Here is a 57,671-nt window from a genome sequence, read left to right on the forward strand (position 1 = left end):
GTACTTAATAGCTTTAGCTATTAAGTACAACTATATATGCTAGGCAAATAATAGGATGCGATGAGCCGCATTGAGACCGTAAGGTCTCTTTTTTTAATACATAAAAAGTGAAGTGCTTTAAATCATCAATGAAGAGCGGGGCTCCAACAAAGAGAATTTTGGTAGAAAATTCAACAAGCAATGCAAGTTGGGGTAAAGGAACGCTACGATCTTAGTCAAGCTAAGTGAGTAAGAGAGAGACGAAAAAGAAGAAAAATGCGAATGATTGACTCAAATCAAGTTTAGCTCAGCAGTTTAAATAGTTCTAATAAAATTTTATTAACCATTTTTCATAAAGAATAAAGACTAAATTTTAAATAAAATAAAATCGGAGTTACATGGAAATTATTCCACTTAACTCCGATTAGTTTTTACACTAGTTAAATTAATAAAGAGTATAGCATTTTGTTTTCATTAATATATATATTTGAAGGATCAAATATACTTACTTTTTCTTTTAAATGTTGTAAATCTGCGTGATCCTTAAGTTGAATACCAATAATAACTGTACCAGTATTTTGAGATGATTTTTTTAAATACTCAAATTTGGTAATGTCATCTTGAGGGCCGAGCACATCATTAACAAATTCTCTTAGAGCTCCTGGTCTTTGAGGGAAATTAAGGATAAAATAATGTTTCATTTCTTCATATAAAAGTGATCGTTCTTCAATTTCTTTCATACGATTGATATCATTGTTACCACCACTAACTATACAAACTACAGTTTTTCCTTTAATTTGTTGACGATAGTTTTCTAAAGCAGCAACACTTAATGCACCCGCGGGTTCTGCTATAATAGCTTGCTTAGAGTACATATCAAGTATTGTTGAACATACAGCGCCTTCATCTACTTGAACATAGTCATGTACTTTAGATTTAGCTATTTCAAATGTTAAGTCACCAACTCTAGCTACTGATGCACCATCTACAAATTTATCAATTTCTTTCAATGTAACTACTTTATTATTAACGACAACAGATTCATACATACTACTAGCCCCAACAGGTTCTACGCCAATAATATTGGTCTTAGGAGAATAATCATGGAAATAAGTACTAATACCTGAGATTAGTCCTCCACCTCCTATAGCTGCGAATAAATAATCAAACTCAATATTTTCATCTTGAGATTGATGTATAATTTCTTTAGCTAGGGTACCTTGACCAGCAATTGTATAAACATTGTTAAATGGATCGATAAATGTCATATCATGTTGTTTAGTATAATCTAATGCTTCAGCTAGACAATCATCAAAGGTATCACCAGTTAATTTTATTTCTACATTTCCGTTTCCAAAAAACTGAACTTGATTAATTTTTTGTAGGGGAGTAGTTACTGGCATAAAAATGACAGCATTTAAATCTAACTTTTTTGCAGTGTAAGCAACACCTTGAGCATGATTGCCTGCACTAGCACATGTAATACCCTTATTTTGAATTTCTTCAGATAATACGGAGATAGCATTATAGGCACCTCTTAGTTTGAATGAACGTACCCATTGTAAGTCTTCTCTTTTCAAATATACTTTACAATCATATTTTTGAGATAAATAATGATCTAATTGTAAAGGAGTCTCTTTTACTGTATCTTTAAGACGTAAAAAAGCTTTATCGATATCTTTTGTTGAAACTGTTGTTTTTAATGTCATAATAGTCCCACCCTAATGTGCTTTTTCATATTTTTCAATTAAATCTTCATACTGTAATGTTATATCTATATCATCTAATCCATGAATGAGTTTATTTTTCCAAGTTTCATCTATATCAAAATGGAAAGTTTTCTCCGGCGATGAAACTGTTTGATTTGGTAAGTCAACTGTAATTTCTTTAAAGCTTGCTAAATGCTCTCGAGAAGTTTTATCTAATTTAATAGGTAACATAGCATTTTTTGTACAATTCATGTAAAAAATATCACTATAGCTTCCTGCAATAATAATACTGAATCCATAATCTTTTAATGCCCAAGCAGCGTGTTCTCTACTGGAACCACAACCAAAATTATCTCCAGTTATAAGAATACTTGCGCCTTTATATTCTGGCTTATTTGGATTAAATTCTGGATTATCAGTTCCATCTGGTAAATAACGCCATTCATCAAATGCAAAAGGACCAAAACCTGTTTTAGATATACGTTTTAAATGAGCTTTTGGAATGATTTGATCAGTATCGATATTGTCATAGAACAATGGCACGATTTTACCTGTATAAGTGGTAATTGGTTTTATATCCATTTATATAACCACCTTTCTAACATCTACAAATTTTCCGTTAATTGCTGCTGCTGCTGCCATTGCAGGAGAAACTAGGTGTGTTCTGGCACCTTTACCTTGTCGTCCTTCAAAATTTCTATTACTTGTAGATGCGCAATGAACACCTTCTGGAACTTGGTCTGGATTCATTCCTAAACACATTGAACATCCAGGTTCACGCCATTCAAATCCTGCATCTTTAAAAATTTTATCTAGACCCATCGATTCAGCTTCTTTTTTTACAGTACGTGAACCAGGTACGACAATAGCAGTGATATTTGGATGTACTTGTTTTCCTTTTACAATATGACTAGCTTCAATTAAATCTGATATTCTAGCATTTGTACATGACCCTAAAAAGACATATCCTAATTCAATATCTTCGGCTTTTTGACCTGGCTTTAGCCCCATGTATTGATATGCGCGTTCATCATTAGAATCTTTAATAGCAGGGAATGGCGTACTAAAGCTAACACCCATTTCTGGGTTGGTACCCCAAGTGACTTGCGGTTCAAGATTTGTAATATCAATATTAATAATTTTGTCGAAATAGGCATCTTCGTCAGAATAAAGTTGTTTCCATTGTGGTATCATTTCATCTATATTTTTAGCGAATTGACGTCCTCTTACATATTCAAATGTAATATCATCTGGTTGCATCATCCCATATTTTGCACCTGCTTCAATAGCCATATTACAAATAGTCATTCTAGCTTCCATTGATAAACTTTTGATTGTTTCACCGGTGAATTCTAGAGCATATCCAGTACCAAAATCTACACCATATTGATTAATAAGATAGAGGATAATGTCTTTTGCATATACTCCATTAGGTAACTTTCCTGAAATATCAATTTTTAAATTTTTGGGTTTTGTTTGCCATAACGTTTGAGTAGCAAAAACGTGTTCAACTTCACTTGTTCCAATACCAAATGCAATTGCTCCAAAAGCACCATGTGTGGCTGTATGAGAATCACCACAAACAATCGTCTTACCTGGTTGAGTTAGACCAGTTTCAGGGCCGACCATATGTACGATTCCTTGTTCATCTGACCCCATATCAAATATATGAACACCGAAATCTTCTGCGTTTTTTTGGAGGGTAGTTATTTGTTTGTTTGCAATTTCATCTTTGATATTAAAAATATCAATAGTAGGTACATTATGATCTAAAGTAGCAAATGTTAAATCTGGACGACGTAGTTTTCTTTTTTGTAATCTTAATCCTTCAAAAGCTTGAGGCGAAGTAACTTCATGTATAAGATGTAAATCTATATATAATAATTGAGGGTCACCTACATTTCCATGTAAGACATGTTTATCCCATACTTTATCAAATAGTGTTTGTCCCATAAGATGACGCCTCCCTTAAGTGTAATCTTCTTTTAGTAGTTTAATGATTTCGGAAGTACGATATGTTCCTCCTAAATCTGACGTACATTTTCCTTCTCTAATAAATTGATAAATTTTATGTTCTAACTCATTAGCTACTGCAACTTCATTAAAACTTTCCCTTAAGCACATAGCTAAAGATAGTAACATTCCAAATGGATTAGCAATATCTTTTCCTGCTATATCAGGTGCTGATCCATGAATAGGTTCGTAAAGTCTAGTTCCATCTTTACCAAAACTTGCTGATGGAGATAATCCTAGCGAACCAGGAATAACTGAAGCTTCGTCACTTAAAATATCGCCGAATAAGTTTTCAGTTACGATAACGTCGAATTGTGTTGGTCGCGTAATCAAATGCATACTACATGCATCAACAAGTAAATGTTCTACTTCTACGTCAGGATAATCTTTCTTAACTTCATCAACAGTTTTTCTCCAAAGTTTACTAGAAGAAAGCACATTTTCTTTATCTACAGATGTTAATTTCTTATGACGTTGTTGTGCTAACTCAAATGCAACTCTTACAATTTGTTCGATTTCATCACGGGTATAAGTTAAAGAATCTAAAGCATGATGTTCTGAGAGTTCTCTTGGTTCTCCAAAATACAGTCCGCCAGTGAGTTCTCGTACAATAACTAAGTCTGTGCCCTCAACTCGATCTTGTTTAAGTGGAGAGAGGTGACTTGTTCCATTTGTAACAATAGTGGGGCGAATATTAGCATATAAATTAAGTGATTTTCTAAGTTTTAATAATCCTCGTTCAGGCCGTAAATTTGGATTACTCCATTTCGGACCACCAATAGCTCCCAATAATATTGCATCAGCATTTTGACAAGCTTTTAACGTCTCATCAGTTAGGGGAGTGCCATAGTTATCTATAGCTGCTCCTCCAAAATGATGTGTATCTATATGATAATCAAATTGATATTTCTGACTAATTTTCTCTAAGATACCTAGACTTCCATTTAGTATTTCTGGTCCTATGCCGTCTCCAGGTAAAGCAACAATGTTATAGGTCATGATTGGATACCTTCTTTCTCTTTTGTTTCAGCAACATATTTTGCATGGGCTTCAACATAAGCTTTGCAAGAAGCTTTTAAAATATCATGGTCAATGCCTATACCACTAACTTCTTTATTTTCGATGATAAGGTTAACATGAACTTCAGCTTGTGCATCAGTACCTTCAGTGACAGAGTCTATTCGATAATCAATCAATTCTGTTTCACGTTTAAATATTCTATCAACAGCATTATAAATAGCGACAATGGAGCCAGTACCAATGCTTGAATCTTGATAAATATTATTGTCTTTATCTTTAATAACAACTACTGCACTTTGAAGACCATTTGATACAAACTGAAGTTGTAAAGTTTCAAGTTGGAAAATGGCACTTTGTTCATGTTCTGAACCTTGAATTAAAGCATGAATATCACGGTCAGATACAGCTTTTTTCTTATCAGCAATTGCTTTAAATTGCTTAAACAAATTGACTTGATCTTCAGAAGTAATGTCATAACCTAATGCTTTTAGTTTTTCAGCAAAGGCATGCTTTCCTGATAATTTGCCCAGTGGTAATTCAGTTGTACTGACACCTACTAATTGTGGCGTCATAATTTCATAAGTTTCGCGATGTTTTAGAACACCATCTTGATGAATACCAGATTCATGACTAAAGGCATTTTGGCCAACTATGGCTTTATTTCTTGGAACACGAATACCAGCATATCGTGAAATCAAATCAGAAGTATTTTTAGTTTGTTGTAAATTAATTTGTGATTCTAAACCATAATGATCTTTACGAACATATAAAGCTAAAGCAACTTCCTCAAGTGCCGCATTACCAGCTCGTTCTCCTATACCATTTACTGTACCTTCAATGCGTCTTGCACCACCTTCGATTGCAGCAAGACTATTTGCGACAGCCATACCTAAATCATCATGACAATGAGCGCTATAAATGATTTCTTTATCAGATTGAACGGATTCAGTTAATGTTTTAAAAATTTGTCCATATTCAGAAGGGTAACTAAAACCAACAGTATCAGGGATATTGATGATAGTTGCACCAGCATCTACAGCAGTTTGTACGCTTTTTATTAAAAATGAAATATCAGTTCTCGTTGCATCTTCAGGTGAAAATTGAACAACTTCAAAATATTTTTTAGCATATGAAACATGTTCTTTTATTGATGCTAAAACTTCTTCTTGTGTCATTTTTAATTTATATTCTAAGTGAATAGGAGATGTAGCAATAAAAACATGGACACGAGGTTTAGTAGCTAACTTTGTTGCTTCATAAACTGCGTCAATATCTGATTTCTTACATCTAGCTAAGCCACATACTGCTGTTTTTGTTAAAGCTTTAGATATCGCTTCTACCGATTTGAAACTTCCTGTACTTGAAGCGGGAAAGCCGGCTTCAATAACGTCGACTCCCAAATTTTCAAGTTGTTTCGCTATCTTTAAACGTTCGTCAAAAGTAAAATTGACTCCCGGTGTTTGTTCACCATCTCTAAGCGTTGTATCAAATATTTGAATATGGCTACTCATTTTAATCCAATCCTTAATCCATTACTTTTCAATTCGTTTCGATTTAATAAATGGCATCATATCACGTAGATCACGGCCAACTTTTTCAATTGGATGACCAGCTTGTTCTTCACGCATTCTATAAAATTCTTTGAAACCATTTTTATTATCTTCAACGAAACTGTTAGCAAATTTACCGTTTTGAATATCTGTTAATACGGCTTTCATATTTTCTTTAACATCTGGCGTAATCACACGTGGACCAGATACATAATCACCGTATTCGGCTGTATTTGAAATTGAATAACGAACATTGTCCATTCCGCCTTCATACATCAAATCAACAATCAATTTCATTTCATGTAATACTTCAAAATATGCAAGTTCAGGTTGATATCCAGCTTCCACTAGTGTTTCAAAACCACTTTGAATTAATTTATGAACACCGCCACAAAGTACAGCTTGCTCACCAAATAAATCAGTTTCAGTTTCTTCTTTAAATGTAGTTTCAATAACTCCAGCATGTGTAGATCCGATACCTTTTGCATAACTTAATGCGATATCTCTAGCATGGCCAGTTGCATCCTGTTGTACTCCAAATAAGGAAGGGACAGCGCTACCTTCTTCAAATGTACGTCTTACTAAATGACCAGGGCCTTTTGGTGCTACTAAGAATACATCAACATCTTCGGGTGGTTGAATAACACCAAAATGAATATTGAAACCATGTGCGAAAGCTAGGGCATTTCCAGATTCTAAATTTGGTGAAATTTCATTTTTATAAACATCACCTTGAATTTCATCAGGGATGAGTACCATAACCACATCTGCTTGTTTAGTTGCTTCATCAACAGGTAATACTTCAAAGCCGTTCTCTTTAGCTTTATCAAAAGAACGTCCAGGGCGGATACCAATAACAACATCATATCCATTGTCTTTTAAGTTTTGTGCATGTGCATGACCTTGTGAGCCATAACCAATTACTGCAATTTTTTTACCTGCTAGTGCGTCTGTTTTTACTGTTTCGTCATAATATACTTTAGTCATAATAAATTCCTCCAAAATAATTTAAAAATTTGAAATATTCCGAAATTTTAAGGCGATTAACTAGTGATGATAGCAGCTCGTTTAAGATACTGTTTTTAATGAACACTAGCGCATCAAAGGTTAATCATAATTTATGCTGAATGTTGCTCTACACTTAAAACATTAATTTGTTGTTTAAGCTTATTTATTAAAATATTTAATAACTCATCGTCATCAATATTAACAATGAGTTCCATATCTGAAACGTTAGGGTCATCATTACGTTTTTTAACGTGTAATTCTTCGATATTATACTGTAATCTAACAAATGCACTTGTAATTCTATTTAATGTACTTACTTGATTCATTACTTCTAACTTTAAATGTCTTCTCATTAGTATCCCTCCATTTCGTGATTTGCTTTACCACTTGGAATCATTGGATTTACTGGCTCGATAGGAGAGATACGCACTTCGATAAGTGCCGGACCATTATAGTTGAAAGCTTCATCGAGTGTTTCTTTAAGTTGATTAGGTTTATCAATTAAGAATCCTTTAACTCCATATGCTTCGGATAGTTTCATAAAATCAGGTTGATCATTAAATACGGAATGGGAAAAACGTTGATCAAAGAATTTATCTTGCCACTGTTTAACCATACCTAACGTACCATTATTAATTAAGACTATTTTAATATTTAAGCCGTATTCAGGCAGTAAAGCCATCTCTTGATTAGTCATTTGGAAACCACCATCACCAACGAAACAAACAACAGTTTTATCAGGTCTGGCTAGTTGGGCGCCAATTGCAGATGGAATACCGAATCCCATTGTACCTAGACCACCACTAGTAACCCATTGACTGTGACTTTTGAATGGATAAAATTGAGCTGCCCACATTTGATGTTGACCTACGTCAGTAGTCACAATTGCGTCGCCATTCGTAATATGTCCAATATATTCGATAGCTTCTAGAGGTTTGCAAAATGAGTCATTGTTATCTTTTTCATATTTGAAAGGGTAACTTGATTTGTTAGTTTCACAAGTTTGCAACCAGTCATCATGATTTGGTACTTGAACATTAGCGTTTTCTAATTGTTCTAATACATTTTTACAATCTGCAACGATACCTAAATCTGTATCTATCACTTTATTTAATTCAGAAGGATCAATATCTACATGAACGATTTTTGCATTTGGTGCAAATGCATCAGGTTTACTGGCAAGTCTATCGTCGAAACGACTACCTAAATTAATTAATAAATCACACTCTGTTAATGCCATATTACTTGCATATGAACCATGCATACCTCCCATACCTAAAAATAGGGGATGATCGTATGGTACTGCACCTAAACCTAATAATGTTGTGACAGTAGGGATTTTATGTTGAGTTACAAAATTTGTTAATAGTTCATTAGATTTTGAATGATTAATTCCAGCTCCAGCTAAGACTAGAGGCTTTTTAGAGCTATTTAAATAAGATACTAATGTTTCAATATCATTTGAATCAGCTACTGTGTTGACTTGATATCCAGGTAAATCAACAGTTTCAGATAATTCTACATTAGTCGACAAAATACCCATATCTTTTGGAAAATCAATGACTACTGGTCCTTTTCTACCAGTATTTGCGACATGAAAAGCCTCATGAACAATTCTAGGAATGTCTTCTACTTTTTTTACTTGATAGTTTTGTTTAGTAATAGGGGTAGTCATTGATAATAAATCAGCTTCTTGGAATGCGTCTTTACCGATACCAGGTGTAGCGACTTGTCCCGTAAATACAACTAAAGGTAAAGAATCACTATGAGCATCCGTGATTCCTGTTATAGCATTGGTTGCTCCAGGACCACTAGTAACGACGACGACACCTGTTTTACCTGAAACGCGTGCATATCCTTCGGCAGCATGTGTTGCACCTTGTTCGTGCCTTGCTAAAATATGTTTAATTTTACCATCGTAAAATGTGTCATATAAAGGTAGTACTGCACCACCAGGATATCCAAAAATAAATTCTACATCTTCATTTTGTAACGCTTCAACTAACAATTCAGATCCTGGTCTCATTTCATTTAGTGTTTGGTTTTTCAAGTATTCAGGTTTACTAGATTCTGCCACTTTCATAGTGTCGATAGGTTGGTTTGATTCTGAAGTATTGTGTTCTGGTATGTCACTTAATTTAGTCATGAAAATCAACTCCTAATTTTAGATAAGGTTTTCGGGTACTTGCATGATTCCACCCGTATTAGCACTAGTTACTAATGAAGTATAACGTGCAAGATATCCTGTTTTAACCTTTGCTTTAAATGGTTCTAGTTGTTCTCTACGGCGGTATAATTCTTCTTCAGGTTGATCAACGTTTAAAGTTCGGTTAGTTAAATCAATTGTGATTTCGTCTCCGTCTCTGATTAATCCAATTGGCCCACCTGAAGCTGCTTCTGGAGAAATATGTCCTACAGCAATACCTCTTGTTGCACCTGAAAATCTTCCATCGGTAATTAATGCAACGTCTTTACCTAAACCTCTCCCAACAATTGAAGAAGTTGGAGCTAACATTTCTGGCATTCCAGGACCACCTTTAGGCCCTTCGTATCTGATAACTACAACATGACCTTCGCGAACAGTATGGTTATCAATTGCTTCAACAGCTTCATCATGTGAATTGAAACAAATTGCTTTTCCAGTAAATGTTTTAATAGATGGGTCTACCCCTCCAACTTTGATAACTGCACCTTTTGGAGCTAAATTACCGAATAAGATAGATAAACCGCCTTCTTTGTCATAAGGTTTTTCTAGTGAGTGTATAACATCAAAATTTTTAATTTCTTTACCGTCATTATTTTCTCTTAATGTTTTTCCGGTTACTGTAATTCTATCTGGGTGTAAAGTGCCTTCTTTCTTCATTAGTTCATTGATAATTGCTGGAACTCCACCAGCTTCATGAACGTCATGCATAGAGTATGATGAACTTGGAGCAATTTTAGATAAATAAGGTGTTTGCTTTGCTACTTCATTAATTCGTTCTAAATCGTATTCAATTCCAGCTTCATTAGCAATTGCAAGTGTATGAAGTACTGTATTAGTTGAACCACCCATTGCCATATCTAATGCGAAAGCATCATCAATAGCTTCTTTAGTTATGATATCTCTTGGCTTGATGTCGTTTTTAATATTTTCTACTAATCTAAATGCAGCTTCACGAATCATTTCTCTACGCTGATCACTAACTGCTAGGGCAGTGCCATTATATGGTAAAGCTAACCCAAGGACTTCCATTAAACAGTTCATTGAATTGGCTGTAAACATTCCAGCGCATGAACCGCAAGTAGGGCAGGCATTTTGTTCCATATCTAGAAATTCTTCTTTAGAAATAGAACCTTCTTTGAAAGCACCAACAGCTTCAAACATTGATGATAAAGTTAATGCTTTACCTTGGGCAGATAAACCGGCTTTCATTGGACCACCTGAACAGAAGATAGCTGGTACATTTGTTCTAACTGCTGCTAGTAGCATACCAGGTGTGATTTTGTCACAGTTTGGAATATAGAAAACGCCGTCAAACCAATGAGCATTGATGACTGTTTCTGCTGCATCAGCAATGATTTCTCTAGAAGGAAGAGAATACCTCATTCCAATGTGTCCCATAGCAATACCATCATCTACGCCAATAGTATTAAATTCAAAAGGAATAGCGCCTGCTTCTCTAATAGCTTCTTTAGCAATGTCTGCTAGTTCTCTTAAATGTACGTGGCCTGGAACGATATCGATATATGAATTACAAATAGCAACGAATGGTTTGTTCATATCAGTTGGATTTTGAAGTGCGCCCGTTGCGTGTAAAAGACTTCTTGCTGGAGCTTGGTGATCTCCTTTTTTGATCATGTCGCTTCGCATAATTAATTCCCCCGTGTATTATTTTAGAAAAATAAAAAACGCCCCAAAATTTTTTGGGACGTTCATAAGTCCCATTCAATTACAAATAGGACTTAAACATTTAGTAAAAGGATTAATTACTAAAGTTCCAGCCCTTGAGAGTATAATAAAATAATATTGTTTGAAGTTGTCGTTGAATATTGATATGTGTGATTAGTCATTTTATTATACTCCCTTCACTGAATGGTAATTTATTCTGAATAGTTTGAAATTTATAAACTTAATTTACTACATAGAGAAAAGCGTGTCAATAATATTTTAGAATTTTCTTACAATTCATTTTAAAAAATTGTTAATCATATTAACGAAGAAATTAGAGTCAAAATTTGTTACACTAAATAAGTTAATAAAATTCTTGGAAAATGAAAAACATTAATAGGAGAATGGCCTATGATTAATATTAAAGACAAAGATGAAATGAAACAATTTGCTAACCAGTTAGTTGAGTTAATTGAACCAAACGACTTAATTTTATTGAATGGAGATTTAGGTGCTGGAAAAACGACACTTACACAATTTATTGGTCTAGCTATGGGTGTTACACGTACGATTAATTCACCAACTTTTAATATTATTAAATCTTATAAAGGTACAAACTTAAAGTTGCATCATATGGATTGCTATCGATTGGAAGATTCAGAAGAAGATTTAGGATTTGATGAATATTTTGAAGATGAGGCTCTTACAGTGATTGAGTGGAGTCAATTTATCAAAGATTTATTACCAAAAGAAGCTTTAGTTATTAATATAAAAGTTATAGATGAAAGCCAACGTCAAATTACACTTGAAGCTGAAGGGAATCATTATATTGCTATGAAGGAGGCACTTGAACAATGAAATTATTGTTGATAGACACTTCCAATCAACCTTTATCAGTTGCCATTACAAACAATAATGAAACAATTGCTGAAATTAATAATAATTCCAAAGTAAATCATTCAGTGCAGCTCATGCCTGAAATCCAACGTTTGTTTGAACAAAGTGGTATTTCAAAACATGATTTAGATGGAATTGTTGTTGCAGAAGGACCAGGATCATATACTGGTTTAAGAATTGGTGTGACTACTGCAAAAACACTTGCTTACGCATTAAATTGTAAATTGTACGGTGTATCTTCATTAAAATCACTAGCAGCTTGTATAAAAGAAGATTATCGACTTTTAGTACCAATATTTGATGCAAGACGTGAGGCAGTATATACGGGTATTTACCAAAGACAAAGCGATGGAACATTAGAAACTATTTTAGAAGATCAATACATTTCTATTGAAGATTTAAAATCAAAATTACATGAATTTAATCAAAAATATCTATTTATAGGACAAGATACTTCTAAGTTATCTCATTTATTAGAAGGGGAATGTATAGATCAGTTACCACAAGCATCTGTGATGAGTGAACTTATTAGTCAACCTGCTGATATTCATAGTTTTGTTCCAAAATATCATAAAATAACTGAGGCAGAGAGAAATTGGATAAACCAACAAAAGAACAGTTAAATATAAGAAAAATGAGTATAGATGACGTTCCGTCGGTGTTTGACATAGAAAGAAATAGTTTTAACGATAGTTCATGGACAATTGATGCATTTTATCATGAAATTGAAAAGAATGAGTTTGCAAATTATTTTGTCATAGAATTTGATAATACTATCATAGGATATTTAGGGTTATGGATAGTGATTGATCAAGCACAAATTACTACTATTGCAATTACTGAAAAATTTAGAGGTTATGGTTTAGGGCAACTTCTATTAAAATATGTTATGAATTATGCAAGTCACAAATGTGAAATGATGAGTTTAGAAGTAAGAATAGATAATATAGTAGCGCAACATGTTTATCAAAATCTAGGATTTCAATATGGTGGTAAACGAAAAAATTATTATGGAGAAGGGCAGGATGCATTAGTGATGTGGGTGAATTTAAGTGAATAATAATCAAACTTTGATATTAGCAATAGAGACAAGTTGTGATGAGACAAGTGTAAGTATTATAAAAAATGGAACAGAGATATTATCGAATACGGTTTTAAGTCAAATAGAGAGTCATAAACGTTTCGGTGGAGTTGTGCCTGAAATTGCAAGTAGACATCATGTTGAAGGGATTACAACAACGATTGATGAATCTTTACAAACGGCTAATGTATCTATGAAAGATATCGATGCTATAGCTGTAACTCAAGGACCAGGTCTTATTGGAGCATTACTTATTGGCATTAATGCTGCAAAAGCTTTAGCGTTTGCATATGATATCCCATTAATACCTGTTCACCATATTGCTGGACATATATATGCTAATCATTTAGAAACACCGCTCACATTTCCACTCATAGCCTTAATTGTTTCAGGTGGCCATACAGAATTAGTTTATATGAAAGATCATTTAAATTTTAAAGTAATAGGTGAAACAAGAGATGATGCAGTAGGTGAAGCATATGATAAAGTAGCTCGCACAATTGATTTACCTTATCCTGGTGGACCTCAAGTTGATCAATTAGCAGCTAAAGGCCAAGACACTTATCAATTTCCTAGAGTATGGTTAGAAAAAGATAGCTATGATTTTAGTTTTAGTGGATTGAAAAGTGCAGTCATTAATCAATTGCATAACCAACGTCAAAAGGGACAAGATATAATTCCAGAAAATGTAGCAACAAGTTTTCAAAATAGTGTTGTAGAAGTAATAACTACTAAAGCTATTCATGCATGTAAAGCTTATAATGTTGATCGACTAATTGTTGCTGGTGGCGTAGCCAGTAATCGTGGCTTGAGAGAAAGTATAGCCAGTCAGTGTGAACAAAATAATATTCAATTAACAATACCAGCACCAAAATTATGTACTGATAATGCAGCAATGATTGGTGCTGCAGGTCACTATTTATATTTAGCTGGTAAACGTGGTGATATGGCTATGAATGGCCAAAATAATATTGATATAGAAGATTTTACAATAGAATCTACTTTATAAAACAAAAGTCAGTAGTGAGAGAAAAATAATTCTCAAACTACTGACTTATTTTATTGATTCTCAACTTGTTGTTTAGCACGCTTATATATATCGTTAGGAAATTGAGTCAGTCTCAATAACTCTATTGCATTTCTAGTATTCGCCTTACCTGGTTTAATTTTAAAATCGAAATCAATAGAATCATTCTTAATAGACTCATTAAAGTGATAATTAATGAAACTTGGACTTAATAATGATGATAGTTCAATATCATGTGTTGCCGCTAGAACATAATAGTTCGGTATATTATTTAAATAGGTTAATACCGATTCAGAAGCGGCAATTCTTTCTGTTGTGTTTGTGCCTTTAAATATTTCATCTATAAAACAATATATTTGTTTATCAGTTGAAATATTAAATAAACGTCTAATGGATTTAAGTTCAGCCATAAAATAACTATCTCCAGATAGAACATCATCTGCATTAGCCATCGATGTGAATACTAAGCCAGGTACATATTTAAATTGAGAGGCTGTAGCAGTCTCTATTGATTGGGCTAAAATTAAATTAAGTGCCACTGCTTTCATAAAGGTAGATTTACCAGAAGCATTCGAACCAGTTAATAAAATATTTTGATTAATAGATAAATCATTCGGTACAGCATCTGTAATTAATGGATGCGTTAAATCTTCAAAATCACATAAATAATGTTGTGTATCTTGTGATTGTATTATTTCAGGTTCGCAATATTCATCTAAAGTTTCTTGATATAAAGAAATAGCATAGTGATTATCTAACTGACCAATATAATCATAACAATTTAATACTTCTTCTAAATATTTATAATAACTATTTTGTATAATGTGAAAGATTGTATAATCTAGCATGAAAATAGTTTTAATTAATAAAATAAAGGCAGATGCAAAATCGCCACCTTCTATTTTTACTAATAAGCCACTTAAATAGCGAGCACTTTTAAAATGATTAAAGTTTACATTTAAATCTGGTGTTCCTTCAATTTCAGTTAATTTCTTACTTTGACTTAAAATATTTGCAGTATAAAAAATAGTTTTCAAATCTTGCTCATAAGTCTTTTTTAAACTCACAGATAAAATAATATTAAAAACACAAGTTAATATGAGTACCATAATTCCATTAGATGTATTAATAAACGTATAGACTAAAGCGATAATTGGTAATAATGGTGCAAACATAAATAAGATGTTGCCCTTAATTGGTTTTAATTGATCGGGAAAGTGAGGATACACACTTTTACCAATTTGTGCTAAATGGAAAGCAACTTGATTTCTAAATGAACGATTATGCTTAAAATAACGTTTTAATTCTTTATTATTTGCTTTAAACATACCACGTAAAGTAGCATATAATCTCATTTCACCAATGGCTGTAAAGTTAAAATTCATAGATTGAAATAATGCATCCATATTTAAATCTGACCAAGTTTTATTATCTATAAGCGAATTTTCATCATAATTAGAACGATATGTTTGATATTGATAATCATATCTGGCATTAGGTCGAATAAACTTTTCTAATTTTTGACGATTTGGCCATAATTGATTAATTTTTGTAACGAGTTGTTTTTTATTAAAAATCGCAGAAATAATACTCACTATTGTAGTTAATAAAACAATACCTAACACAAATAATAGAAATAAACGGACATCATCCATAAAAAAGCTCCTTTATGTATTATTAACGTAATTATTTCATATCATTATTTAAGAAACAATGAAGTATGTAATATTTATATTAATTTAATGTCAATAGGGAACATGCGTACTTATCAACAAATAGTGCACAACTTGTGGATAAGTAGTGTTATTTACTGTGGATATTAGCTAATTTTTTCTGAATAACTTAAAAAATGAGTAACATATTACTTGTGGATAACTAGGATAACTCTGTGGATAGCTATGAATAAGGGGACTTTTAATGTTAATAAATATTAAATTAAAAATCAGAAAAAAGACACTAAAATGTAGAAATCTACATTTTAATGTCAGAAAGTAAAAAGGATATTTATAATTTTTCTTGTAATTCTTCCCATTCAATCATAGCTTGTTCTAATTCTTGTTCGGTATTAGATTTTAGTTCAGCTAGTTCATTTGCTTTAACAGGATTACTATATACTTCAGGTTGCATCAATTCATTATCAATAGACTCAATTTTAGTTTCACAACTTTCAATTATCTGCTCTCGTTGCTCAATTTCCCGTTCAATTTTGCGTTGTTCTCGACGACGTTGTTTTTGATCATCGTATGAATTTGTCATTGTTTGGTTATTATTTTGTTGATGAACGGACTGAGATTCTTTATCCTCTTGGGCTTTTAAAGCGGCAGCTTCTTCTGTTTTATCAATATAGTATTGATAGTTACCTAGATACATTTTGCCACCATCATGATCTAAATCAAATACTTTATTAGCTAGTTGATTAATGAAATATCTGTCATGAGAAACAAAGATGATAGTCCCTTCAAAATGCTCTAGCGCTTGTTCTAACATTTCTTTTGAATCTATATCTAAGTGGTTGGTAGGCTCATCTAAAATTAAAACATTATCACGTTGTAACATTAATAAAGCAAGTTGAAGTCTTGCTTTTTCGCCACCTGATAAATCATTTATAATTTTTTTGACATCATCTTGAACGAATAAGAATCTACCTAATACGGCACGAATATCTTTTTCATTCATATTTGGATATTGATCCCAAACATAATCTAAAATAGTTTTATTTGATTTAAACTCAGCTTGTTTTTGATCATAGTAACCCATATTTAAATTAGCACCATATGTGATGTCACCTGCCAATTTGGATTGACGATTGGCAATTGTTTTAATTAAAGTCGTTTTACCAACACCATTAGGTCCAATAATGGCAATATGGTCTCCTTTTGAAACCTCCATTGTGATAGGTTGGGTAATAGGCGTTTGGTCATAACCAATTTCTAATTGTTTAATATGCATAACATCATTACCAGTATTTCTATCAAAACCAAATTGAATATTAGCGCTTCTAGCATCAATCATAGGTTTGTCGATGCGTTGCATTTTTTCTAATGTTTTACGACGACTTTTTGCCATTCCACTTGTAGATGCACGTGTAATATTTTTTTCAACAAACGTTTCAAGTCGTTTGATTTCTTCTTGTTGTTTTTCATATTCTTGCATACGTTTTTCATAATATTTATCTCTTTGTTGTATAAATTGTTCATAGTTACCTATATAACGTTTTACTTCACCTAGGGCTACATCATAAACTTGAGTAATGATTTTATCTAAGAAATATCTGTCATGACTGATTATGACAATTGCACCTTTAAAGTATCTTAAATAATCTTCTAACCATTTTGTTGTTTCTAAATCAAGGTGGTTAGTAGGTTCATCTAGTAATAGCAAATCAGGTTCATTAAGTAACATTTGTGCAAGTGATAATCTTGTTTTTTGACCACCACTAAAATCATTAATAGGCTTATCAAAATCTTCTTCATTAAAATTCAAACCGTGAAGGACTGTTTTAATTTTACTATCATATTGATAGCCTTCAAGTTGTTCAAATTGATTAGATAGAGATTCATATTTTTCCATATGTAATTGATAGTCTGGTGTATCGTAATCTCCAGCATGCTTAGCTAACCAATCAGTTTCTTCGTTAATAAGGGATTCAATATTTTTAATATGTTCAAATGGTTTCGACATCTCTTCATAAACAGTGGCATTTGAGTCTAATGTCATTTGTTGAGTTAAATAGCCGATTTTAAGATTTTTAATTTTTGAAATATGACCACTATCATAATCTTCAGTACCTGCTATAATTTTCATAAGCGTTGACTTACCAGCACCGTTTCGGCCAACTACACCTATGCGTTCACCAGTTTTAACTTCAAAATCAACGTTAGTAAAGATATCTTCACCATCGAACGATTTAGATATGTCATTAAGTTGTAAAAGTATCATTCGACTTCACCTTTCTATATTAGCGATATCATTATAAACTATTAATATAGTTTGATATGTTTAAAAATTTGTTAATCATATTATTCTTTATTTTACAGTATTAAGTCATGTCTTGAAACTAGGATATTTATTTTTAAATTTTATTAATGTATAATTAGCAAGTATTCATTGTAAACAATTATTTGAAATTTTATTATCGCAAACATATTTGCGTTGATTTAATAATAATTGTACCAGTTATAGCGTCGAAGGGAGACTTATAAAATGGCAAGTAACGTTAAAATTCCTCGAGCAACTTTAAAACGTTTACCATTATATTATAGATTTGTAAGTAATTTAAAAAGTAAAGGAATCGATCGTGTTAATTCTAAAACGATTAGTGAAGCATTACAAATAGATTCAGCTACGATTCGTAGGGATTTTTCATATTTTGGAGAATTAGGTAAAAAAGGATACGGTTATAATATTGATAGTTTAATTGAATTCTTCAAAAAGGAAATTAACGGAAGTAATGATATTAAAATTGCTATAGTCGGCGTAGGTAATTTAGGTCGAGCGCTATTAACGTATAACTTTTCTATACATGATGAAATGTCTATTACTGAAGCATTTGATGTAGATAAAAATGTTATAGGCGAACAAGTAGGAAAAGTAGTAATTAAAGATAGCAGAACTATTAAGGAAACACTAAAAAGCTTGGATATTGATGTAGTTATTTTAACTACACCTGAACATGTAGCACAAACTGTAGTAGATGAACTTGTTGAATCTGGTGTTAAAGGAATCATGAATTTCACGCCAGCAAGAGTTAACACCCCTAAAGATGTACAAGTGCATCATATTGATTTAGGTATTGAATTACAATCATTGTTATTCTTTATGAGAAATTATGATTAATAAAAATATGATTTAGGAGGCTGTGAAATGACTAATAAACCAATATTAGAAGTGGGATGTACTTATAAAGCACATCTACCTTCATTAATATACATACCTGGTAAGTTAGTTTTGTCAAAGCAAACGATAGTATTTAAATCATATTATACAAATCATAATCCACTCAATTTAGAAATTAATGTAAAGCAAATGATTCGTTATGAAGTCAGAAAAGGCTTATTAGGTTATAAATTACTTATATATTATAGAAATGAATGGTTTAAATTTAGTCATTTGAAAGCTAATGAATTAAAAGAGCTTGTTCAACAAATAGATGATCTGCAATCATAATAGCTAGTTCACATCTTATCAATAGATAGGGTGTGTTTTTTTATGAGCTTTGAACAAAAAGAATTAATTTAATAATGAAATATTAAATTATAATCTTGAAAAAGAATACTTAATTGGATATAATACCTAGTAAACTTATCGGAAAAGAGTGATAAAATGATTTGGATGATAATTAGTGGTTTAATTGTTGGACTTTTGTTAGGTTTCGTTATGCAAAGAACCCGATTTTGTTTAGCCGGTGGATTTAGAGATATGTATGTACAAAAGAGTAATAAAATGTTTTACGCTTTACTCATTGCAATCTCAGTACAAAGTATTGGTTTACTCATATTAACTAGTTTAGGATTACTTACTGTGCCATCCCATACTTTTCCAGTAATTGGTACAGTAATAGGTTCCTTTGTATTTGGAATTGGAATTGTATTAGCCGGAGGATGTGCTACAGGAACATATTATCGTGCAGGAGAAGGTTTAATTGGTAACTGGATAGCACTTATTTTATATGCATTAACAAGTGCAATTACTAAAACAGGTATTCTTTCACCAGTATTAAATTTCATTAATAAGCCTACAAATGTAAATGCGAGTATGTCCGAAACATTACACATTCCACATTGGATTTTAATTGTAATATTGGCTATCATTACAATTTATTTTGTTACTAAAACGCTTAGAAAACCTAAAGTTGCAGTACCAAAATTAAAACAAAAATATACAGGCTTAAGACATTATCTATTTGAAAAAAGATATCACCCATTTGCAGCTGCAATCGCAGTAGGATTAATCGCTTTATTAGCATGGCCAATGAGTAGTTCAACAGGTAGAAATCATGGCTTAGGTATTACTACACCATCTTCAAATATCGTAAACTTTCTAATAAGTGGTAATACAAAATTCGTAGATTGGGGAGTATTGCTGGTTATTGGTATATTCTTAGGATCTTATATTGCCGCAAAAGGTTCTAAAGAATTTAAATGGCGTTTACCAGATAAAAAAACAATTAGAAATAGTGCCTTAGGTGGTGCGTTTATGGGCTTTGGTGCGTCTGTCGCTGGTGGATGTTCAATTGGTAATGGTCTAGTTGAAACAGCAACAATGAGTTGGCAAGGTTGGATAGCACTTGGCTCTATGATTATAGGTGTTTGGTTTATGAGTTATTTTATTTTTGTTAAACCTATGAAACAATTACAAAAATCTACAACTAAACAGCCTAAAACGACATTACAACAGCATACACAAACAACTTAAGGAGGAAATAACATGGTATATGAATTAGGTACAGTAGGAATGGTGTGTCCTTTCCCATTAATAGAAGCACAAAAGAAAATGACTGAATTAGATTCAGGTGATGAATTGAAAATTGATTTTGATTGTACTCAAGCAACAGAAGCAATTCCAAATTGGGCTGCTGAAAATGGTTACCCTGTAACTAATTATGAACAGCTAGGCGATGCTTCATGGACGATTACAGTTCAAAAAGCTTAATTAAATAGATTTCAAAAGGAACGAGTATCCAATGAAAGATGCTTGTTCCTTTTTTCTATTTTATATTGGAATTTAATTTTATAGGTCATATTTTCTAACATGCTATGAAAGGAAATATGACCGATTTTTGCTATTTCTTTGAAAGTATTAGTAATATATTTTCAAAGGAGTGATCATATGAATTTAAATGATACAATGTTTTTATTTTTATGTACTTTATTAGTTTGGTTAATGACACCGGGATTAAGTTTATTTTACGGTGGTTTAGTACAATCTAAAAATGTATTAAATACAGTAATGCAAAGTATGTCAGCTATTATTATTGTTACTTTTGCATGGGCAATAATAGGGTTCAGCTTAAGTTTTAGTAAAGGCAATGATTGGATTGGTGGTTTAGAATACTTGGGACTAAATCATGTTGGATTCGAAATTTCAAATTCAATTGATGCACATATACCTTTATCATTGTTTATGTTATTTCAAATGATGTTTTGTACCATTTCTGTATCTATATTATCAGGTTCAGTAGCTGAAAAAATGAAATTTATTCCATATCTTATATTTGTATTTATATGGGTGATTTTAGTATATAGTCCAGTAGCTCATTGGGTTTGGGGAAAAGGCTGGATTAGTCAATTAGGTGCTTTAGATTTTGCAGGAGGGACTGTTGTACATATTACCTCAGGCGTATCAGGTTTAGTATTAGGAATAATGATTGGCATTGGAAAGAAACAAGAAAAGCCAACACCTCATAATTTACTCATTACATTAATAGGCGGGATTTTAGTCTGGATTGGTTGGTATGGATTTAATGTGGGTAGTGCTTTTACATATGATAAAATTGCTGCTGTTGCATTTGTTAATACAGTTATAGCAGCAAGCGCAGGTGCATTTGGCTGGTTACTAATTGAATATAAATTGAAAAAAACAACAAGTTTATTAGGATTATTATCTGGAAGTCTATCTGGTTTAGTTACAATAACACCAGCAGCAGGCTATGTTAGCTATTTAAGTAGTATGTTTATTGCGATAATAGGTGGCATTATTTGCTATATTGTAATTAATTATATTAAAGTCAAACTCAAATATAATGATGCATTAGATGCCTTTGGAATTCATGGTATAGGGGGTGTTTTGGGTGCTATTTGTACAAGCATATTTCAATCACATCAAGTGAATGATTCAATACAAAATGGATTTATTTATAGTGGAGACTTTAAAATTTTAGGTATACAAATATTATCCGTAATAACAGTGATTGCCTTTAGTGGCATCATGACGTTTTTAATAGCTAAAATAATCAGAATATTCACACCATTAGCGACGACACCTACTGAAGATCGAACAGGTTTAGATCAATTAGTACATGGAGAAAATGCTTATTTTTATGGAGAATTAAATAAATTTAACAGACATATTAAAAATTAGAAAAGGATTATCTTAATATTAAGTAGAAGTAAAAAACACTTTCTATTTGGTTAGTAAGATATTGATGGGAACTCACTTATCATATTTAAATTAATAGAATAAATAGGTATTTAAAGCGATTACATATGTGATAAAATAGAACTAAGTTTTCCAAAATATGATAGGTGAGTAATTTATATGAAAAATATATCAGATATAGCGAAGTTAGCAGGCGTATCTAAAAGTACTGTTTCAAGATATTTAAATGATGGATCTGTTAGTAAGAAAACACGGTTAAAACTAAGTAAAATCATTAATGAGCACGATTATCAACCAAATCAGTTTGCACAAAGTTTGAGAGCGACACAGACACATTTAATTGGAGCTATTATTCCAAGAATGAATTCATATGCTGTAGATGAAACCATTAAAGGTATCGTTTCGCAATGTCATCAACACCATTATCAATTATTATTGAACTATACTGGGTTACAGATTGAAGCGGAAATAGATGCTATAGAAACATTATCACGCAGTAAAGTAGATGCAATCATATTAATGGCAACTGATATTACGGAGAGTCATTTAGAAGTTATTGATAAAGCTGATGTACCTATCATTATAGTGGGACAAAATTATCCAGGCTTACATAGTATTACTCATGACGATTATCAAGCTGGTTTATCTGTAGGAAATTGGATTGGCCAAAGACAACCTGATCATGTCCACTTCTTTAGTGTCACTGAAAATGATATCGCTGTAGGTGTTCAACGTAAAAATGGGTTGTTAGATGGATTGGCAAAGTATCAAATCAAACCAAGTATTTTTGAAACGTCATTCAAATATGAAAATGCTTTAGTAGATGTACAACAATACTTATCTCAAATAGATAAAGTTGACGTACTTGTTGGTGCTACAGATGCGATTGCATTAGCAATTCATAAATATAGCTTTAATTCTGAAAGAAATTGTAAACCTACTATCATTCATGGATTTGGTGGGGACCCGATGACACAAATTGTTTCACCTTCAATTCGTACGATTCAATTTAATTATTTTGAAGCTGGTAAACGTGCAATGACTGAAGTAAGACAATTAATAAAAAATGAAAAAACTGAAGAATCAGTGGTTATTCCAGTGAAATTATAAATTTTATTTAATTCATATGGAACCGATACCAGTAAAAATGATAAAATATTAATGTCATTTAAAGTAAACGATATCGAATAAAACTAACAATTAATATTAATATATTTAGGGGGATATGAATGAAGGAATGGACTAGAGAAGAGCGTTATCAACGTATGGAAGATATTGATAGCGACAAGTTATTGGAATTAAAACAACAAACACAATTATCTCCATATAGACAAACTTATCATATTCAACCAGAGATGGGATTATTAAATGATCCAAATGGTTTAATATATTTTAATGGAAAATATTATATTTCTCACCAATGGTTTCCGCTAGGTGCAGTTCACGGATTGAAGTATTGGTATAATTATACGAGTGAAGACTTAGTACACTTTCAGCCTGAAGGTGTCATATTAAGCCCAGATACAAAATATGATAGCCATGGTGTATATAGTGGTAGTGCCTTTGAATACCAAGGACATCTTTATTATATGTATACAGGTAATCATCGTGATCATGATTGGCAAAGACAAGCAACACAAATGATAGCTAGACTTAAAGATGACGGAACTGTAGAAAAGTTTCCTAAACCAGTCATTAGCCACCAACCTGAAGGATATACAAGTCATTTTAGAGATCCTAAAGTATTTAGTCATAATGATAAATATTACGCAATTATAGGCGCACAGACAAATGACGAATTTGGTAAATTATTACTATATCAAACTACAGACATAGTGAATTGGCACTATCTCGGCGAAATCAAAACAAAATTAAATCAATTTGGATATATGTGGGAATGCCCAGATTATTTCGAGTTAGATGGACATGATGTCATAATGTTTTGTCCACAAGGCATTGAAAGTGAAGAAGATAAATATCAAAATATTTATCAATCAGGTTATTTAATTGGAGATTTAAACTTTGAAACACTTAACTTTGATCACGAAGCATTTTTAGAATTAGATAAGGGCTTTGATTTTTATGCACCACAAACATTTTTAGATGAAAATGGACAACGTATTTTAATTGGTTGGATGGGATTACCAGATACTACATACCCAACAGACGAAGAAGGTTGGGCACACTGTCTAACACTTCCTAGAGTATTAAATATTGAAAATGGTAAATTAAAACAACGTCCTATTAAAAACTTAGAAAAGTTACGTTACAACAAAGAAACAGCTTTAGGATATGCCAATAAATTCACAACCAAATTACATCCATATGAAGGTAAGCAGTATGAATTGATTATAGATATTTTAGAAAATGATGCTTCAGAAATTTATTTCGAATTAAGAACATCTAAAAATCAATCAACTGTGATTTCATATAATAAGCAAATGAATACTTTAACGCTTGATCGTACCGAAAGTGGTTTGTTACCTGGTAATGTTGAGGGTACGACTCGTAGTACGAAGCTAGATTCATCACTATCACAATTACGTATTTACGTTGATACCTCAAGTATTGAGATTTTCTGTAATGATGGTGAACGTGTATTAACTTCAAGAATATTCCCAGATAATAACGCAACAGGCATTAAAACATCTACAGAATCAGGACAAGTATATTTACAATTTACTAAATATGATTTGAAAGGTGACAATCAATGAGACGTTTATTCGCAATAGGAGAAGCATTAATTGATTTTATGCCAACTGTGACAAATAAAGCATTAAAGGATGTTGAACAATTTTCACGTCAAGTTGGAGGGGCACCATGTAATGTTGCATGTACTGTACAAAAGCTTGGTGGACATGCAGAAATGATAACTCAATTAGGCAATGATGCGTTCGGTGATATTATCCTTGAAACAATTGATGACATTGGTATAGGTACTCAATATATTGAGAGAACAAATGAGGCTAATACAGCACTTGCATTTGTAAGTTTAAAAGAAGATGGTCAAAGAGATTTCTCATTTTACCGTAAGCCATCTGCAGATATGTTATATGATGCAGATAATATCGATAAAATACAAATTACTAAAGAAGACGTACTACATTTTTGCTCAGTAGATTTAGTGGAAAGCCCAATGAAAAAAGCACATTTAGCATTAGTTGAAAAATTTGAACAGGAACAAGGTACAATTATTTTTGATCCTAATGTAAGGCTTCCATTGTGGGATAATGAAGATGATTGCCGAAATGCAATTTTAGAGTTTATACCGAAAGCACATATTATTAAAGTTTCAGACGAAGAAATTGAATTTATAACTGGCAAACAAAATGAGTCAGAAGCAATTAACTCGTTGTTTAAAGGAAATGTTGAAGCAGTTATTTATACGAAAGGGCCAAATGGTGCATCTATTTATTTAAAAGATGGAACTGAAAAACATCAAAAAGGCGTGAATGTTAAAGCGATTGATACGACTGGAGCAGGTGATGCATTTATTGGAGCAGTCATTAGTAAAATTTTAGAACAACAAGCAATTGATATTCCAAAATTGTTCAAAAATTACGGTGACGAAATTTTAAAATTTAGTAATAATGTCGCTGCACAAGTAACAACGAAATATGGTGCTATTGAAAGTATTCCAACATTAGCTGATTTAGAAAATCAATTATAAAATATATACAAAAAACCATCCGTATAGAGATTACGGATGGTTTTATCATTTAATAAAATAGAAAAGATGTACTAGATTTTTTTAACATTTCGAACAGATGCATAACAATGTTCTTTGTTTTTGAAATAGACAATACGTTCTTTTGAATCAATTGATTCTATGTTTCTTCGATTAACTACAAAACTATTGTGGCATCTAAAGAAGCGGTCATCTAATTGACTTAATTCTTTAAGATTACCATAAAATTCGATTTGTCTATTATCTAAATGGGCGATTAAACGATGTGATTTACTAGATGATTCGAAAAACATAATATCGTCATATTGTACATACACTGAATTACTTCCACGTTTTAATTCGATTGTTTCAACATTACTTTCTTTTGATAATAACTTAAGTCTTGTGTGAGCGGTTTCTAAACAATCAATAATTCGTGTTTTCAGTTCTGCTGGGTCATCTTTAAATATGAAATCCATCGCCGCCACTTTGTATACAAAGGTGAGGTATGTTAGTTCGCTATGACTTGTAACAAATATAATATTGCCAACAGGGTCATGTTTGCGAATTTCACTACCTAATTTAATACCATTAATATCTGCTTCGAGTTGGATATCTAAGAAATAACAACCGATATCATTCATTTCTTTTGATTGCTCAAGCACTTCATAAGGATCATCAGTTGCGAGAGCAAGCTCCATAGGTTTTTCCTCAATCATAATATAATTTTTAATAATTGAACTCATATTCTCCCTTTGTTTTGGATCATCTTCGCAAATGAAAATTTTCATAGTTTCACATCCTTATGATTCTTTCTCTATAATTTCAATTTTTTGAACAAAAAAGCCATTTTCTATGACTGTATCTAGCAGTACATTTTCATTATTATCAGTAATTTCTTTTAAGGTTGATAAACCTAGTCCACGGTTTTTTCCTTTTGTTGAGAAACCTTCTTCAAATAACTCATGTACGCGTGGAATATCATCATCACATTTATTCATAATAATAAGTGTGACAGATTCTTCTTCTTTGAAAAAGGCGATACGTATTAATGAATCATCAAGCGGCTCAGAGGCCTCAATGGCGTTGTCTAAAGTGATGCCAATAATTCGACTTAATTCTATTGTGTTCATATCAATACGTTCTATATTATCTGGAACCTCGATACTAATCGCTATTTCTTTTTCTTGAGCCTGTAGAATTTTTGTTGTAATAAGACCTTTAATTTCACGAACTTTTAATTTTTCTATACCATTAAGTTTTAATGAACGTGTTTGTAGGTTATCTTTCATCGGTACAATTTGTTCATTAAAATATTGACGCAAGCCTGGCATATCATCCTCACGAATAAATTCAGACATCGTAGAAAGAATATTGACATAATCATGTCTAAACTTACGCATTTCATTATTAATGGATTCTATCTTTAAAGTATATTCATAATACGTTTCAATTTCTTGAAGGTTACGTTTGTAACGCATTTCTCGTAGAGTGAACATGGATAGAATGAAAATAATAATACTTAAAAAGATGATTAATCCAACGAATACAATTGCATATAATCTTAAACTATTAGGTGCACTCATGTCAGTTTGTGAAATTATGTAAAAGAACACAAAAGAAAATGATAATACAACAGAAATAATAGTAATATATGTTTTATTTAACGAAAGATAAGATTCTTTAAGTTTTTTTAGCAAAGTTCTAATAAAATAAGCTAATAACAAAGCGATAGAATAAAATAAAATGAAATGAAATATAACTAATATTTGACTTTTGGGAAAAATATTAACCATTGTTAGATAAAAACTTACAGCCAAGAAATTACTTAGATACATAATCAAATTACTTATTAAGGTAATTATTAATGAAAATAATTTGATTTTATAATAATAGAAAACAAACATTGCAATTACTATAAATATAAGACCAAATTTGTTGAAATAATAGTACATAATAACTGAAGGGATTATAACCCCAATAATGGTTATATAATCCCTTAATTTAAATTTTATATTAATAATAATTTTAGCAACCCAAAAAAGTAATGCTACTTGTAATGCAGCTGTTGGTAGAAAATTTAGAGCATCCATACAATGCACACTTTCTAATATATTTTATTCATATAATTTTGTTAGTTCATCTGGTACTTCTGGTTCATCAAAATAACCAGCACAAGGATTCGCTCCAGCAACTAACCCAACAAATTCCATTATTGATGTGAAAAATTTAAAAAATAAATTAACTAAAGTTTCCATAGTAATAATCCTCCTTAGGGAAAAAGATAGGTAGTAATGTAGTTGATTCAACAATTAATCCAAATAAAATTAATTGTGAATATGGTTCTTTAACTATAAACGAAATAATAACTAATATTATATATAAAACAATGGAGAGTATTCGTTTCCTTTTCACTAAGCGTTTAGGTATAGGTTGTTTTTTTGTTGCAGCAGGTGCATAAGTAATTACAATGAAATATCCGATTAATGCTAATATTAACATTGAAAAGTGACCTATCGATAACCTCACAATTAACCATGGCATAATAACAAATATTAATACGTTTTGAATATGGCATAATAATGAAGATTTAGCATGTGACCCGTGAGCGTAAAATCTTAAAATCATATATGCAATATGAGTTACAAGCGTGTACCAAAATACATGGATTATTAAAGCTAATCCATAGGTTACGATAAACTTAGCAATATTACTTACGACAACTTGCATACCTAAACGAACTTTTAGAAATTGTATACGATCCAAGTTATTTCTTTGTTGCAAGTAGTTGGCAAATTGATCAATTTTTGTATCTATTATTTTCACTTGTTCACTACTCTCCTTGAGTATCATTATACAATTTTGTGCAACTCTTTTTGGAGTTTATGCCTAACTGTCAAAAATATATACTTAACTGTATAATGAACTTTCTAAAAAGTATTTTATCATAAAAAGGTTTACAGTTTAGTATAAAATATTACGAGTTAGGAAATTTTTAATTCAATTAATCATAACCATGTTTTAATAGACTTATATCACAGAGATGTGATGGAAATAGAGTTGAAAAAATTGCTTAATCTACTTATTAGAATTATTTACTAAAGTAATTCTAGTTCCATTACTAAAAGGAAGGAGTGATTTCAGTGGCAGGAGATATCATTTCAACAATCGGTGATTTAGTAAAATTAATCATTAACACTGTTAAAAAATTTCAAAAATAATTTTTTAACTTAGTTAAGATGAGTATTTAGGATTTACAATATTCAATAGGAAGGAGTGATTTCAATGACTGCAGATATCATTTCAACAATTGGTGATTTTGTAAAATGGATTTTAGATACAGTAAAAAAATTCGCTAAATAATAGAAATTCATTATAACTTTGTTTTCTTCGTATAAAAGGTAAGTTATTAAGCCTCCCAACTTAGTAACTTATAACATTAGTAGGTGACGAAACATTTACTAATAAAACTGTAGTTTTCCTTGGACTCAGTGTTACGTATTATTCTTAGCTACCTTTAATTAGGTATTTTCTAGCATGTAAGCTATCGTAAACAACATTCAATTTATCATTATAAAATAGATAAATTCACTAAATTTTTCATAATTAATAACATCCCCAAAAAATAGATTGAAAAATAACTGTAAAAACATTCCCTTAATAATAAGTTATCTAAAGCCGTGAGTTTCTCCCAAGCTCACGGCTTATTTTTATACATAAAAACACGCCCAACGAGGTATTGTTAAGCGTGTTTAGCTATTATTTATATAAATTGAGTTTTAAATTATCAAACACTGGAATAGCTTGACGTTGTTCTAATACTTCATTAACGTCGATATCTATAGATAAAGTACTTTCATCACTTCCTAAATCTGCAATAACTTCACCATTTGGGTTTATGACAATAGAATGACCAGCATAATCAGTTTGACCATCATTACCACAACTGTTTGTACCTACTACAAACATATCATTTTCAATTGCACGTGCTTTTAATAATGCTAGCCAGTGATTTAATCTTACAGTTGGCCATTGCGCTACATAAAATGCAATTTGGGCGCCACTTCGTGCAGGATATCTTAGTAATTCAGGAAATCTTAAATCATAGCAAATGATTTGAGTAGCTAAAGTTCCATCTGAAAGTTCAAAAGGTTCAGGCACTTGTTTGCCTGGAGACATAAAGTCAGGTTCACTAAGCATAGGCACTAAATGAACTTTGTTATATCGATTAATACACTTGCCATTTGATAGGACCGAAAAGGCGGTATTATAAATATTTTGACCAATTTGATTTGATACAGAACCAGCAATAATATCAACTTGATAAGTTTGAGAGAGATTAGAGATAAACGGTAAACTGTCATTTAAATCTTTGTCTGCAAGTTCATTTAATTTTTCTAATGCATATCCGTTGTTCCACATTTCTGGAAGGACGACAACATCAGTATCATTTTCTAATTCATTTTCAAACCATTGTTTGATTTTGGTTTTATTTTGCTCTGCTTGACCATACTCGATATATATTTGAAATAACTGAACTTTCATATATATCACTCCTCAATTAAGATTAACTATAAGATACTAAATAAATTGCTATATATCAAAAAAGTGAGATAAATCCATAGCAGAATTTATCTCACTTACATATATTATACAAAATTATCTTTTGATAAGGAAACGAGGTTCAACTGGTTTAATATCTTTTTCGCCAGCTTCTTCACGCACATTACCAAATGGCATTTGAGCAACTAATTTCCAAGTTTTAGGAATATTGAATTCGTTCGCAGTAGCTTCATCAACAATTGGATTATAGTGTTGTAATGAAGCACCGATACCTTTAGTTGCTAATGCTGTCCAAATTGCATATTGGTGCATTGCATTAGTTTGGTTAGACCAAATTTCAAAATTATCATAGAAGTTTGGCATTTTTTCTTGTAAACCAGTAATAACATCTTTATCTTCATAATAAAGAATTGTGCCATATGAATGTTTGAAATTATCAATTTTTTGACGTGTTGGTTCAAAGTCACGATCAGGACCCATTGTTTCTTTTAAAATTTCTTTAGTGTTTTCCCAGAATTTTTCATTTTTATCATTTAATAATAAAACGATACGTGTTGATTGTGAATTAAAAGCTGAAGGTACATGTTTAACAGCATGTGCAATTAATTCTTCTAATTCTGAATCGTCTATTGAAATTGTACTTTCTAAATTATAAATGGTACGACGTTGTTCCATAGCATCATTAAATGATACTTCATCATTTTTTTTACTAAATAAACCCATAATCATTCTCCTTTGTTATAGTTAATAACTATTTATAATTTAAGTATAAATATTATACTCATCAAAGTAAACAAATAATTACTAGAAAATTTCAAAAGTATTAATATTATTTTTCAATAAACATATATCAATGCATTCTTAGGATAATTTATATATACTTGAATAGTAAACAATTAGTAGAAGGAGGTGACTATTAATGCATAATAAACCCAAAAGTAAGATAATGTTGTCAAGTTTTGCATTGATTTTAAGTACTTCATTAATTAGTAATTCAGTCCATGCGGCCGAAAACACTAATACAACACATCAAAATGATACATCCCAACAAAATAACTCTAATAAAGATGATAATACTTCTAGTTCTCAGGATAATAAAACTAATTCAGAGACTAATGAATCATCTTCAAATGAAAATCAAGACACAAATTCTGATAATAACACTAATGAAGGAACAAATGATTCGAATGCATCTAATGAAGGTTCAAACACAAATGATAATTCATCACAACCTTCAGACTCAGACCAACAAAATAATAATCCAGGAAATAATAGCGATTCTGGTAAAGACGATAACCAAAATAGTGACGCTGATAATAATGATGATTCATCAAATTCAAATGGAAAAAATGACTCACAAAATGGTAATGACAACAACGATAGCAGTCAAAGTAATTCCGACAATGGAAATGATAATGGATCTAATCAAAACGACAATTCAGATTCAAACAATAATCAATCAAATGATAAAAATGATAAAAATGATAATGATTCATCAGATAATAATGGTTCAAATACTGGAAAAGATGATCAAGACGATAATAAAAGCTCAAACGATTCAAATAGTGGTAAAGACGACAATCAAGACGATAATAATAGCTCAAATGATTCAAACAGTGGTAAGGATGACAACCAAGACAATAATCAAAATAATGGGTCAAATCAACATGACAAACCGTCTAATGATCACAATGGAGGCACAAATAGTCATCAACCTAGTAAAGATCAAGATAATAATAATCCAAATCATAATGGACAAGGTCAAAATGGTAATCAACCTAACAAACCTAATTCAAATCAGAAACCTACAAACGACAATCATCAACAAAACAACCCAAATGAATCTAACCATTCATCCGGTAAGGTAAATCAAAATCAGTCTAATTCTGATAATAGGGTCCAAAACAAGCCTAAGTACCAAAGACCAAGTAATTCACAAAATTCATCAAATAATCAATATAATGGACGTTATCAAAATAATAACAATTCTATACACTTAATGCCGAAATTTGATGATTCAAACCAATCAAGTGGTCCATTAAAAAAATCTAATTCACAAGGTAATACATCGACATATGATAGTAATAGATTTATGTGGAACAATCCTGAATCAATATTTAATAGTCAAAAAGGATTTGAACATACGTCAAACCAACAGTCATTAATTAGAAGATTTAATTCTTTAGCAAATGGTTCTTATAAATATAATCCTTTTGTTATTAATCAAATTCATCAATTAAATGATTCGGATGGAGCTATATCTGATAGGGATATTTATAATATCTTTAGAAAAGAAACGTTTAGTGGAAATCAATACCTCAATTCTTTACAGCAAAAATCAAATTACTTCAGATTTCAGTATTTTAATCCTTTAGATTCAAAAGCATATTATCAAAACTTAGATGAACAAGTTTTAGCTTTAATTACAGGAGATATTGGCTCAATGCCAGAACTTAAAAAGCCAGAAGATAAAGAAGATAAAAATACAAGCGCTTTTAAAAATCATAGCGACGATAAAGTAAACACATCAAATCAACATAAAGAGAGCTATCAAAAAGATACAAAAATGAATAGAACTATAATTGCACTAAGTAGTAGTATCATAGCTATTTTTATAGGCGTTATCATTGCATTTATATTTAAGCGTAGAAAAGAAGATGAAGAAGTATAATTAAAATAAGTATATTAAATATAGATAGAGCCAATCACTGAAAATAGTGACTGGCTCTATTGTTATATAAATATCTAATTAAAAATCAATTGGATTATAAAACTGGCTTGTTCTTGGACTTTTTTAAGTGATTCTCCACCAAAGACTTGCATAACTACTACCGTTCCATTTTGTAGCATATGAATGATTATTGGAACAGCTATTCTATTAGTATAAGTGTAGGCTAAGGAGAAAATCATGCCCATACCAAAATACATTGGTATAAATTTAAAGTCGTTATGTGCTAATGCAAATAAAAGGGAACTAACAATTGAAGCTATTAAAAAGGCAACAATTCGATTTCCTTTAATCGCGTTATATAATTCACCAAAGAGTACTTTTCTGAATACAAATTCCTCTAAAATTGGACCTACTATTGAAACTAATAAAATAAATATTGGCATTTGTCTTGCGATTGCCATAAGTCTTTCTGTATTTGGACTCGGTTGTTGTTGCCCTGTAATCGCAACATAAATTAAACTAACAACGACCTGATAAAGCATAACGATACAAAAACCAAGTAATGCCCAACTTAAAATATAACGTTTAGGTTCTTTAAAACCAGCTTCAAGTTTAGTAGGATTTTTAATTTTTAAATTGATTAAAATAATTATGATAGCTGCAATAATAAATAATGAAACTTGCGTATATATCATAAATTGAGTTGTTTTCATGCCTTTTTCAAGATGAACTAATCCACTTCCTAAAATGATACCAGGTAAGAATTGAGCTAAGGCATAGATGAATATCGTTAATAAAGATACCCAAAATCTATTCATAATGAACCTCCGATTTTCTGTTTATAGTTTATTTTATCGTAAATAAAGTTAATGTACAAAATTATTTAAGAGTGCTTTGACTTGAAATATTGACCAAATTTGATTATTATTAAAAGTAGTTTAGCACTCTAAAAGTTAAAGTGCTAAAATTTGTGATCACGAGGAGGAACAATCATGCTTAAACCATTAGGAAATCGTGTGATTATTGAAAGAAAAGAACAAGAACAAACAACAAAAAGCGGTATCGTATTAACTGATAGTGCTAAAGAAAAATCAAATGAAGGTATCGTTAAAGCAGTGGGTAAAGGCCGCTTATTAGACGATGGTTCTAGAGTTGCTCCTGAAGTTAAAGAAGGAGATACAATTGTATTTCAACAATATGCAGGAACAGAAGTTAAACGAGGCGATGAAACATACATCGTATTAAATGAAGATGACATATTAGCAATTATTGAAGAATAAATAAAACATATAAATTAAAACATGAAATTACTTATTATACTGGAGGTCAGACATAATGGCTAAAGACTTAAAATTTTCAGAAGATGCACGTCAATCAATGTTACGCGGTGTAGATAAATTAGCGAATGCTGTAAAAGTAACTATTGGTCCAAAAGGGCGTAACGTTGTATTAGATAAAGAATATACAGCACCATTAATTACAAATGATGGTGTAACAATTGCAAAAGAAATAGAATTAGAAGATCCTTATGAAAATATGGGTGCTAAATTAGTACAAGAAGTCGCTAATAAAACTAATGAAATTGCTGGTGATGGTACAACAACAGCAACAGTTTTAGCACAAGCGATGATTCAAGAAGGTCTCAAAAACGTAACAAGTGGCGCTAATCCTGTTGGTTTAAGACAAGGTATCGATAAAGCAGTACAAGTAGCAGTTGCAGCATTACATGATATTTCTCAAAAAGTTGAAAATAAAAATGAAATTGCTCAAGTAGGTGCTATTTCTGCAGCTGACGAAGAAATTGGTAAATACATTTCAGAAGCAATGGAAAAAGTTGGTAATGACGGTGTTATTACTATTGAAGAATCTAGTGGATTTAATACTGAATTAGAAGTCGTTGAAGGTATGCAATTTGATCGAGGATATCAATCACCATATATGGTAACAGATTCAGATAAAATGATTGCTGAATTAGAAAGACCATATATTTTAGTAACTGACAAGAAAATATCATCATTCCAAGATATTTTACCGTTATTAGAACAAGTTGTTCAATCAAATCGTCCAATTTTAATTGTTGCTGATGAAGTAGAAGGTGACGCATTAACTAATATCGTATTAAACCGTATGCGTGGAACATTTACAGCAGTTGCAGTTAAAGCACCTGGTTTTGGTGATCGTCGTAAGGCAATGTTAGAAGATTTAGCTATATTAACAGGTACTCAAGTGATTACTGATGATTTAGGATTAGATTTAAAAGATGCTTCAATTGATATGTTAGGTACTGCAAACAAAGTTGAAGTCACTAAAGATAATACAACTGTAGTTGACGGTGACGGCGATGAAAATAACATCGACGCTCGTGTTAGCCAAATTAAAGCTCAAATTGAAGAAACAGATTCTGACTTTGATAAAGAAAAATTACAAGAACGCCTTGCTAAATTAGCTGGTGGTGTTGCAGTAATCAAAGTAGGTGCTGCTAGTGAAACTGAACTTAAAGAGCGTAAATTACGTATTGAAGATGCATTGAACTCAACTAGAGCAGCAGTAGAAGAAGGAATTGTTGCTGGTGGTGGAACTGCCTTAGTTAATATTTACAAAAAAGTAAGTGAAATTGAAGCAGAAGGAGACGTTGAAACAGGTGTGAATATTGTCTTAAAAGCATTACAAGCACCTGTAAGACAAATTGCTGAAAACGCTGGTTTAGAAGGTTCAATCATTGTTGAACGATTAAAAAATGCAGATCCAGGTGTTGGTTTTAATGCAGCAACTAATGAATGGGTAAATATGCTTGAAGAAGGAATAGTGGATCCTACTAAAGTAACTCGTTCTGCATTACAACATGCAGCAAGTGTAGCAGCAATGTTCTTAACAACTGAAGCGGTTGTTGCATCTATCCCTGACAAAGATCAAAATGATTCAGCTGGAATGGGTGGCGGAATGCCTGGTATGATGTAAAAACGCCAATAAACGTTGGTTTAAAGGCGTTTGATCATTCCATTTGACATAATAATGACATAAAAATATTAAAATAATTCTTTTGAGACGTTTTCCATGAGTTGACTAAACTTGTGGGAAGCGTCTTTTTTGTATGAGTTGGTAATCTTTGCGTAGATGTTCATTGTGGTATTTATATCTTTGTGGCGTAGTCTTTCTTGTATTTCCTTAATATGTACGCCTGCTTCAATCAGTAACGCACAATGTGTGTGACGGAATGAATGCGTGCTAATCTGTTTATTAGTTATATCAGTCTTTTTAAGTATGGCTTTTATCCATAATTGCAGCTTTTTAATTACAAGGGGATAACCATTCACATCAGTAAACACAAAATTATTATCTACATAAAGCTCATTTTTCCATGTGTCCTGGACGTTTACCTTATAATCTTTGAGTAATTGAATCACGTGGGGATCGACTGAGATTTTACCGATTGAGCTTTCAGTTTTCGGTGTAAGTATCTGATAATGCTTTTTATTATTATTCGGATTGTAATAAGTCTTAGTAATGCTAATCGTGTTGTTCTCAAAGTCTATATCAGACCATTTTAATGCTAATAATTCGCCTGCACGCATGCCAGTATATGCCAAAGTGGTAAATACTTCAAAGCTATTCTGTGGTGAATGGTGATTCTTAGCAACCTTTAAAAATTGTAGTAATTCATCTTTTTCAAGAAATTTTTGTTTGATTTCGTTTTCTTCTAATTCCTCAACTGTGACTTTCTTTTTAGGTCGTTTAATACCCTCACTAGGTAATGTTTTTATTAATTTCATATCATGTGCATACTTAAATATCATATTTGTAGAGGCAACAATACTATCAACATAATTCTTGCTATACTGTGCGCTCATATCGTCCACAAAGCGTTGATAATCATGTTTCTTGATAGTTTGTATTGGTTTAGTATTAAAACGCTCTATGGCGTGTTGTATAGCTTTCTCACGTGCTCTGACACTACTTACTTTTACATCATTAGCATACTGTTTAAGCCAATCATCAGCTACTTGTTTAAATGTGCTGGAAGAAGGAGGAATATATTCACCATTTCTTAATTGACGTTCTATCATCTCAGCTTGATGTTTAGCGTCTGATTTACGTTTAAAGCCAGTCTTAGAGATATATTCATATTTTCCCGTTTCTGAATTTTTCCCTAACGATATACGATAACGCCAGTTATTTTTAGATATTTGATCGTAACTTGCCATAGGAACACCTACTTAATATTCAGTAAAAATATTAGATTTAATAGCAAACTTACTATTTTTTATCGCTTCTTGTATTTCATATTTTTCACGTTCAGAAAATTCAGGGAAAGAAATTTGTTCATCAGCTTTATTCAAAAAATCAACCTTAAAATTTTCGGCTAGTAAATTATTTATTTTTTTAAATAATATTTTTTTTAAACCTGGAGTAAGATTATCAATCTTTTCTTTTAAATTGCTATGTTCATCTTCATTTTTTAGAACAAAAATGAACTCGTTTAAGAAACCATTATATTTCACTTCACTTAAAGATAATTCACAATCAAAATCATAATCTTTATTATTAAATTCTATATCAATTAAGAAATCAGCAGTTATATATAAAGAAATCATTGATTCTGACAAATCTTGAAGTACTTTAACGTTATTAAAAGTAGTTAAATTATCTATATTTTCAATAGTTAACTCGATATTCATAGGCACATATTCAAAGAAATCATTAACATTAATGTTTAAGTATCTACATAATTTATCAATAGCGTCATATCTTACCATTTCTGAATCATTTTGAATCATTGAGGTAAGTGAACTTCTAGCAATTTTTACATCTTTAGCGACACGTGATGTTTTTAAACCTCTTTCTGAAAGTAATTCCGATAATCTATTTCTAATCATTTTTTGCCCTCCTTTTCCATTACCTATATTATCATTAAATCAATCTAACGTGTATAAATTTATTGAAAATGTATGAGAAGTCAATCAAAAACTTATTGCAATATTTTTTAATTATGTATAATATAGTTATAAATTGATTGAGAAGTCAATCAAAAAAGAAGGGAGTTGAATGAAATGTCTATCTTAATTAATAATAAATCTTTTAAAAAGGCGATGTTTTTAAAAGGATATAATTTATCAGATTTATCTAAAGAACTAGGAATCGGAATATCTTATTTAAGTCAAATTATTAATGGTAAAAAGATCCCTAGTCCTAAACTAGCAAAAATCATTGCTAATACTTTAGATGTTGAAATTAAAGATTTATTTTACTTTGAAGAAAAGGAGGCTCAATAAATGTTCGATATTAATATTGATGAACAAGAAGCACGTGAATTATTAGAACAAGCAATAAATCAACGTGTAGATGAATTGGCCAGAGAAAAATTCTTCTTGACCTACAAAGAATTAGCTGAATACCTAAATTTAAGTAAACCAACGATTGAGGAGTTACTTATTAATAACGGTATGAAGTATTACATGGTCGGCTCTACATACAGATTCAAAAAGTCTGATGTAGATGAATTCATGGAACATCTTACTGCTCACATGGATATTCAGAATAACGATTTTAAACAGGTTAATATTAAAAAGTTATTGGAGGTAACACAATGAAAAACTATCTAACGTACACTGGTACGATTTCGTTTTTAACATTGGCAAGTGCTTTATTACTCGATGTTTTTGTAGCATCAGCAATTTTTATTTTAGCTATAGCATATGGAATTAAATTATTGGAGGTTGAATTAGGATGAAAATTAAACAAAAATATCAATTATCAAAAGTAGTTCAAGTATTAGAAAAAGTATTATATGAAAAAGATAAGGACATATTCTTATCAGCGAAAGATAGATTTCATTTTATTACAGATTATCGCTATAACGATACAGCGTTTTACGAACATATTTTGAAACTCGTTCATAAAGAGTTGTTTAACATTCTTGCTGAAGTAGATTTTGAAGATGAGGCGTTTTCTATTCTCGATGAAGTAACAATGACATTAAGTGACGTTATGAATGAAGATAAAGAAATCTATTACTATTCAGTTAAAGATAGTACAGGTGAACAAACACACACAACAGATCGTGAAGGTCATGTGATTGGTATTTTAGAATGGGCGTTGGATTACATTGTAGGAAATATTGAAGTGGAGGACATAGAATAATGAAACTATTTAAAAAGAAGTACGACCATAAAAAAGTAAATCGTGTGAAAGATATTGTGTTATATACGTCATATGCTTTCGAGGCTAAAACTTATGATGAAACTATTGAGTTATTAAAAAATAATAATAAACAAAAAGCTATTGAACTTATGTATGAACGATTAGTTGAAGCACAAAAACAAGAATATGAAATGAAGTTGCAAATAGAAAAAGCGTCACTCTCCACCGACCAAAGCGAAAGTAACGCATAGAAATTTAATAAATTAACAGAGCAGTTAATAAAATACTCTTTATATATTGTATCATTTTCTGCTCTGTTAATCACTAGAGGTGAATAAATTGAACAAAATAAAGCTAGAACACGATACCCAAGTATCAGTGGTTTGGTATAACAACCTAGATTCTCGTTCTTTTAAAAATTTCTCGCAACCTAAATGGAGTGAGTTAGTTAATAGATTATCAATACCACAAAACAATACTAATAAGTATGCTCGTGGTGTCGCTGTATACGGCGATATAAAAGATGGTACGGATGAATATGGAAAAGAATATAAAAAATACCGTAACAATGACAATGTGATTTATCGTGATGTTCTAGTATTGGACTACGATGACATACCCAAGTTGAGACCACTGCATGATGCAATTACAGACACTTTAAAAGGTGTTGCGTGGTTTTGGCATACTACGTTTAATCATCAAACAGAAAGCCCTAGAATACGCTTGTATATCGCTTTGAATGAGCGTGTCAATGCAGATGATTACCGTAAGTATACAAAAGTGTTGGTAAATAAAATAGGTCATCCAGTAGATGAGGGGAGTTTTCAACCTAGCAGAGCGATGGCGTTGCCCGTATATCAACAAGATAAATATCCATTCTTACATCAGTACAATGATGCACCTATTTTGAATGTTGAGACACTAGAAAAGTGGTCGGAAGAAATTGAAAGGCAAACAGATCAATCAATTACAACTAACTTTAACAAGCGCGATGATGCTTATTGGCGTGATATTAGTTTTTCTGTTGCAAAGGGCAATCGTAATAATTCTTTAGCTAGTTTGATAGGACATTTATTTAGCCGACATGTAAATGAATACATTGTATACTCATATGCTTTGCTATGGGGACAAAATGCATGTAAGCCTCCATTAAAAGAACGTGAAATAAATGCTACATTTCAGTCTATTTTAAAGAAACATCGTAATAAATAGAAAGGGGGAAGTATATGGAACTAACTAAAGATGATATTCTTCACGAAATTGAAGAAGTTAAGCAAGAAAAAGATGCTATTCAAGAAGTTATTCCTAAAGGTTATGAAATTGAACAACATCAAAATGGTGTGGCACTTTATCAAATTATTCCTAGTAAAAAAGATGGCGAACCAGATAAGAAAATATTTATCACTAATACAATTCCCCAAATTACTGAACGATTCGAAGATATTGAAAGCAATGAAGTGAGTTTTAATATGCTTTTTTATGATAATCATTTACCAGTGAATTTAGGTGTTAGTGCTGAAGAAATATCTGATAGTCGTCAATTACTGAAATTAGTTAATCGAAAATTAGATGTAACTTCAACCACTTCAACTAGGTTGATTGACTATATTAATAAGTCAAAACGATATAATCCACCAGTAAATGTTAATGTGGCCACTCGTTTGGGGCATGTGAAAGGATATTTTATTTATCCCTATCAAGAAGAAATGAAGAATAGCAACATAAAGTTATTTAATAATGATAAGGGATTTCAGAAATTGATAGATTCGTTTCAAAGTAAAGGCACACTTAATAGTTATTCAAAAAACGTATTTAACCAAATTAAGAACTTGCCTATGGTTATGGTTATGCTATATGCGTCACTAGGTTCAGTATTGTTGCGTGAATTTGGACTACAGCCTTTTATTGTAGAAATCTCGGGCAGTACCTCAACAGGTAAGACATTCACATTAAATTTGGTTTCTAGTGTATGGGGTACAAGTGAACTTATTACTACATGGGGTTCTACGAAGAACAGTATTGAAGCAATGGCATCATTCTTAAATTCATTTCCAATGTTTAAAGATGATACACGTAATACAAATCCCAAGTTTGTTGCTAATGCAACTTACAATTTCTCGAGTGGTGAAAGTAAATCAAGAAGTAATATCAATTTAACACTTAACGCTAAAAAAGAATGGCGAAATATAATGCTTTCTACTGGTGAGGCGTCTATTTCTAATATGGCAGACGAGAAAGCTGGTGTATCTGCTCGTGTAGTTACACTTCAAGATCAACCATATCCAGATAATTTTGATTTCACCACATTAGATAAAGCATTTAGAGAAAACTACGGTACGTTAGGCATAGCATTCATTAAGCAATATGAATCTAAACAAGAGACATACAAGAGTGCATTTGATAGTTATCAAAGGTACTTTAATCGAAAAGGTAGCAATGAAATCATGCAACGTTTAGGGCGTGCATTCGCATTACTACAGGTTACTGGCGAAATTCTAAATGATATTGAGGGATTTGAACATGATCATTTTAAAATTATTGAACAAGCCTATGACAGTATGATTAGAAATAATAAGACGATTGATAAACCTAAGCAATTTCTAGAGGAAATACTGCAATATTTAGATGCGAATAGAAATAATATTGCTGGTGATGGTTATAGTTCTGTCAAAAATGGTGATATAAAAGCAATATATAAACGTGATTATTTATGTATATTAGGTCAAACTGTACACGATAAATTAGGTCATGAAATGCAGAGTATTACAGGACAATGGGGCAAAAAGGGATATTTAATTAAAGGTGAAAAAGATCGCTTGCAAAAAAGGGTGAGTCACAAAAACATAAAGTATAGAGGATTTGCTATAAACAAAGAAATACTTGAAGAATTAGGTTTTGATTTCTCGAATTCTCATAACCCTTATTCAGATTATTAAGCAGTTCCCAGAGTTCCCGATAAGTTCCCGTGAAAGATATACAAACGGGAACCCTAAGACTACTTTAACCACAAGCAATTAAAATTAATAGTTCCCGAAGTTCCCAATAGATAATAATATTATTTATTATTTGAAAACGAACAAATGTTATTAGCTTTTTAACATATATGATAGAAAATTTTTAATGGGTACAACGGGAACTAAGTTTATTTAAAGTTTATATATCAATGGTTTGATTAGTTCCCGATAAGTATTTTTGAGTCGGGAACTCAACGGGGACTAGTTCCCATTAAAAAATATCGGAGGTTACACATGGATAAAGAAAAACTAAAAAAGTATATATATGATTATGTAAAAGAACATAAAGAAATTCCTATATATCAGTTAGAAGATTTATTTAAAGAAATAGATTATGACTTTAAAGGAAAAGCAAGCGTTACTTGTGACATAGATAAGAACGTTGTGTTTTGGAGTGGATGGAACGAGATGACAATGGGTGTACTGATTGAATTAGTTAAAGGTGAAAAACTAGATCTTGTGTATAGAACTAGTTATGTAATGCGTTATTTGTTAGATGGACGAGTGCCCAATTTACCACTAGCAATTAGTTATCCAGAATATGAGCAACAAACTGAAGTGCCATCATGGTTACCTATGTTATTAAGAGTAACCAATAAAGGAGTGGAATAATATGAACATAGAAATTATCGCAAATCAATTTGAAACCAGAGCAGGTACGTTATTAAGATATTACACAGGATTGTTAGAAAGTAGTAGAAAGACACCGTTTGGATTCAAAATATATAACGATCCGTTTGATATGGTGTATGTGGTCATGGAAGGTAATTTGTATGGTCACATCTACATTAAGAATTGTAATGTTAGAAAAGCGTTTGAATTAGCGTCTCCTAAGCACACTGAAGGGCTTATAAGAAGTATTGAGGGGAATTATGCCCGATATGATATTGAAGATGACAAACACATCTCTATAAGCGATATGATGGCTAATTTTATGTTTGATAATGATTATTTTATGTATGGATTAGAAACATTTGCAGAAAGCAATAATACTGATATGTTCGAGTACATGGAAAAAGATTTTGGCGTAGAAGAACTTGAGGGTATTCAGTCTAGTAATGCTGATGTGATAGGTAATATGGAAATGTTGTACCAGTTAGCAACAGGGATTAATGAACCAGCAACAGAATTAGTCGAGGGATTGAAGTTGGTAACCGAATTTGTGCAAGATGAGAATGCTACACAAGACGATTACAAGGCGTTAGAGCGTAAGTTAAGTGAATTGAAAGCATCATATTACAGTTTGAATAAGTAACTTGATAAGGGGTCACATGTGTTGTGTGGCTCCTATATATAGCTAATAAATGTTAATTGTTGTAGAAATACACTAGGGTATGAATCTTTCCAAATACGAACATTAGTTCTTTAGGTGATATACTACATTTTACTACATAAATGCTTTTAAGAGTTTATTTAACGGTAAAATAATGTGTGTTAAGAAAAGGTAACAATGGCATAAATAACGAACATTAGTTTGTGTTTTTCGTGTAAATTTAGTATAATTAAGGTATAAAGTAATTATGAAAGTGAGGTGGAAAAGATGCAAAAAGTAACAGAAAAAGAAAAGACGTACAACTTACCCGATGAACACCGCCAAGTACTCAATGTGATAAGAAATACGTCTAAGAAATATATTACTAAAACCAATATTTTAAATCAATTAGGGATACCAGTTAATCGTACTAATGAAAGATGGTTACGTTTAACTATCAATAGCTTAATACTTCAATACCATTATCCAATTGGTTACAACTACAGTAAGACACACAGAGGCTATTACATGATTGAGAATGAGCTTGATAGACGTAATGCTATCACTAGTATTCAACGTCAGATAGAGGGCAGCCAAGCACGTATTGATGCTATAGAAGAAATGGAAATCTAAAAGGGTGTAGTGATTTGGAATTAGTACAAAGATTTGCAGTTAAGAACCTAAAGACAAAATATAATGCTACATACCTAAAGCAAGCATTTGATGAATGGGAACAACGAATAGAAGATATGTACGCACTGCACTATCCGAGAATGTTTATTGATCCATACACTATGCAGTTATCCTATGAGTCGAATCACATAGAAGATTTAGCATTATCTATTATTGAAGAACGGGATAATCTACACAAATATAAGCGTCATTCAATGAATGATTTAAGGCAATTTCATAAACTATTATCTCAATATTCTGATGATGAACAACGACAAATTAAAAGGTATCAAAGAGATAGTATTTTGATTGATGATGAATTATTAAATCGAATTAGTGATGACATTTTGCAATTAGTGAATTCAACTAAAGATAACAAATGTCAATCCATGCAAGAAGAAATCAAAGTAGAAAAAGAAAAGCGTAAGATAGACGGTAAAGCTCGTAAGCAATGTATTAAAGAACGTTTAAAACAAGATAGGCAACAAAAACAAATGCAGTTAGTATAAGGAGAAGTGAAAATGAAAACAGAATCATATTTTGAAGAGTACAATCAGTTTGTAACTGATCAACGCAATGCAATTAGTGAATTAGAACAACAACGTAATGACTTACAAACTAAAATTAAAGCAGATAAAGAGGAATATAAACACTTGGTAGCGAATGGTGAAGATGATAAAGCAGATAAGTTATACCAAACAACTGATACAGAGGAAAATCAATTAAAGGCTATTAACAAACGTCTTACTACTAAACAAGAAGTATTTGATGAAACTAGAAAAGAAAAAGCTATTGAATTGATTAAACATCAATCTGAATTACCGAAGTTATATAATGATGAGAAACAAGAACTAATAGCTAAATTTGAACCAATCATTGAGCAATACAATGATATTATCGATGAAATTAATGATTTAAACGAACGATACAAAGAGGAGTTTGAACGTTATGCAATTCCTTATAGACGTGAGGATTTCGATGAAGATGCTCAAATAAGAAGTGATCTAAGACCTCATTTTAGAGAATATGCACCACAATATTATGTTTCTAAGAGTGAATTGCCTGTTATAGGTACTAATCAAAAAATGAAGTTTGTAAAGGAGCGACAACATGGATAGAAAAGATGAATTATATAAAAAGGTAATAGCTGGTTTAATTGCTGGTACTGATGAAGATGGAAATGTAATTATAACTGATGAAGATTGGGAAAATGTTGACCGTATTGGAGAAGAAATTAATGCTCAAGTCGAAAAAGAGAATAGAAAAGAGAAATTGAGAGACACTCAATCTATTCAAGAATATGCACGCTTGAATCGTGTAACTAATTCTGAAAGATCTAAGAATATTCATCAGCAAAATATTGATGGTATGAGCTTACGAGAAATAGCTCGAAAGAATAGAGTTGTTAACTAAACTAAACGCCTATCCTCACGGGTAGGCAATCTTTATATTAAGGAGTGAGTATATGGACAAATTAACACCTAAACAAGAGCGCTTTGTGAATGAGTATATTAGAACATTAAATGTTACGCAGAGCGCTATAACGGCTGGTTATTCGCCTAAAACGGCACATGTATCTGGGTGTCGCTTGTTAAAGAAGAAACATATTAATGATTATATCCAAGAGCAAAAGAAAAAAGTTATAGATGAAAGTGTATTAAGCGCTAATGAGCTATTGCATCTATTAACTAATTCAGCAGTTGGTGATGAGACTGAAACAAAGGAAGTTGTAGTTAAACGTGGTGAATATAAAGAGAATCCACAGAATGGTAAGGTTCAGTTAGTTTATAATGAATATGTTGAGCTAATAGAAGTACCTATTAAGCCTAGCGATCGCTTACGTGCTCGTGATATGTTGGGTAAATATCATAAATTATTTACAGATAAACAAGAAATTACAAATCGTAATTTTGAAATTAACATAGGCGAATGGGATGAAAATGTGGATTGAGAAGTGAAACAAGTAATCAACAATTATCCTAATAATCAAATATTTATTGATAACGTGTTAGAAAAATATTATTTAAACTATGGAGTTGAATCTTTTCAAAGATTTGACTCTTTATTGCTGCTTTAAAATAAACGTTAATGTATATTTATATTATTAAATATAACTGTGAATAGGTGATTATAGTGTACGAATTAGAGCCGATGCAAATACCAGAAATTAATATGTTTAATGAAGAACTAGATAAAGAATTACAAGAATTTTATTATGAAAAACAAATGAAGAACGACGAAAAAATAGCTAGGGATATAGAAAGAAATCAATATTTGAAAACAATTGCTGAAAATACTGATTTAATAGTTTCTCAGACATTAAATATAATTAAATATCTTCAAACAATAGACAGTTTATTAAGTAAGCAAAACATTACTTTGAGTGAAGTTAATATCAATCAATCTGAATTAAAAAATATTAATGCTGATATATATTCAGAACTGGTAAAAGTTAGAATAGGGACGGAAGAAGATAGATTAAATGCCACTAGGACATTAACTGAAAGAATAGGAGATGTGACAAGTATTGCTAGTGATCTATTTACTATAATTCAAATGTTAATTGGAAAGTTTTGAAGTGAAGTAGCTATTTACTGATAAAGTAGATATGAATGTGGCGACACCAGTTTTTATAGATAGTATCGGTCAAGACGATGAAAAGAATGAGCGAGATTTAAAAGAATTGGAAAAGCAATATCCAAATACTGATTTTCATATTGATGATATAGGAAGATTTGTGGAATAAAAAATTAGTACTAGGTACTAAAATATAGTATAATGATATTGTGTAGTTGCAACTAATGTCATTCCCCGATATTAGTTGCTTTTTCATATGTATTCTTTATATTTTGTAGATTTAAAGATATAATATATAAAACTACACGTAAAAGAGGTTGAGGGAAATGGAAAGTAAAAGAATTGTAAATTTTTATTTCTATAATGTTTTTGAAGTTGACGAACAATTAAATGAAAATAGTGCATCATTGAGTGAATTATTAGATGAACTTTATAATCAATATAATGATTCAGATATTAATAAATTAGAAAAAGATGAATTAAATAAAGATGGGGAATTAAAACATATAAAACGAATGGCTTATAAAGATGAAACTATAAGACTAATTCATATTTTTAAAAATGAAAATAATTATTACCAATTAACTTTTGAAAGATTAGATCATATTATACCTAACGTCAGTAAATTACTTGGGGAATCTAAACAACTTGATTTAGAGGAAGATGAGTACATTGGTCATCAAATTACAGTATTATATGATGATAGAAAACATACTTTTATGATTCAAAGAAATATAAATTCTTTGAGTCCTAATGCAGTTGAAAGTTTTGTTTATAAATTATATGAAGATAAATATGATAATGATAAACATATAGAGTTTTCGTTAATTAAAGACTCGAGAAAGCAACAAGAAGTTCATAACGCTGAAGAATATCGGGATATATTTGTAAGAGTCACTAAAGAGTCTTCTGAAGAACTATTTAAAAGGTTGATTTCTTCGAGAAATAGGGATATCAATATTGATTACTTTGAGTTTAAAATTAAAGCGAAAAAAGAAAATGACGAATATATTTCTAAAGAAATAGCAAAAGAGTTAATTGAGGAATATGAAAAAAGTGAAGATATCGAAAAATTATTAGTTAATGCTAAAATAAATGAAATGGATAGAGTGAGTTTAGTTGATGTATTAAGTCAAAAATTAAAAAGACAAATTGAATTTACTAAAAATGACAGATCAGAATTAAATACAGATGAAGTTTTTGCCAGAATGGCTGATTTATATAGAAATGATGTAGTGCATGTGTTACCTAATTGATAAGTTAGGAGTGAAAAGATAGTGTCATTTACAAAAATATCGAACTTGCTGCTTTTTATAATATGTATAGGAGTAATGATACTACTATCTTGTTTTGGACTAGCAGATATTTCAAAATTTAGTGGATCTTTAACAGCTTTAGATGCTTATATAAATTTTACAAGCATATCTATAGGTTTTTTAGCAACTGTTATAAGTATGTTAACTGTATTAATTAAACAAAAATATTTAGGAAGTGTTTTAAATAATAAAAAAGCAAAAGTAGATTTTATTATACTTGGTGTAATATCTATAATTACAGGTTTTCTTTCTGTAATTCTTGCTGTTTTACTGACATTTATAATTGCAAATAAAAATGTGGATACATTGTTATCTTTGATACTAAGTATCATCTTTGCTATTTCATCAATATTTTATTTATATAACTTATTTTTGTTTATATTAATAAATTTGCTTTCTATTTTTTCTATAAGTCAAGAGGAATGAAAATATTAAACTATACATTTTAATAGGACTTTTTCACGCTGAGAAACGTCCTGTGTTGCAGTGAGGAATGAGATTACGTAATTGTATGTATATTAATAGTAAATATGGAATCTCGAGTTATAACGCTTTTCCAGTTATAAGAAAAAATTATTTAGACCTTTGTATAAAAAGTTGTAAAATGTATGTATATTAAAAATTATAAACATGACATTTCCGTAAATTGAAGTATATATGGCTATTTTTGTATAGATATAGTAATTTTATAGATTAAATTAAAAAACCCACTTTTCGTGGGTTTAATTTCTGTAATGAGATTTTGTTTCTGACCATGTTATAATAGGAATAATTATAAAGTAAAAGCCGAGCATACCAATAGTAATCAACATTGGTAAATTTAAACATTTTAAAGCTGATGATAGTTCGTGATTAAATAGGAAAATATAGTTTGCCATGAAAATAATACCAATGATATTAAAAACAATTACGAAATACTTTTCGGCAATATCACCAATTGTGCCTAAAGTAAACGATGTATGCCTAGTAGTTACATTGATCACTGTTATTATAAATAGAAAAATAAAGAAATATATGAGAAATTCATATATAGGGTATAAAGAGATATTCAATAAATTCAACCATTTCCACGAGCCTATTTCTTTGAGTATAGGTAATTGAAAGTGGTTGCTTTTAACGATGTGAAAAAATAATAATAAAAATTTAAAAATAGCAATCAAAGACAAGAAGTGAAATATCTCTATGATTCTTGAAGAGTTTAATAAACTCCAAATATTATTTATGGTTGATTCTTTTTGTTTATCTTTGTATGCATAGTGGCTAGCAATTGTGTTTAAACTTCTATCAATATTTTTTAAATTATAGTTATCCATACTTTATTACCTCTTTTCATTTGTTTTTGAAAATAATAAGAAAAATAATACGTCAAAAATTATGAGAGATGTAAGTGTGTTATTCCAAATTTTCAAATGGGATTTTAAGATATCAAAATGACTCATAGGAGAAAATCCGTAAGTAAAAACACTAATTATTAATGCAAAAGAATAAATGAGTATTTTAAAACTTTTAGAACTAAGTAAAGAATTATTAGTAAGTTTTAAAATCAAGAATTGAATAGAATATATGAAAATAAAAGTTATAAAATACATAAGATATAAAAATCCATAATATACATCTTTAACTTCGCCTAAACCTTTATAAAAACCATCTAATAAGGATGTAATAAAAGCTAATGAGATACTGATTGAGTATATAAGTACCATAGTTTTTATTAATCTTTTGTTTTCTTGATTTAATTTATGACGTGTGTAATAAATATATGAAATGTTGGGAATGTGAAAAAAAAGCGCTAATAAAATAGGTATTAATATGAAAATATTGAAATATAGCATAGTTTTATCTCCTTTCAATTTTAAATTTAATTTGCATTAATTATATAATATTTGGAAAGTTCTCGATATAGATAAAGAATCTGATTTAAGATCTAGTAGTAAAGGATAGAAAATTGCCCCAGATATGTTGTGTTTTTTCAATTTTAACATTTTACACACAACTAATTAGACAATGTAAACGTTTATATGAATTTAACAAATAATGTACAAGGAGCCTACTATATGAAAAAAAGCTTTGTTTCTATTATTAGATGAATTCGCAGACTGGGAAATTGCACATTTAAGTTCAATTATAAATAGTAGTGATAGATGGATTACTAAGATAGTATCTGTAACGAATAAAGTGAAGTCAATTGGTGGAATGACATTATTAGTTGATTCTAAAATTTCTAATGAAACTCACGATTTTGATGTATTAATATTAATAGGTGGGAATAAGTGGAATATTGAAGATAAAACACTACTCAATTTTATTGAAAAAACATTTGAACTAGAAAAGCCAGTTGGAGCTATATGTGGAGCAGTTGATTATTTAGCTAAAAATGGGTTTCTAAATAAATATAGACATACCGGGAATTCAATTTATTTATGGAACAAGTTAAAGAAATATGAAAATGCTAATGGTTTTGTTGAAACTCAGGCTATAACTGATAGTAATTTAGTTACGGCAAATGGAACAGGCGAACTTGAATTTACTGAAGAAGTTTTGAGATTAATCAATTTTGATACTCCAACGAATATTAATAAAAAGATGTTTATGATTAAAAATGGCTTTTATGAGTATTGTAAAAAGTATGGTAACCCATATAATTAAAAACTATATTCTTTGATTACTCTGTTGAAATTTTTATGATTTATTTTAAACTATATATAGAAATGTAAAAACACAATTGGGTTGGTAGTCCCAATGCAGGTATATTTTATCTGTCAGTAACCTTCCTCCTCAGGTCGTCCATCATTTCTGAATAATTAAGAGGAGGGATAGCATGGAGCTATCTGTATTTCACGACGGACAATTTTATGTTGGTTTAGTTGAATACAAAGTAGGAAGTAAATCAAAATTTGTTAAATATACCTTTGGTACAGAACCAGATGATGGAGAAGTCATTTATTTTATAGAGAATTATCTATTAATAATGATCGATAATACAAAGACTAGTATTAGAACTAAAAGAAAAAAACGAAAAATCAATCCTAAAAGATTGCAAAGACAAGTAGCAAAAGAGCAAAAAAGTCCGAAAAACTTTACTAAAGCGCAAATAGCTATAAAAGAAGAACAAGAGAAAATTAAAAAATTATCTAAGAAAAAAAGTAAGGCAAACAGAGAATGGATTAAAGAAAGAAAAAGACAAATTAAGAAAAATAAAGCTAAAGAAAAACATAAAGGCCATTAATATTTTAAATTTATAAATAGGAGTAATTATATGATTCAAGCCGTAAATCACGTTACTTATTCTGTATCAGATATAAAAAAGTCTGTTGAATTCTATAAAAATATACTGAAGGCTAAAATATTACTTGAAAGCGACAAAACAGCTTACTTTACTATAGGTGGATTGTGGTTAGGTTTAAACGAAGAAAGTGAAATACCAAGAAATGAAATTCATTACTCATATACTCATATGGCTTTCTCAATCAAGGAGAATGATTTTGATGAATGGTATGACTGGCTAAAACAAAACCATGTAAATATATTAGAGGGTCGCCCAAGAGATGTCAGAGATAAAAAATCAATATATTTCACTGATCCAGACGGTCATAAATTAGAATTACACACAGGTTCTTTACAGGATAGAATGAATTATTATAAAGATGAAAAGCCTCATATAAAATTTTATGAATAGGTAAATAATAGTTTATATCCAATTTTTATGGGTGCACAAATTACTTTGTTTTTTTCAATTTTAACATTTTAATGATAGTAAAGGATCATGGTTTGATATTCTATTTTAAGTGACATAATTATGACATAATGAAGTGCTAAAACTAAAAATAATGAGAATGATAAAGTTTTAAAATGTTGATTTTGTAGGGTTTTATATCTATATTTCAGTCTGTTTTTAGTCGTGCTTAATGCCAGGTATGATGTAAATTAAATAAAAGATAATAATAAATTTTTAAAATGTCATCAAATAGAAATCTATCAAAAAAACTTTCTAGTAGAAAATCTGCTAGAAAGTTTTTCTTTTTACATAAAATGAAGGTTTCATAATATAAAAATTAAAATTTTATTAATAATTTATTATAAATAGTGAAGTTTTTAGTAAAATAAAATAGTTGTCTTACCACTTACTAGGTGTTATATTATTTATTGTAATTTTTATTTCAAAATATTTTAATTTGCTATTGAATGGTATTAACGAACGTCACGCTACTTGAATATAATCACATTGACAAAAAGGAGAAAAAATTAAAAGTGAATCAACCTAGAAATTACAACCAAGAAGAAGTTAACAAAAAATTTTTTTCAATTAGAAAGTTAAGAGGATATGGTGCTACAAGTATTGCTTTAGCATCTATATATTTATCATTTGGTCATATGAATAGCGCAAATGCTGCAGAGGAAACTAATCAAACAAATACACTAACGACCAATAATTTTGAAGCACAAAAAAATAGTAACTCCGCTAGCACAAATTCAAAGGCAAGTGGAGAAACTAATAATCAAATTGATGCAAACCAAGTCCAAAAAGAATATGATGAAAACAATCAAATAGATTCTAATCAAACAAATCAATTTAGAAGCAATAATATAAAGTCAGAAGAGTCATCGGTTGGAAACAATGAAAAATTAAAGAAATTAATAAATCAATATAAGAACATTGATTTATCAAATAAAACGAATGATTCTGTTCAACAATTTAAAACTAAGTTAGTAAATGCTGATCAATTCATTGAAAATCAAGCTACTCAAAAAGAAATAGATGATTATTATCAAGAATTTATTAATTCGGCTTCACTATTAAAAAGAGAAAATAACGTAGATTTAAAAGAAACTAAAAAGAATCGTTTAATAAATAATGACGATCAATTAGTGACTAACGGAATACCAGCGAATAATACTGAGCCTAATAAAAATAATAGACATAGTGCAATAAAAAACCAAAATAGAGGTACATCTTTTAGATCGGCTAACCAACCTATTAATAATGATAAAAGTAATGATCCATTAAACAAAAATGAAATAAACACTGAACTGCGAAATGGTAATTTTGAGCAAGTAACTGGAGGAAACTTACCAAGTAATACAGATAAGCTTACAGTAGTTACAGGAGTTGATGGATGGCATAGTTTATCAACTGTTTCAGATCCTGAATATCCAATGACTTTGACAACTGCAGGGAAAAAATATAGTTCCTTCATGAGTGATTCTAACGCACCATATGGCGTAATATTAGCTAGAACTACTGATGGTTATAATAGAAAAGTACTAGATCCAAGAGTAGCTGGTATTTATCAAGATATCGACGTTAATCCAGGTTCAGAATTAGTAGTAGAGTATGTTTCCTCAGCTTTAAATGTCATTAACTCTTGGCCAGGAGTTAAAGCCAAAGTAACTAGTGTAGATGGTTCAAATGTATACTATGATAAGACACTTAATGGTATGGGGAAATATCCTACAGGAAGATTATCGTTCATGATTAATGTACCTGAAGATGTTAATAGATTAAGACTTGCATTTCTACCTGTTGCTGATGTGAAAACATTAACTTCTACTCAAACAGGTGCTCAACAAGGATTTGGAACTAATAAGAGTTATTTATATGGTGGAATAGTTAGTAGAGTAAGGGCTAATAGTGGTGCATATATAACTTCAAATGTTGATGAAATCAAATATGATTTTAGAAGTGATTCTGCAAACTCAAATTATGCTAGAGGTACGATTTCAGTATCACTTGAAAATAAAGGACATTTTCGATCTAAAGAAACAAAATACGTAGTGTTATTACCAGCAGGTTCCAAATTTATTTCTGCAACTGACGCTAGTACAAATTTTGATGAAGCTACTAACACTTTAACTCTCGATGCTGGCAAAATTGATGCAGGTGCTACCAAAAATATAACTTACACAATTGATTTTCCAGCTACACAACCCAATACAATTGATTTAAATGGAAATGTAACGTACAAAACAGACGCCCCTTATAGAGGTAATGATACTCAAAAAATAGGTACTAATATTGTTAATCAACAGCAAGTTGATATTTTGATGTATAAAGAAGAATTGAACGATAAATATAATAATATTAAACAATACTTAAATACTATTAATGAATCTGAATTTACGGCTAATTCTGTAAATAATTTAAAAGCTAAATTAGAAGAAGCTAAATCCATTTTAAATGAAGCATTAAATAATACGCCAATAGCGGAAAGAAAGAGTCAGGCAATTATAAACCAACTAACAACTGAATTAGAACAAGAAAAAATAAATCTTAAACTACTTTCTCCTCAAGAACCGAAAATAACTACTAACAATGAATATGTGTATACAGTTGTTACACCGCCAAATAATGCAGATAAATTAGAAATAAATTATGTTAATCCTGATGGAATGATGTCTAAATTAATTGCCAAAAAAGAAGGAAATAATTGGTTGTTAAATGAGGCGCCTGCTGGATTTACTATTAATCCTATAACAGGTGGAATCGCTATTAATTATATAGGTGTCGCTCCTCATAGTGAGATAACAGCTAGTGCTACGCAAGGAAATAGTGATCCTAGTAATTTAGTTAGGGCTATCATGCCAGTTAAAGAAATTGCACCACCTGAACCAAAAATTATTAAAATTGAAGAAGAAGCTAGTTTGATAATTCAACCACAAGGCGATACTGATAAAATGACTATAAATTATATTGGCCTAGATGGAGAATCAAAAGAAGTAGTTGCCACAAAAATTAGTGATCATTGGGAATTAAACGACAATCCTAAAGGCATAAGCATAAATGATATTAACGGAGAAGTGGTTGTTAATTATGAAGGAGTTCAAGTTGGCAGTGAAGTAACCGCAGAATCAAATTATGGAAATAGTGATTCTAGCTTAATAGCTAGAGATAAAATACCTTTAAAACAAGCAACACCAGCCGCACCAGTAATAACAACAAATGACCAAGAAGCTAGTGTAACAATCACACCACAAGACAATACAGATAAAATAGTAGTGAAATATATAGATCCAAATGGAGATTCGAAAGAATTAGTAGCTACGAAAGTTGGGGAACAGTGGACAATAGAAAATAATCCACAAGGCTTTGCAATTAATCCAACAACAGGTTTATTGACTATTACTCATGAAGGCGTTCAAAACGGCAGCGAAATCACAGTTCAAGCCACGCAAGGAAATAGCAATCCAAGTGAAGTAACTACACAAATACCATATAAAGAAGCAACACCAACCGCACCAGTAATAACAATAAATGACCAAGAAGCCAGCGTAACAATCACACCACAAGACAACACAGACAAAATGGTCGTGAAGTATATAGATTCCAATGGTGATTCGAAAGAAGTAGTAGCAACAAAAGATGGAGACAAATGGTCGCTAAACGATAATGTAGATGGTATAAACATTGATGGAACAAATGGAGTAATCACTATAACTCATGATGGTGTTCAAAATGGAAGTAATGTCACAGTTCAAGCTACACAAGGAAATAGCAATCCAAGCGAAGTAACAATTCAAGTACCAAATAAAGAAACAACACCAGCCGCACCAGTAATTACAACAAATGACCAAGAAGCTAGTTTAACAATCACACCACAAGATAATACAGACAAAATGGTCGTGAAGTATATAGATTCCAATGGTGATTCGAAAGAAGTAGTAGCTACGAAAGTTGGGGAACAGTGGACAATAGAAAATAATCCACAAGGCTTTGCAATTAATCCAACAACAGGTTTATTGACTATTACTCATGAAGGCGTTCAAAACGGCAGCGAAGTTAGAGTTCAAGCCACGCAAGGAAATAGTAATCCAAGCGAAATAATGGCCAAAGTACCAAATAAAGAAACAACACCAGCCGCACCAGTGATAATAACAAATGATCAAGAAGCTAGTGTAACAATCACACCACAAGACAATACAGACAAAATGGTAGTGAAGTATATAGATCCAAATGGTTATTCGAAAGAAGTAGTAGCTACGAAAGTTGGGGAACAGTGGACAATAGAAAATAATCCACAAGGCTTTGCAATTAACCCAACAACAGGTTTATTGACTATTACTCATGATGGTGTTCAAAATGGTAGCGAAGTTAGAGTTCAAGCCACGCAAGGAAATAGTGATCCAAGCGAAGTTACTGCTAAAGTTTCTTATAAAGAAACTGCACCAAAACCACCGATAATCCAATTAGATAAACAAAAGAAGCATATAACAATCACACCACAAGATAATACAGATAAAGTAAGTATAAATATTGTAAAACCGAATGGAAAAATTATAGATATTACTTCAAATAAAATTGGAAAAACGTGGAAGTTTAATAAAAAAATCCATGGTATCAATATTAATGAGAAAACTGGTGTAATTACCATTAAAGATATTAACAAACTCAACGGTAGTAAAATCCTTGCTAATAGTTCAATTAGAAATAGTGAAAAGAGTAATACTGTCCAAATAACTATTTCTAATAAACAAAAGGCAATTATTACATTTAAACCCTCTTCTAAACAGACTAATAAAGTTACTCTATCAGAATCTAAGTCAGTGAAGGTAGAAGAAAATAGTTTTAAAACGATAAAAGATAAAAAGTCACAATTACCTGAAACAGGTAGTATAAATACTGGGACAACTCGTACTACTAATCTGTTAATATTAATTTTAGGTTTAACAATTTTGAAATTCAGACTCAAAAAGAAAGACTTTTAAATTGACTTAATATAGAATTGAATAGTAATAAAAATTTTTAAAATTACTAAAAATTAGAGGTACATTATGTATTACTTCATTGCAATTTTCACTAGTATTAGTTCAATTAATTGATGGTATTATGGGAATAACTATAAAAGATAAATTAAAAACATTTGGACCATTTTCATTAGCAATTATAAGTTTTATTTTATTGATTTTTATATAACTACAACTTAATTACCAATATTAAAAAGGTTAGACCATTCATTTGGTCTAACCTTTTTATCTTAACTTTAACGTAAATCATCAATAGCTTTTGCAATGGAATCAAATACATGAGGAATATCAGATTTTTCAACACAACTAAAAGCAATACGTATATCTGTTTGATTTAATGCAATAACACCAATTGAATATTGTTCAATCAGATGTTTACGTAATGTTTCAGGGTCAACATCTTTAACTTTAATCGCCATGAAATAACCAGAATTAAAGTCATAAGCTTGCCAGTGTGATGCATATTTTTCGTCGTAAACTACTGATTTTGTAACTTCATATCGTTCACGTAAGGTCGTAATATTTTGCTCGATTTCTTTATTAAATTGATCGTTATTCTTCAATACATGTTTAACTGCACTTTGTGATGGAAGAGGTCCACTTGAAATATTACTGCGAATTAGACCTTTAGTTTTTGCTTCCAATACATCTTTTGCAATTTCATCTTCAACACCAAATGTGATAAATCCAACACGGAATCCCCAAGCAAAGAATTCTTTTGTAGCACCATCTAATCGTACAGGTAACACATTTTTAGAATTGATATTAGTTAATGCAGTGAATAAGGATTGTGTATATACGTCTTCGTAA

Annotated in this window: 59 protein-coding genes and 2 pseudogenes (1 of these 61 running past the window's edge); 39 read left to right on the top strand and 22 right to left on the bottom strand. The window is 30.8% G+C overall.

What is annotated here, in order from left to right; translation table 11 throughout:
* Positions 1-419: 419 nt before the first annotated feature.
* From ilvA to ilvD, 9 genes are all read right to left on the bottom strand, one after another.
* Positions 420-1,688 (bottom strand): threonine ammonia-lyase IlvA, encoded by a 1,269-nt coding sequence (gene ilvA, locus LFT63_RS11310; RefSeq protein WP_029056082.1) that lies wholly within the window; start codon positions 1,686-1,688, stop codon positions 420-422.
* 12 nt (positions 1,689-1,700) lie between these two features.
* Complete coding sequence (leuD, locus tag LFT63_RS11315) at positions 1,701-2,270, bottom strand: 3-isopropylmalate dehydratase small subunit (RefSeq protein ID WP_017638121.1); 570 nt, start codon at positions 2,268-2,270, stop codon at positions 1,701-1,703.
* On the bottom strand, positions 2,271-3,641 hold the full coding sequence (gene leuC / locus LFT63_RS11320) for a 3-isopropylmalate dehydratase large subunit (protein ID WP_218047370.1): 1,371 nt from the start codon (positions 3,639-3,641) through the stop codon (positions 2,271-2,273). It abuts the gene before it with no gap.
* A 15-nt stretch (positions 3,642-3,656) separates the two neighbouring features.
* Complete coding sequence (gene leuB, locus LFT63_RS11325; protein WP_340769234.1) at positions 3,657-4,700, bottom strand: 3-isopropylmalate dehydrogenase; 1,044 nt, start codon at positions 4,698-4,700, stop codon at positions 3,657-3,659.
* Positions 4,697-6,232 carry a 2-isopropylmalate synthase gene (locus LFT63_RS11330; protein ID WP_340769236.1) on the bottom strand — a complete coding sequence of 512 codons (1,536 nt, stop codon included), beginning with the start codon at positions 6,230-6,232 and terminating at the stop codon, positions 4,697-4,699. Before LFT63_RS11330 ends, leuB begins: the two co-directional genes overlap by 4 nt.
* A gap of 21 nt (positions 6,233-6,253) precedes the next feature.
* Positions 6,254-7,258, bottom strand: coding sequence for a ketol-acid reductoisomerase (ilvC, locus tag LFT63_RS11335; RefSeq protein ID WP_340769238.1), 1,005 nt, complete (start codon positions 7,256-7,258; stop codon positions 6,254-6,256).
* 131 nt (positions 7,259-7,389) lie between these two features.
* Positions 7,390-7,632: an ACT domain-containing protein gene (locus LFT63_RS11340; protein ID WP_029056077.1), complete on the bottom strand. Its 243-nt coding sequence runs from the start codon at positions 7,630-7,632 to the stop codon at positions 7,390-7,392.
* Positions 7,632-9,425 (bottom strand): biosynthetic-type acetolactate synthase large subunit, encoded by a 1,794-nt coding sequence (ilvB, locus tag LFT63_RS11345; protein ID WP_340769242.1) that lies wholly within the window; start codon positions 9,423-9,425, stop codon positions 7,632-7,634. Before ilvB ends, LFT63_RS11340 begins: the two co-directional genes overlap by 1 nt.
* A gap of 18 nt (positions 9,426-9,443) precedes the next feature.
* Entirely contained in the window at positions 9,444-11,132 is a 1,689-nt protein-coding gene (gene ilvD, locus LFT63_RS11350) for a dihydroxy-acid dehydratase (protein WP_340769244.1), read from the bottom strand.
* 429 nt (positions 11,133-11,561) lie between these two features.
* On the opposite strand from ilvD, the gene tsaE reads away from it, so the two are divergent.
* Genes tsaE through tsaD form a run of 4 tightly spaced genes read left to right on the top strand, consistent with a single transcriptional unit; the run spans position 11,562 to position 14,137 of the window.
* The gene (gene tsaE, locus LFT63_RS11355) at positions 11,562-12,008 is read left to right on the top strand and encodes a tRNA (adenosine(37)-N6)-threonylcarbamoyltransferase complex ATPase subunit type 1 TsaE (RefSeq protein WP_070452059.1); all 447 of its coding nucleotides are present in this window, start codon (positions 11,562-11,564) and stop codon (positions 12,006-12,008) included.
* Entirely contained in the window at positions 12,005-12,670 is a 666-nt protein-coding gene (tsaB, locus tag LFT63_RS11360; RefSeq protein ID WP_029056075.1) for a tRNA (adenosine(37)-N6)-threonylcarbamoyltransferase complex dimerization subunit type 1 TsaB, read from the top strand. The genes tsaE and tsaB overlap by 4 nt, the downstream gene beginning before the upstream one ends.
* Positions 12,643-13,107 carry a ribosomal protein S18-alanine N-acetyltransferase gene (gene rimI / locus LFT63_RS11365; protein WP_029056074.1) on the top strand — a complete coding sequence of 155 codons (465 nt, stop codon included), beginning with the start codon at positions 12,643-12,645 and terminating at the stop codon, positions 13,105-13,107. Before tsaB ends, rimI begins: the two co-directional genes overlap by 28 nt.
* Positions 13,100-14,137, top strand: a complete 1,038-nt coding sequence (gene tsaD, locus LFT63_RS11370) for a tRNA (adenosine(37)-N6)-threonylcarbamoyltransferase complex transferase subunit TsaD (RefSeq protein WP_017638110.1) — start codon at positions 13,100-13,102, stop codon at positions 14,135-14,137. Before rimI ends, tsaD begins: the two co-directional genes overlap by 8 nt.
* 50 nt (positions 14,138-14,187) lie before the next feature.
* Here tsaD and LFT63_RS11375 read toward each other — a convergent pair whose 3' ends face one another.
* Together LFT63_RS11375 and LFT63_RS11385 are read right to left on the bottom strand one after the other, a co-directional pair.
* Positions 14,188-15,810, bottom strand: coding sequence for a MutS-related protein (locus LFT63_RS11375; RefSeq protein ID WP_340769248.1), 1,623 nt, complete (start codon positions 15,808-15,810; stop codon positions 14,188-14,190).
* 349 nt (positions 15,811-16,159) lie between these two features.
* Positions 16,160-18,094, bottom strand: a complete 1,935-nt coding sequence (locus LFT63_RS11385) for an ABC-F family ATP-binding cassette domain-containing protein (RefSeq protein WP_340769250.1) — start codon at positions 18,092-18,094, stop codon at positions 16,160-16,162.
* A 264-nt stretch (positions 18,095-18,358) separates the two neighbouring features.
* Between LFT63_RS11385 and LFT63_RS11390 the strand changes: the two genes are divergently transcribed.
* From LFT63_RS11390 to LFT63_RS11425, 8 genes are all read left to right on the top strand, one after another.
* Positions 18,359-18,991 (top strand): redox-sensing transcriptional repressor Rex, encoded by a 633-nt coding sequence (locus tag LFT63_RS11390; protein WP_017638106.1) that lies wholly within the window; start codon positions 18,359-18,361, stop codon positions 18,989-18,991.
* 27 nt (positions 18,992-19,018) lie between these two features.
* Complete coding sequence (locus LFT63_RS11395; RefSeq protein WP_029056071.1) at positions 19,019-19,321, top strand: hypothetical protein; 303 nt, start codon at positions 19,019-19,021, stop codon at positions 19,319-19,321.
* Positions 19,322-19,477: 156 nt separating this feature from the next.
* Complete coding sequence (locus tag LFT63_RS11400) at positions 19,478-20,569, top strand: YeeE/YedE family protein (RefSeq protein WP_340769253.1); 1,092 nt, start codon at positions 19,478-19,480, stop codon at positions 20,567-20,569.
* Between the two features lie 12 nt (positions 20,570-20,581).
* The gene (locus LFT63_RS11405) at positions 20,582-20,806 is read left to right on the top strand and encodes a sulfurtransferase TusA family protein (RefSeq protein WP_002452012.1); all 225 of its coding nucleotides are present in this window, start codon (positions 20,582-20,584) and stop codon (positions 20,804-20,806) included.
* 177 nt (positions 20,807-20,983) lie between these two features.
* Complete coding sequence (locus tag LFT63_RS11410; protein ID WP_340769255.1) at positions 20,984-22,234, top strand: ammonium transporter; 1,251 nt, start codon at positions 20,984-20,986, stop codon at positions 22,232-22,234.
* A gap of 177 nt (positions 22,235-22,411) precedes the next feature.
* The gene (locus LFT63_RS11415; protein WP_233075133.1) at positions 22,412-23,362 is read left to right on the top strand and encodes a LacI family DNA-binding transcriptional regulator; all 951 of its coding nucleotides are present in this window, start codon (positions 22,412-22,414) and stop codon (positions 23,360-23,362) included.
* A gap of 119 nt (positions 23,363-23,481) precedes the next feature.
* Complete coding sequence (locus LFT63_RS11420; RefSeq protein ID WP_029056067.1) at positions 23,482-24,966, top strand: sucrose-6-phosphate hydrolase; 1,485 nt, start codon at positions 23,482-23,484, stop codon at positions 24,964-24,966.
* Positions 24,963-25,922 (top strand): carbohydrate kinase family protein, encoded by a 960-nt coding sequence (locus tag LFT63_RS11425; RefSeq protein WP_340769262.1) that lies wholly within the window; start codon positions 24,963-24,965, stop codon positions 25,920-25,922. Before LFT63_RS11420 ends, LFT63_RS11425 begins: the two co-directional genes overlap by 4 nt.
* A 71-nt stretch (positions 25,923-25,993) precedes the next feature.
* On the opposite strand, the gene agrA is transcribed toward LFT63_RS11425, so the two are convergent.
* The 4 genes from agrA to LFT63_RS11445 are packed head-to-tail and all read right to left on the bottom strand — an operon-like array spanning position 25,994 to position 28,745.
* The gene (gene agrA / locus LFT63_RS11430) at positions 25,994-26,710 is read right to left on the bottom strand and encodes a quorum-sensing response regulator AgrA (RefSeq protein ID WP_029056065.1); all 717 of its coding nucleotides are present in this window, start codon (positions 26,708-26,710) and stop codon (positions 25,994-25,996) included.
* A 12-nt stretch (positions 26,711-26,722) separates the two neighbouring features.
* Complete coding sequence (gene agrC, locus LFT63_RS11435; RefSeq protein WP_029056064.1) at positions 26,723-28,012, bottom strand: quorum-sensing sensor histidine kinase AgrC; 1,290 nt, start codon at positions 28,010-28,012, stop codon at positions 26,723-26,725.
* Between the two features lie 24 nt (positions 28,013-28,036).
* Positions 28,037-28,177: a cyclic lactone autoinducer peptide AgrD gene (agrD, locus tag LFT63_RS11440; RefSeq protein WP_029056063.1), complete on the bottom strand. Its 141-nt coding sequence runs from the start codon at positions 28,175-28,177 to the stop codon at positions 28,037-28,039.
* Positions 28,161-28,745, bottom strand: coding sequence for an accessory gene regulator AgrB (locus LFT63_RS11445; RefSeq protein ID WP_154876239.1), 585 nt, complete (start codon positions 28,743-28,745; stop codon positions 28,161-28,163). Before LFT63_RS11445 ends, agrD begins: the two co-directional genes overlap by 17 nt.
* Before the next feature lie 317 nt (positions 28,746-29,062).
* Between LFT63_RS11445 and LFT63_RS11450 the strand changes: the two genes are divergently transcribed.
* Positions 29,063-29,140, top strand: a complete 78-nt coding sequence (locus tag LFT63_RS11450; protein WP_123186446.1) for a delta-lysin family phenol-soluble modulin — start codon at positions 29,063-29,065, stop codon at positions 29,138-29,140.
* Between the two features lie 64 nt (positions 29,141-29,204).
* Positions 29,205-29,282, top strand: a complete 78-nt coding sequence (locus LFT63_RS11455; protein WP_072291871.1) for a delta-lysin family phenol-soluble modulin — start codon at positions 29,205-29,207, stop codon at positions 29,280-29,282.
* A gap of 396 nt (positions 29,283-29,678) precedes the next feature.
* Here LFT63_RS11455 and LFT63_RS11460 read toward each other — a convergent pair whose 3' ends face one another.
* Together LFT63_RS11460 and LFT63_RS11465 are read right to left on the bottom strand one after the other, a co-directional pair.
* Positions 29,679-30,464, bottom strand: a complete 786-nt coding sequence (locus tag LFT63_RS11460) for a carbon-nitrogen family hydrolase (RefSeq protein ID WP_340769268.1) — start codon at positions 30,462-30,464, stop codon at positions 29,679-29,681.
* 114 nt (positions 30,465-30,578) lie between these two features.
* Positions 30,579-31,205, bottom strand: coding sequence for a nitroreductase family protein (locus LFT63_RS11465; RefSeq protein ID WP_017638094.1), 627 nt, complete (start codon positions 31,203-31,205; stop codon positions 30,579-30,581).
* 196 nt (positions 31,206-31,401) lie between these two features.
* Here LFT63_RS11465 and LFT63_RS11470 point away from each other — a divergent pair, with 196 nt between their 5' ends.
* Positions 31,402-33,153 (top strand): SdrH family protein, encoded by a 1,752-nt coding sequence (locus LFT63_RS11470; protein ID WP_340769270.1) that lies wholly within the window; start codon positions 31,402-31,404, stop codon positions 33,151-33,153.
* A gap of 74 nt (positions 33,154-33,227) precedes the next feature.
* Here LFT63_RS11470 and mroQ read toward each other — a convergent pair whose 3' ends face one another.
* Positions 33,228-33,971, bottom strand: coding sequence for an intramembrane glutamic endopeptidase MroQ (mroQ, locus tag LFT63_RS11475; protein WP_017638092.1), 744 nt, complete (start codon positions 33,969-33,971; stop codon positions 33,228-33,230).
* Between the two features lie 174 nt (positions 33,972-34,145).
* On the opposite strand from mroQ, the gene groES reads away from it, so the two are divergent.
* Positions 34,146-34,433: a co-chaperone GroES gene (gene groES, locus LFT63_RS11480; RefSeq protein ID WP_046467588.1), complete on the top strand. Its 288-nt coding sequence runs from the start codon at positions 34,146-34,148 to the stop codon at positions 34,431-34,433.
* Positions 34,434-34,488: 55 nt separating this feature from the next.
* The gene (groL, locus tag LFT63_RS11485; protein WP_340769271.1) at positions 34,489-36,111 is read left to right on the top strand and encodes a chaperonin GroEL; all 1,623 of its coding nucleotides are present in this window, start codon (positions 34,489-34,491) and stop codon (positions 36,109-36,111) included.
* 68 nt (positions 36,112-36,179) lie between these two features.
* On the opposite strand, the gene LFT63_RS11490 is transcribed toward groL, so the two are convergent.
* Both LFT63_RS11490 and LFT63_RS11495 read right to left on the bottom strand, forming a co-directional pair.
* Complete coding sequence (locus LFT63_RS11490; protein ID WP_340769274.1) at positions 36,180-37,355, bottom strand: tyrosine-type recombinase/integrase; 1,176 nt, start codon at positions 37,353-37,355, stop codon at positions 36,180-36,182.
* A gap of 12 nt (positions 37,356-37,367) precedes the next feature.
* Positions 37,368-38,027, bottom strand: a complete 660-nt coding sequence (locus LFT63_RS11495; RefSeq protein WP_145519966.1) for a helix-turn-helix domain-containing protein — start codon at positions 38,025-38,027, stop codon at positions 37,368-37,370.
* Positions 38,028-38,201: 174 nt separating this feature from the next.
* On the opposite strand from LFT63_RS11495, the gene LFT63_RS11500 reads away from it, so the two are divergent.
* The 18 genes and pseudogenes from LFT63_RS11500 to LFT63_RS11585 all read left to right on the top strand — a co-directional run bounded on the left by LFT63_RS11500 (position 38,202) and on the right by LFT63_RS11585 (position 48,548).
* Complete coding sequence (locus LFT63_RS11500; protein WP_145519964.1) at positions 38,202-38,423, top strand: helix-turn-helix transcriptional regulator; 222 nt, start codon at positions 38,202-38,204, stop codon at positions 38,421-38,423.
* Complete coding sequence (locus tag LFT63_RS11505) at positions 38,424-38,741, top strand: helix-turn-helix domain-containing protein (RefSeq protein WP_145519962.1); 318 nt, start codon at positions 38,424-38,426, stop codon at positions 38,739-38,741. It begins immediately after the preceding gene.
* Positions 38,738-38,881 carry a hypothetical protein gene (locus LFT63_RS11510; protein WP_340769281.1) on the top strand — a complete coding sequence of 48 codons (144 nt, stop codon included), beginning with the start codon at positions 38,738-38,740 and terminating at the stop codon, positions 38,879-38,881. Before LFT63_RS11505 ends, LFT63_RS11510 begins: the two co-directional genes overlap by 4 nt.
* A complete protein-coding gene (locus tag LFT63_RS11515) occupies positions 38,878-39,291 on the top strand; it encodes a pathogenicity island protein (RefSeq protein ID WP_326014145.1) in 414 nt (137 codons plus the stop codon). The genes LFT63_RS11510 and LFT63_RS11515 overlap by 4 nt, the downstream gene beginning before the upstream one ends.
* On the top strand, positions 39,291-39,542 hold the full coding sequence (locus tag LFT63_RS11520) for a hypothetical protein (protein ID WP_340769286.1): 252 nt from the start codon (positions 39,291-39,293) through the stop codon (positions 39,540-39,542). The genes LFT63_RS11515 and LFT63_RS11520 overlap by 1 nt, the downstream gene beginning before the upstream one ends.
* An 88-nt stretch (positions 39,543-39,630) precedes the next feature.
* Entirely contained in the window at positions 39,631-40,503 is an 873-nt protein-coding gene (locus LFT63_RS11525) for a primase alpha helix C-terminal domain-containing protein (protein ID WP_340769288.1), read from the top strand.
* Between the two features lie 14 nt (positions 40,504-40,517).
* Positions 40,518-42,227, top strand: a complete 1,710-nt coding sequence (locus LFT63_RS11530) for a DUF927 domain-containing protein (RefSeq protein ID WP_340769290.1) — start codon at positions 40,518-40,520, stop codon at positions 42,225-42,227.
* A gap of 312 nt (positions 42,228-42,539) precedes the next feature.
* Positions 42,540-42,917 (top strand): hypothetical protein, encoded by a 378-nt coding sequence (locus tag LFT63_RS11535; protein ID WP_340769292.1) that lies wholly within the window; start codon positions 42,540-42,542, stop codon positions 42,915-42,917.
* Between the two features lies 1 nt (position 42,918).
* A complete protein-coding gene (locus LFT63_RS11540) occupies positions 42,919-43,560 on the top strand; it encodes a pathogenicity island protein (RefSeq protein ID WP_340769294.1) in 642 nt (213 codons plus the stop codon).
* 285 nt (positions 43,561-43,845) lie between these two features.
* Positions 43,846-44,190, top strand: coding sequence for a pathogenicity island protein (locus tag LFT63_RS11545; protein WP_311095316.1), 345 nt, complete (start codon positions 43,846-43,848; stop codon positions 44,188-44,190).
* A 14-nt stretch (positions 44,191-44,204) separates the two neighbouring features.
* Positions 44,205-44,738 carry a hypothetical protein gene (locus LFT63_RS11550; RefSeq protein WP_340769298.1) on the top strand — a complete coding sequence of 178 codons (534 nt, stop codon included), beginning with the start codon at positions 44,205-44,207 and terminating at the stop codon, positions 44,736-44,738.
* A gap of 12 nt (positions 44,739-44,750) precedes the next feature.
* A complete protein-coding gene (locus tag LFT63_RS11555) occupies positions 44,751-45,347 on the top strand; it encodes a pathogenicity island protein (protein WP_340769300.1) in 597 nt (198 codons plus the stop codon).
* The gene (locus LFT63_RS11560) at positions 45,340-45,642 is read left to right on the top strand and encodes a hypothetical protein (protein ID WP_002467101.1); all 303 of its coding nucleotides are present in this window, start codon (positions 45,340-45,342) and stop codon (positions 45,640-45,642) included. Before LFT63_RS11555 ends, LFT63_RS11560 begins: the two co-directional genes overlap by 8 nt.
* A 52-nt stretch (positions 45,643-45,694) precedes the next feature.
* Positions 45,695-46,177, top strand: a pseudogene (locus LFT63_RS11565) (terminase small subunit); the annotation flags it as partial.
* A 203-nt stretch (positions 46,178-46,380) separates the two neighbouring features.
* Complete coding sequence (locus LFT63_RS11570; RefSeq protein WP_237642856.1) at positions 46,381-46,806, top strand: hypothetical protein; 426 nt, start codon at positions 46,381-46,383, stop codon at positions 46,804-46,806.
* A 10-nt stretch (positions 46,807-46,816) separates the two neighbouring features.
* Positions 46,817-46,975 (top strand): annotated as a pseudogene (locus tag LFT63_RS11575) (terminase small subunit); the annotation flags it as partial.
* 157 nt (positions 46,976-47,132) lie between these two features.
* Positions 47,133-48,062 carry a DUF6731 family protein gene (locus LFT63_RS11580; protein ID WP_340769303.1) on the top strand — a complete coding sequence of 310 codons (930 nt, stop codon included), beginning with the start codon at positions 47,133-47,135 and terminating at the stop codon, positions 48,060-48,062.
* Positions 48,063-48,083: 21 nt separating this feature from the next.
* A complete protein-coding gene (locus LFT63_RS11585) occupies positions 48,084-48,548 on the top strand; it encodes a hypothetical protein (RefSeq protein WP_340769305.1) in 465 nt (154 codons plus the stop codon).
* A gap of 296 nt (positions 48,549-48,844) precedes the next feature.
* Here the strand turns inward: LFT63_RS11585 and LFT63_RS11590 are convergent, their stop codons facing one another.
* Positions 48,845-49,435, bottom strand: a complete 591-nt coding sequence (locus tag LFT63_RS11590; protein ID WP_340769306.1) for a hypothetical protein — start codon at positions 49,433-49,435, stop codon at positions 48,845-48,847.
* Between the two features lie 754 nt (positions 49,436-50,189).
* Here LFT63_RS11590 and LFT63_RS11595 point away from each other — a divergent pair.
* The 4 genes from LFT63_RS11595 to LFT63_RS11610 all read left to right on the top strand — a co-directional run bounded on the left by LFT63_RS11595 (position 50,190) and on the right by LFT63_RS11610 (position 56,822).
* Entirely contained in the window at positions 50,190-50,768 is a 579-nt protein-coding gene (locus LFT63_RS11595) for a DJ-1/PfpI family protein (protein WP_340769308.1), read from the top strand.
* 172 nt (positions 50,769-50,940) lie between these two features.
* Complete coding sequence (locus LFT63_RS11600) at positions 50,941-51,348, top strand: YjdF family protein (protein ID WP_096807768.1); 408 nt, start codon at positions 50,941-50,943, stop codon at positions 51,346-51,348.
* A 30-nt stretch (positions 51,349-51,378) separates the two neighbouring features.
* A complete protein-coding gene (gene fosB / locus LFT63_RS11605; RefSeq protein ID WP_064212278.1) occupies positions 51,379-51,798 on the top strand; it encodes a FosB/FosD family fosfomycin resistance bacillithiol transferase in 420 nt (139 codons plus the stop codon).
* 506 nt (positions 51,799-52,304) lie between these two features.
* Entirely contained in the window at positions 52,305-56,822 is a 4,518-nt protein-coding gene (locus LFT63_RS11610) for a SasC/FmtB family protein (RefSeq protein WP_340769313.1), read from the top strand.
* Positions 56,823-57,097: 275 nt separating this feature from the next.
* Here the strand turns inward: LFT63_RS11610 and LFT63_RS11615 are convergent, their stop codons facing one another.
* Positions 57,098-57,671: the 3' end of an aminotransferase class I/II-fold pyridoxal phosphate-dependent enzyme gene (locus tag LFT63_RS11615; RefSeq protein ID WP_029056036.1), read on the bottom strand. Its footprint extends 713 nt past the window's final position; 574 of the gene's 1,287 nt are visible here — the last part of the coding sequence; its start codon lies beyond the right edge, outside the window; the stop codon is at positions 57,098-57,100.

The organism is Staphylococcus sp. FSL H8-0121 (assembly GCF_038008425.1).
Lineage (GTDB): Bacteria > Bacillota > Bacilli > Staphylococcales > Staphylococcaceae > Staphylococcus > Staphylococcus pasteuri.

What these genes read in the sequence shown, in the direction of transcription:
- ilvA (WP_029056082.1), bottom strand. Translation starts at nt 1,688, where the DNA reads ATGACATTAAAAACAACAGTTTCAACAAAAGATATCGATAAAGCTTTT.
- leuD (WP_017638121.1), bottom strand. Translation starts at nt 2,270, where the DNA reads ATGGATATAAAACCAATTACCACTTATACAGGTAAAATCGTGCCATTG.
- leuC (WP_218047370.1), bottom strand. Translation starts at nt 3,641, where the DNA reads ATGGGACAAACACTATTTGATAAAGTATGGGATAAACATGTCTTACAT.
- leuB (WP_340769234.1), bottom strand. Translation starts at nt 4,700, where the DNA reads ATGACCTATAACATTGTTGCTTTACCTGGAGACGGCATAGGACCAGAA.
- LFT63_RS11330 (WP_340769236.1), bottom strand. Translation starts at nt 6,232, where the DNA reads ATGAGTAGCCATATTCAAATATTTGATACAACGCTTAGAGATGGTGAA.
- ilvC (WP_340769238.1), bottom strand. Translation starts at nt 7,258, where the DNA reads ATGACTAAAGTATATTATGACGAAACAGTAAAAACAGACGCACTAGCA.
- LFT63_RS11340 (WP_029056077.1), bottom strand. Translation starts at nt 7,632, where the DNA reads ATGAGAAGACATTTAAAGTTAGAAGTAATGAATCAAGTAAGTACATTA.
- ilvB (WP_340769242.1), bottom strand. Translation starts at nt 9,425, where the DNA reads ATGACTAAATTAAGTGACATACCAGAACACAATACTTCAGAATCAAAC.
- ilvD (WP_340769244.1), bottom strand. Translation starts at nt 11,132, where the DNA reads ATGCGAAGCGACATGATCAAAAAAGGAGATCACCAAGCTCCAGCAAGA.
- tsaE (WP_070452059.1), top strand. Translation starts at nt 11,562, where the DNA reads ATGATTAATATTAAAGACAAAGATGAAATGAAACAATTTGCTAACCAG.
- tsaB (WP_029056075.1), top strand. Translation starts at nt 12,005, where the DNA reads ATGAAATTATTGTTGATAGACACTTCCAATCAACCTTTATCAGTTGCC.
- LFT63_RS11375 (WP_340769248.1), bottom strand. Translation starts at nt 15,810, where the DNA reads ATGGATGATGTCCGTTTATTTCTATTATTTGTGTTAGGTATTGTTTTA.
- LFT63_RS11385 (WP_340769250.1), bottom strand. Translation starts at nt 18,094, where the DNA reads ATGATACTTTTACAACTTAATGACATATCTAAATCGTTCGATGGTGAA.
- LFT63_RS11390 (WP_017638106.1), top strand. Translation starts at nt 18,359, where the DNA reads ATGGCAAGTAACGTTAAAATTCCTCGAGCAACTTTAAAACGTTTACCA.
- LFT63_RS11395 (WP_029056071.1), top strand. Translation starts at nt 19,019, where the DNA reads ATGACTAATAAACCAATATTAGAAGTGGGATGTACTTATAAAGCACAT.
- LFT63_RS11400 (WP_340769253.1), top strand. Translation starts at nt 19,478, where the DNA reads ATGATTTGGATGATAATTAGTGGTTTAATTGTTGGACTTTTGTTAGGT.
- LFT63_RS11405 (WP_002452012.1), top strand. Translation starts at nt 20,582, where the DNA reads ATGGTATATGAATTAGGTACAGTAGGAATGGTGTGTCCTTTCCCATTA.
- LFT63_RS11410 (WP_340769255.1), top strand. Translation starts at nt 20,984, where the DNA reads ATGAATTTAAATGATACAATGTTTTTATTTTTATGTACTTTATTAGTT.
- LFT63_RS11415 (WP_233075133.1), top strand. Translation starts at nt 22,412, where the DNA reads ATGAAAAATATATCAGATATAGCGAAGTTAGCAGGCGTATCTAAAAGT.
- LFT63_RS11420 (WP_029056067.1), top strand. Translation starts at nt 23,482, where the DNA reads ATGAAGGAATGGACTAGAGAAGAGCGTTATCAACGTATGGAAGATATT.
- LFT63_RS11425 (WP_340769262.1), top strand. Translation starts at nt 24,963, where the DNA reads ATGAGACGTTTATTCGCAATAGGAGAAGCATTAATTGATTTTATGCCA.
- agrA (WP_029056065.1), bottom strand. Translation starts at nt 26,710, where the DNA reads ATGAAAATTTTCATTTGCGAAGATGATCCAAAACAAAGGGAGAATATG.
- agrC (WP_029056064.1), bottom strand. Translation starts at nt 28,012, where the DNA reads ATGGATGCTCTAAATTTTCTACCAACAGCTGCATTACAAGTAGCATTA.
- agrD (WP_029056063.1), bottom strand. Translation starts at nt 28,177, where the DNA reads ATGGAAACTTTAGTTAATTTATTTTTTAAATTTTTCACATCAATAATG.
- LFT63_RS11455 (WP_072291871.1), top strand. Translation starts at nt 29,205, where the DNA reads ATGACTGCAGATATCATTTCAACAATTGGTGATTTTGTAAAATGGATT.
- LFT63_RS11460 (WP_340769268.1), bottom strand. Translation starts at nt 30,464, where the DNA reads ATGAAAGTTCAGTTATTTCAAATATATATCGAGTATGGTCAAGCAGAG.
- LFT63_RS11465 (WP_017638094.1), bottom strand. Translation starts at nt 31,205, where the DNA reads ATGGGTTTATTTAGTAAAAAAAATGATGAAGTATCATTTAATGATGCT.
- LFT63_RS11470 (WP_340769270.1), top strand. Translation starts at nt 31,402, where the DNA reads ATGCATAATAAACCCAAAAGTAAGATAATGTTGTCAAGTTTTGCATTG.
- mroQ (WP_017638092.1), bottom strand. Translation starts at nt 33,971, where the DNA reads ATGAATAGATTTTGGGTATCTTTATTAACGATATTCATCTATGCCTTA.
- groES (WP_046467588.1), top strand. Translation starts at nt 34,146, where the DNA reads ATGCTTAAACCATTAGGAAATCGTGTGATTATTGAAAGAAAAGAACAA.
- groL (WP_340769271.1), top strand. Translation starts at nt 34,489, where the DNA reads ATGGCTAAAGACTTAAAATTTTCAGAAGATGCACGTCAATCAATGTTA.
- LFT63_RS11490 (WP_340769274.1), bottom strand. Translation starts at nt 37,355, where the DNA reads ATGGCAAGTTACGATCAAATATCTAAAAATAACTGGCGTTATCGTATA.
- LFT63_RS11495 (WP_145519966.1), bottom strand. Translation starts at nt 38,027, where the DNA reads ATGATTAGAAATAGATTATCGGAATTACTTTCAGAAAGAGGTTTAAAA.
- LFT63_RS11500 (WP_145519964.1), top strand. Translation starts at nt 38,202, where the DNA reads ATGTCTATCTTAATTAATAATAAATCTTTTAAAAAGGCGATGTTTTTA.
- LFT63_RS11505 (WP_145519962.1), top strand. Translation starts at nt 38,424, where the DNA reads ATGTTCGATATTAATATTGATGAACAAGAAGCACGTGAATTATTAGAA.
- LFT63_RS11510 (WP_340769281.1), top strand. Translation starts at nt 38,738, where the DNA reads ATGAAAAACTATCTAACGTACACTGGTACGATTTCGTTTTTAACATTG.
- LFT63_RS11515 (WP_326014145.1), top strand. Translation starts at nt 38,878, where the DNA reads ATGAAAATTAAACAAAAATATCAATTATCAAAAGTAGTTCAAGTATTA.
- LFT63_RS11520 (WP_340769286.1), top strand. Translation starts at nt 39,291, where the DNA reads ATGAAACTATTTAAAAAGAAGTACGACCATAAAAAAGTAAATCGTGTG.
- LFT63_RS11530 (WP_340769290.1), top strand. Translation starts at nt 40,518, where the DNA reads ATGGAACTAACTAAAGATGATATTCTTCACGAAATTGAAGAAGTTAAG.
- LFT63_RS11535 (WP_340769292.1), top strand. Translation starts at nt 42,540, where the DNA reads ATGGATAAAGAAAAACTAAAAAAGTATATATATGATTATGTAAAAGAA.
- LFT63_RS11540 (WP_340769294.1), top strand. Translation starts at nt 42,919, where the DNA reads ATGAACATAGAAATTATCGCAAATCAATTTGAAACCAGAGCAGGTACG.
- LFT63_RS11545 (WP_311095316.1), top strand. Translation starts at nt 43,846, where the DNA reads ATGCAAAAAGTAACAGAAAAAGAAAAGACGTACAACTTACCCGATGAA.
- LFT63_RS11555 (WP_340769300.1), top strand. Translation starts at nt 44,751, where the DNA reads ATGAAAACAGAATCATATTTTGAAGAGTACAATCAGTTTGTAACTGAT.
- LFT63_RS11560 (WP_002467101.1), top strand. Translation starts at nt 45,340, where the DNA reads ATGGATAGAAAAGATGAATTATATAAAAAGGTAATAGCTGGTTTAATT.
- LFT63_RS11570 (WP_237642856.1), top strand. Translation starts at nt 46,381, where the DNA reads ATGCAAATACCAGAAATTAATATGTTTAATGAAGAACTAGATAAAGAA.
- LFT63_RS11580 (WP_340769303.1), top strand. Translation starts at nt 47,133, where the DNA reads ATGGAAAGTAAAAGAATTGTAAATTTTTATTTCTATAATGTTTTTGAA.
- LFT63_RS11590 (WP_340769306.1), bottom strand. Translation starts at nt 49,435, where the DNA reads ATGGATAACTATAATTTAAAAAATATTGATAGAAGTTTAAACACAATT.
- LFT63_RS11600 (WP_096807768.1), top strand. Translation starts at nt 50,941, where the DNA reads ATGGAGCTATCTGTATTTCACGACGGACAATTTTATGTTGGTTTAGTT.
- fosB (WP_064212278.1), top strand. Translation starts at nt 51,379, where the DNA reads ATGATTCAAGCCGTAAATCACGTTACTTATTCTGTATCAGATATAAAA.
- LFT63_RS11610 (WP_340769313.1), top strand. Translation starts at nt 52,305, where the DNA reads ATGGTATTAACGAACGTCACGCTACTTGAATATAATCACATTGACAAA.